The 41,525-nt window shown below is 73.0% G+C and carries 37 protein-coding genes and 1 tRNA gene (1 of these 38 cut by a window edge); 18 read left to right on the top strand and 20 right to left on the bottom strand.

Features of this window, described 5'->3' with window-relative positions; all coding sequences use genetic code 11:
• On the bottom strand, positions 1 to 971 hold a 971-nt coding region (locus DTB53_RS07600), incomplete at its 3' end, for an ABC transporter substrate-binding protein (RefSeq protein WP_112416003.1).
• A gap of 434 nt (positions 972 to 1,405) precedes the next feature.
• Between DTB53_RS07600 and DTB53_RS07595 the strand changes: the two genes are divergently transcribed.
• The 3 genes from DTB53_RS07595 (at position 1,406) to DTB53_RS07585 (ending at position 4,526) form a co-directional block, all read left to right on the top strand.
• Entirely contained in the window at positions 1,406 to 2,296 is an 891-nt protein-coding gene (locus DTB53_RS07595) for an ROK family protein (RefSeq protein ID WP_003968229.1), read from the top strand.
• Positions 2,296 to 3,453: an N-acetylglucosamine-6-phosphate deacetylase gene (nagA, locus tag DTB53_RS07590; protein ID WP_003968228.1), complete on the top strand. Its 1,158-nt coding sequence runs from the start codon at positions 2,296 to 2,298 to the stop codon at positions 3,451 to 3,453. The genes DTB53_RS07595 and nagA overlap by 1 nt, the downstream gene beginning before the upstream one ends.
• A gap of 146 nt (positions 3,454 to 3,599) precedes the next feature.
• Positions 3,600 to 4,526, top strand: a complete 927-nt coding sequence (locus tag DTB53_RS07585) for a 1-phosphofructokinase family hexose kinase (RefSeq protein ID WP_003968227.1) — start codon at positions 3,600 to 3,602, stop codon at positions 4,524 to 4,526.
• Positions 4,527 to 4,565: 39 nt separating this feature from the next.
• On the opposite strand, the gene DTB53_RS07580 is transcribed toward DTB53_RS07585, so the two are convergent.
• Together DTB53_RS07580 and cdgB are read right to left on the bottom strand one after the other, a co-directional pair.
• On the bottom strand, positions 4,566 to 5,570 hold the full coding sequence (locus DTB53_RS07580) for a carbohydrate-binding protein (RefSeq protein ID WP_003968226.1): 1,005 nt from the start codon (positions 5,568 to 5,570) through the stop codon (positions 4,566 to 4,568).
• A 143-nt stretch (positions 5,571 to 5,713) separates the two neighbouring features.
• Entirely contained in the window at positions 5,714 to 7,372 is a 1,659-nt protein-coding gene (cdgB, locus tag DTB53_RS07575; RefSeq protein WP_003968225.1) for a diguanylate cyclase CdgB, read from the bottom strand.
• Between the two features lie 430 nt (positions 7,373 to 7,802).
• Here cdgB and DTB53_RS07570 point away from each other — a divergent pair, with 430 nt between their 5' ends.
• Positions 7,803 to 8,309 carry a flavin reductase family protein gene (locus DTB53_RS07570; protein WP_042496840.1) on the top strand — a complete coding sequence of 169 codons (507 nt, stop codon included), beginning with the start codon at positions 7,803 to 7,805 and terminating at the stop codon, positions 8,307 to 8,309.
• Positions 8,310 to 8,468: 159 nt separating this feature from the next.
• Here the strand turns inward: DTB53_RS07570 and arfB are convergent, their stop codons facing one another.
• Positions 8,469 to 8,903 (bottom strand): alternative ribosome rescue aminoacyl-tRNA hydrolase ArfB, encoded by a 435-nt coding sequence (gene arfB, locus DTB53_RS07565; RefSeq protein WP_012380332.1) that lies wholly within the window; start codon positions 8,901 to 8,903, stop codon positions 8,469 to 8,471.
• A 184-nt stretch (positions 8,904 to 9,087) separates the two neighbouring features.
• Here arfB and DTB53_RS07560 point away from each other — a divergent pair, with 184 nt between their 5' ends.
• Complete coding sequence (locus tag DTB53_RS07560; protein WP_003968222.1) at positions 9,088 to 9,663, top strand: TerD family protein; 576 nt, start codon at positions 9,088 to 9,090, stop codon at positions 9,661 to 9,663.
• Between the two features lie 333 nt (positions 9,664 to 9,996).
• Positions 9,997 to 11,619: a M4 family metallopeptidase gene (locus tag DTB53_RS07555; protein WP_012380331.1), complete on the top strand. Its 1,623-nt coding sequence runs from the start codon at positions 9,997 to 9,999 to the stop codon at positions 11,617 to 11,619.
• A gap of 27 nt (positions 11,620 to 11,646) precedes the next feature.
• On the opposite strand, the gene DTB53_RS07550 is transcribed toward DTB53_RS07555, so the two are convergent.
• The 4 genes from DTB53_RS07550 to DTB53_RS07535 form a co-directional block, all read right to left on the bottom strand.
• Entirely contained in the window at positions 11,647 to 13,062 is a 1,416-nt protein-coding gene (locus DTB53_RS07550; RefSeq protein ID WP_012380330.1) for a M1 family metallopeptidase, read from the bottom strand.
• A 147-nt stretch (positions 13,063 to 13,209) separates the two neighbouring features.
• Positions 13,210 to 14,526, bottom strand: coding sequence for a YncE family protein (locus tag DTB53_RS07545; protein ID WP_012380329.1), 1,317 nt, complete (start codon positions 14,524 to 14,526; stop codon positions 13,210 to 13,212).
• On the bottom strand, positions 14,523 to 15,119 hold the full coding sequence (locus tag DTB53_RS07540) for an ankyrin repeat domain-containing protein (RefSeq protein WP_012380328.1): 597 nt from the start codon (positions 15,117 to 15,119) through the stop codon (positions 14,523 to 14,525). Before DTB53_RS07540 ends, DTB53_RS07545 begins: the two co-directional genes overlap by 4 nt.
• An 81-nt stretch (positions 15,120 to 15,200) precedes the next feature.
• A complete protein-coding gene (locus DTB53_RS07535) occupies positions 15,201 to 15,758 on the bottom strand; it encodes a GlcG/HbpS family heme-binding protein (protein ID WP_012380327.1) in 558 nt (185 codons plus the stop codon).
• A gap of 384 nt (positions 15,759 to 16,142) precedes the next feature.
• Here DTB53_RS07535 and DTB53_RS07530 point away from each other — a divergent pair, with 384 nt between their 5' ends.
• Positions 16,143 to 17,597, top strand: coding sequence for a sensor histidine kinase (locus DTB53_RS07530; RefSeq protein ID WP_236586344.1), 1,455 nt, complete (start codon positions 16,143 to 16,145; stop codon positions 17,595 to 17,597).
• Positions 17,594 to 18,238 (top strand): response regulator, encoded by a 645-nt coding sequence (locus DTB53_RS07525; protein WP_003968215.1) that lies wholly within the window; start codon positions 17,594 to 17,596, stop codon positions 18,236 to 18,238. The genes DTB53_RS07530 and DTB53_RS07525 overlap by 4 nt, the downstream gene beginning before the upstream one ends.
• 237 nt (positions 18,239 to 18,475) lie before the next feature.
• Here the strand turns inward: DTB53_RS07525 and DTB53_RS07520 are convergent, their stop codons facing one another.
• On the bottom strand, positions 18,476 to 19,372 hold the full coding sequence (locus DTB53_RS07520; protein ID WP_012380325.1) for an RpnC/YadD family protein: 897 nt from the start codon (positions 19,370 to 19,372) through the stop codon (positions 18,476 to 18,478).
• Positions 19,373 to 19,474: 102 nt separating this feature from the next.
• On the opposite strand from DTB53_RS07520, the gene DTB53_RS07515 reads away from it, so the two are divergent.
• Positions 19,475 to 19,972, top strand: a complete 498-nt coding sequence (locus DTB53_RS07515) for a hypothetical protein (RefSeq protein ID WP_012380324.1) — start codon at positions 19,475 to 19,477, stop codon at positions 19,970 to 19,972.
• Between the two features lie 120 nt (positions 19,973 to 20,092).
• Here the strand turns inward: DTB53_RS07515 and DTB53_RS07510 are convergent, their stop codons facing one another.
• Positions 20,093 to 20,812, bottom strand: a complete 720-nt coding sequence (locus DTB53_RS07510; protein WP_172595249.1) for a pentapeptide repeat-containing protein — start codon at positions 20,810 to 20,812, stop codon at positions 20,093 to 20,095.
• A gap of 103 nt (positions 20,813 to 20,915) precedes the next feature.
• Here DTB53_RS07510 and DTB53_RS07505 point away from each other — a divergent pair, with 103 nt between their 5' ends.
• Both DTB53_RS07505 and DTB53_RS07500 read left to right on the top strand, forming a co-directional pair.
• On the top strand, positions 20,916 to 22,106 hold the full coding sequence (locus DTB53_RS07505) for an NAD(P)-binding protein (protein WP_012380322.1): 1,191 nt from the start codon (positions 20,916 to 20,918) through the stop codon (positions 22,104 to 22,106).
• A gap of 226 nt (positions 22,107 to 22,332) precedes the next feature.
• On the top strand, positions 22,333 to 23,334 hold the full coding sequence (locus DTB53_RS07500; protein WP_003968210.1) for a zinc-binding dehydrogenase: 1,002 nt from the start codon (positions 22,333 to 22,335) through the stop codon (positions 23,332 to 23,334).
• 132 nt (positions 23,335 to 23,466) lie between these two features.
• Here the strand turns inward: DTB53_RS07500 and DTB53_RS07495 are convergent, their stop codons facing one another.
• The gene (locus DTB53_RS07495; RefSeq protein WP_012380321.1) at positions 23,467 to 24,375 is read right to left on the bottom strand and encodes an aminoglycoside phosphotransferase family protein; all 909 of its coding nucleotides are present in this window, start codon (positions 24,373 to 24,375) and stop codon (positions 23,467 to 23,469) included.
• 139 nt (positions 24,376 to 24,514) lie between these two features.
• On the opposite strand from DTB53_RS07495, the gene DTB53_RS07490 reads away from it, so the two are divergent.
• The gene (locus DTB53_RS07490) at positions 24,515 to 25,915 is read left to right on the top strand and encodes an NAD(P)/FAD-dependent oxidoreductase (protein ID WP_012380320.1); all 1,401 of its coding nucleotides are present in this window, start codon (positions 24,515 to 24,517) and stop codon (positions 25,913 to 25,915) included.
• Between the two features lie 55 nt (positions 25,916 to 25,970).
• Here the strand turns inward: DTB53_RS07490 and DTB53_RS07485 are convergent, their stop codons facing one another.
• Entirely contained in the window at positions 25,971 to 26,417 is a 447-nt protein-coding gene (locus tag DTB53_RS07485; protein ID WP_003968207.1) for a MarR family winged helix-turn-helix transcriptional regulator, read from the bottom strand.
• 151 nt (positions 26,418 to 26,568) lie between these two features.
• Between DTB53_RS07485 and DTB53_RS07480 the strand changes: the two genes are divergently transcribed.
• Complete coding sequence (locus DTB53_RS07480; RefSeq protein WP_003968206.1) at positions 26,569 to 28,038, top strand: MFS transporter; 1,470 nt, start codon at positions 26,569 to 26,571, stop codon at positions 28,036 to 28,038.
• Positions 28,039 to 28,138: 100 nt separating this feature from the next.
• Here the strand turns inward: DTB53_RS07480 and DTB53_RS07475 are convergent, their stop codons facing one another.
• The 6 genes from DTB53_RS07475 to DTB53_RS07450 form a co-directional block, all read right to left on the bottom strand.
• Entirely contained in the window at positions 28,139 to 29,803 is a 1,665-nt protein-coding gene (locus DTB53_RS07475; RefSeq protein WP_012380319.1) for an FAD-dependent oxidoreductase, read from the bottom strand.
• 9 nt (positions 29,804 to 29,812) lie between these two features.
• The gene (locus tag DTB53_RS07470) at positions 29,813 to 30,727 is read right to left on the bottom strand and encodes an AurF N-oxygenase family protein (protein ID WP_003968204.1); all 915 of its coding nucleotides are present in this window, start codon (positions 30,725 to 30,727) and stop codon (positions 29,813 to 29,815) included.
• A 511-nt stretch (positions 30,728 to 31,238) separates the two neighbouring features.
• Positions 31,239 to 32,030: an ABC transporter permease gene (locus tag DTB53_RS07465; protein ID WP_012380318.1), complete on the bottom strand. Its 792-nt coding sequence runs from the start codon at positions 32,028 to 32,030 to the stop codon at positions 31,239 to 31,241.
• Complete coding sequence (locus DTB53_RS07460; protein ID WP_012380317.1) at positions 32,027 to 33,034, bottom strand: ATP-binding cassette domain-containing protein; 1,008 nt, start codon at positions 33,032 to 33,034, stop codon at positions 32,027 to 32,029. The genes DTB53_RS07465 and DTB53_RS07460 overlap by 4 nt, the downstream gene beginning before the upstream one ends.
• 278 nt (positions 33,035 to 33,312) lie before the next feature.
• Positions 33,313 to 34,203 carry a DUF4097 family beta strand repeat-containing protein gene (locus DTB53_RS07455; RefSeq protein ID WP_012380316.1) on the bottom strand — a complete coding sequence of 297 codons (891 nt, stop codon included), beginning with the start codon at positions 34,201 to 34,203 and terminating at the stop codon, positions 33,313 to 33,315.
• A 145-nt stretch (positions 34,204 to 34,348) separates the two neighbouring features.
• Positions 34,349 to 34,870, bottom strand: coding sequence for a toxin-antitoxin system HicB family antitoxin (locus tag DTB53_RS07450; protein WP_042496830.1), 522 nt, complete (start codon positions 34,868 to 34,870; stop codon positions 34,349 to 34,351).
• Positions 34,871 to 35,201: 331 nt separating this feature from the next.
• On the opposite strand from DTB53_RS07450, the gene DTB53_RS07445 reads away from it, so the two are divergent.
• Positions 35,202 to 35,522 (top strand): hypothetical protein, encoded by a 321-nt coding sequence (locus tag DTB53_RS07445; RefSeq protein WP_012380314.1) that lies wholly within the window; start codon positions 35,202 to 35,204, stop codon positions 35,520 to 35,522.
• A gap of 489 nt (positions 35,523 to 36,011) precedes the next feature.
• On the opposite strand, the gene DTB53_RS07440 is transcribed toward DTB53_RS07445, so the two are convergent.
• Positions 36,012 to 36,087, bottom strand: a tRNA-Thr gene (locus tag DTB53_RS07440).
• Between the two features lie 152 nt (positions 36,088 to 36,239).
• On the opposite strand from DTB53_RS07440, the gene DTB53_RS07435 reads away from it, so the two are divergent.
• From DTB53_RS07435 to DTB53_RS07420, 4 genes are all read left to right on the top strand, one after another.
• Positions 36,240 to 37,646 (top strand): RNA-guided endonuclease InsQ/TnpB family protein, encoded by a 1,407-nt coding sequence (locus tag DTB53_RS07435; RefSeq protein WP_012380313.1) that lies wholly within the window; start codon positions 36,240 to 36,242, stop codon positions 37,644 to 37,646.
• Positions 37,647 to 37,977: 331 nt separating this feature from the next.
• Positions 37,978 to 39,114, top strand: a complete 1,137-nt coding sequence (locus tag DTB53_RS07430; RefSeq protein WP_003968197.1) for an ABC transporter ATP-binding protein — start codon at positions 37,978 to 37,980, stop codon at positions 39,112 to 39,114.
• 229 nt (positions 39,115 to 39,343) lie between these two features.
• Positions 39,344 to 39,757 (top strand): hypothetical protein, encoded by a 414-nt coding sequence (locus DTB53_RS07425; protein ID WP_003968196.1) that lies wholly within the window; start codon positions 39,344 to 39,346, stop codon positions 39,755 to 39,757.
• A 63-nt stretch (positions 39,758 to 39,820) separates the two neighbouring features.
• The gene (locus DTB53_RS07420; RefSeq protein WP_003968195.1) at positions 39,821 to 40,537 is read left to right on the top strand and encodes a nucleotidyltransferase family protein; all 717 of its coding nucleotides are present in this window, start codon (positions 39,821 to 39,823) and stop codon (positions 40,535 to 40,537) included.
• 85 nt (positions 40,538 to 40,622) lie between these two features.
• On the opposite strand, the gene DTB53_RS07415 is transcribed toward DTB53_RS07420, so the two are convergent.
• Positions 40,623 to 41,525 carry the 3' portion of a DoxX family membrane protein gene (locus DTB53_RS07415; protein WP_012380311.1) on the bottom strand. 741 nt of this gene lie beyond the right edge of the window, so only the last 903 of its 1,644 coding nucleotides appear in the window; its start codon lies beyond the right edge, outside the window; its stop codon occupies positions 40,623 to 40,625.

Below are 41,525 nucleotides of genomic sequence, written 5' to 3'. Positions count from 1 at the left end.
ATCTCCTGGCGGTGGCCGTTCTCCTTGAAGCCCATCATCCAGTCGGCCACGCCCATGGAGCCCTTGGTCGGGCCGTCGAAGCCGGGCAGCGGCACCATGCCGACCTTGACGCCCTTGGCCTCGGCCTCGTCCATCAGGGTGGGGTGGCCGTTGAGCATGCCGACCTCGCCGTCGGCGAACGCCTCGAAGGCCTTCGCCCGGTCCAGCTTGCCCGGCTCGACCGGTCCGGTGAGGCCCTCGCCGACGAGGTTGTCCCGCAGCCAGCGGAACGTGGCGACGTTCTGGGCCGAGTCGATGTCGTAGGCGCCGACGTCGTCCGTGTAGCCGCCGCCACCGCTGAGGAGCCACATCAGGGTCTCGGCCTGGGCCTCCTCCTGGCCCAGCGGCAGGGCGAAGGGGTAGTCGACGCCCTCGGCCTTGAGCGCGGCGGCGTCGCTCCGGATGTCGTCCCAGGTCTCGGGGGCGCCCAGGCCCGCCCGGTCGAACAGCTTCTCGTTGTAGAAGAGGAGGCGGGTGCTGGCGACGAAGGGCAGTCCGTACAGGGTGCCGTCGATCTTGCCGGCTTCGGCGAGCCGCGGCAGGAAGTTCGCCGTGGTGCGGATCGCGAGCGTCTCGTCGGCGGTGTAGAGCTTGCCCGCCTTGGCGTAGTCCGCGTAGGCGCCGATCTGGGCGATGTCCGGGGCGTCGCCGGCCTTGACCATCGCGGCGACCTCGCGGTCGACGTCCTTCCAGTGGAGGACGGTGACGTCGACCTTGATGCCGGGGTGCTCCTTCTCGAAGCCCGCCGCGAGCCCGCTCCAGTACTTCTCGGAGCTGTTCTCCGGGCCGGTGCCGTAGTCGGCGGCGACCAGTTTGAGCGTGACGTCGCCCGAGCCGGCGTCACCGCCGCAGCCCGACAACGCCGCCGTCATTCCCAGCGCGGCCACCGCCGCGGTCAGACCCAAAAAGCGCCGCTGCACAGCCTCGCCCATCCTCGTCGATCACCTGGCTCACGGACGGCGCGCTCGGCGCCGGCCGCCGGCCCGCCGTTCGGCCGCGGCAGCGCCGCCCTGTCCTGGGCACCGTCCGGATGAACTGCGAGTTTCCCCCATGGGCGATGCGAAGGTCTACACCACCGGCGTATCGCTTCGGCAACGTATACGGGTCCCGGGGGCCACAACTGGCGTACGCGCACTGGCAGTCGGGGGCTTCTGGCCGTATCTTGGTCCAGACCTTTGGACCGATTCCCCCCGGTCCAGGGATCCCCATAAGTGACTTTCCGGCAGAAAACGACCGGCCTTCACTCCTTCATCATTTTGTATGGGTGCGCAACAAACCACGCTAGTGGACTAGACCTTTTGGGGGTCGGCGGGCGAAACTGTCTCCCGTGAGACATGTCATCGCCCTCGATGTGGGCGGCACCGGAATGAAGGCCGCACTGGTCGGGACCGACGGCACCCTCCTCCACGAGGCGCGGCGGGCCACCGGCCGCGAGCGCGGCGCCGACGCGGTCGTCGAGACCATCCTCGCGTTCGCGGCGGAGCTGCGCGCCCACGGCGAGGAGCACCTCGGCGAGAGCGCCGTCGCCGCCGGGGTCGCCGTGCCCGGCATCGTCGACGCCGAGAAGGGCATCGCGGTGTACGCCGCGAACCTGGGCTGGCGCGACGTACCGCTGCGCGCGCTACTGGCCGAGCGGATCGGCGTCCCCGTCGCCCTCGGCCACGACGTCCGCACCGGCGGGCTCGCCGAGGGCCGGATCGGGGCCGGACGGGGCACGGACCGCTTCCTGTTCGTCCCGCTGGGCACCGGCATCGCCGGGGCCATCGGCATCGCGGGCGCCATCGAGGCGGGCGCCCACGGGGACGCGGGCGAGATCGGCCACATCGTGGTCCGCCCGGACGGCCCCGACTGCAGTTGCGGCCAGCGCGGCTGTCTGGAGACGCTGGCCTCGGCCGCCGCGGTGACCCGCGCCTGGGCCGCCGCCTCCGGCGACCCCGAGGCGGACGCCGCGGACTGCGCGAAGGCCGTCGAATCCGGCGACCCGGCGGCGATCCGGGTCTGGCAGGACGCGATCGACGCGCTCGCCGCCGGCCTCGTCACCGCGCTCACCCTCCTCGACCCCGGCACGCTCATCATCGGTGGCGGTCTCGCCGAAGCCGGGGAAACCTTGTTCACACCACTGCGTGCGGCCGTCGAGGAACGGATCACGTTCCAGAAGCTGCCCCGCATCGTCCCGGCGGCCCTCGGGGACACCGCCGGATGCCTGGGCGCGGGGCTGCTCGCCTGGGATCTACTCTCCACGGAGGTTTCCGCCTGATGGCCGGACGCGCAGCAGACAGCACCGTTCTCGCCGGCGCCCGGGTGGTGCTCCCCAGCGGCACCGTCGAGGACGGCCGGGTGACCATCGAGTCCACCCGCATCTCCGCCTCCGCACCGGAGGACGCCCGGACCATCGACCTCAGCGGCCACTGGGTGGTCCCCGGCTTCGTGGACATGCACAACCACGGCGGCGGCGGGGCCTCCTTCACCTCCGGCACCGTCGACGAGGTCCTCACCGGCATCCGTACGCACCGCGAGCACGGCACCACCACCATGGTCGCCTCCACGGTCACCGGCGAGATGGACTTCCTCGCCCGGCGCGCGGGCGTCCTGTCCGAGCTGGTCGAGCAGGGCGACCTGGCCGGGATCCACTTCGAGGGCCCCTTCATCTCGCCCTGCCGCAAGGGCGCCCACAGCGAGGAGCTGCTGCGCGACCCGGACCCGGCCGACGTCCGCAAGCTGCTGGACGCCGCGCGCGGCACCGCCCGGATGTTCACCCTCGCCACCGAGCTGCCCGGCGGCATCGACTCCGTGCGGCTGCTCGCCGAGCACGGGGTCATCGCCGCGATCGGCCACACCGACGCGACGTACGAGCAGACCGTCGAGGCCATCGACGCGGGCGCGACCGTCGCCACCCACCTGTTCAACGCGATGCCGCCGCTCGCCCACCGCGAGCCCGGCCCGATCGCCGCCCTCCTGGAGGACGACCGGATCACCGTCGAGCTGATCAACGACGGCACGCATCTGCACCCGGCCGTCCTGGAGCTGGCCTACCGCCACAAGGGCGCGGGACGCGTCGCGCTGATCACCGACGCGATGGACGCCGCCGGCTTCGGCGACGGGAAGTACGAGCTCGGCCCGCTCGCGGTCGAGGTCACCGACGGGGTGGCCCGACTGGTGGAGGGCGGCTCGATCGCCGGCTCCACGCTCACCCTGGACACCGCGTTCCGGCGGGCCGTCACCCTCGACGCCATCCCCGTCGAGGACGTCGTCCGGTCCATCTCCGCCAACCCCGCCCGGCTGCTCGGCGTCTACGACCGGGTCGGCTCGCTGGAGGCGGGCAAGGACGCCGACCTGGTCGTCCTCGACGAGGACTTCGTCCTCAAGGGCGTCATGCGCCGCGGCGAGTGGATCATCGAGCCGAAGACCGCGTAGCCGGCGCGGTGAGCACGTAACGAAGCGATGGCGGTCGGCCCGCGGGACTGGGCCGACCGCCGTCGCTTTGACATGATCATCGGATGGGCGCCCGTGGACGGGCGCGCGCACCGCCTGGGCCACGCATCGAGGGAGGACCGGCAGAGGTGATCCTGACCGTCACTCTGAACACCGCGCTCGACGTGACGTACACCGTCGACGCGCTCGTCCCGCACCGCAGCCACCGGGTCGGCGAGGTCACCGAACGCCCCGGCGGCAAGGGGCTCAACGTCGCCCGGGTCCTCGGCGCGCTCGGCCACGAGAGCGTGGTCACCGGCTTCGTCGGCGGCGCGACCGGAGACGTCCTGCGCGGCCTCCTCGCCCCGCTCCCGCCGCGCGACGCCCTCGTGCCCGTCGCCGGGAACACCCGCCGCACCCTCGCGATCACCGACCGCTCGACCGGCGACACCACCCAGCTCAACGAACCCGGTCCGCAGGTGAGCCCCGCCGAGTGGGCCGCCCTCCTGCGGACGTACGAGGAGCTGCTCACCGGGGCCGACGCCGTCGCGCTCTGCGGCAGCCTGCCGCCCGGCATCCATGTCGGGGCCTACGCGGACCTGGTCCGGATCGCCCGCGCCGCCGCCGTGCCCGTGCTCCTGGACACCAGCGGTGAACCGCTGCGCCGGGGCATCGCCGCCCGCCCGGACCTGGTCAAGCCGAACGCCGAGGAGCTGGCCCGGCTGACCGGCTCCCGGGAACCGCTGCGCGCCGCCCGGGACGCCCGCCGCCGCGGGGCCCACTCCGTGGTCGCGTCCCTGGGCCCGGAGGGCGTGCTCGCGCTCACCCCGGACGGCGTCTGGCGGGCCGCCCCGCCCGCCCCCGTGCGCGGCAACCCGACCGGCGCGGGCGACTCCGCGGTGGCCGGACTGCTCTCCGCCCTGGCCGAGGGCCTCGACTGGCCGGAGCGCCTCGCCCGGGCGGTGGCCCTGTCGACGGCGACGGTGCTGGCCCCGACGGCCGGCGAGTTCGACGCGGCGGCCTACGCGGAGCTGCTGCCGCGCGTCACGGTGGAGCCGCACACGCCGACGCCCTGACCACCTCGGGGGCGGTCAGGGCGTCGGCGCGGACACGGCCTAGCTCTTGATGTGGCCGGACTTCAGCTCCAGCTGGTCGAGATTGGCGTCGCACTCGTCGCCCGTCTCGCACGACAGCTTGAGGGTGTTGGAGCCCTTGTCGAGCTGGACGTACGCGTACGTGTTCGTCCAGCCCTTCTCCAGGTCGCCCTCGGGGGCCTGCGCGAAGTTCTTCATGTTGATGGAGCGGGGCTCCTGCGCGTTGACCGTCAGGGTCGTCTTCGCGTCCTTGCCGGGCACGCCGTAGGTCACGTACAGGGTGTACGCGCCGGCCTCGGGAACCTCCACCGACCAGGTGGCCGACCGGCCGACCTCGTTGAGGTTGATGTAGTTCCCGTTCGCGCCCTTGGCGCCCTTGACCGAGGAGTCCAGGGCCGCCGAGCCGCCGAGCGTCAGCGTCGCCGCGTCCTGCTTCGGCAGCTCGACCGGCTTCGGGGTCTCCTTGGGCTTCTGCTCCGGCTTCTTCGACTCCTCGACCTCGCCGGCGGGCCCCTGCGAGGAGGACGCCTCGTCCTTGTTGTCGTTCTTGTCACCGTCGTCGCCCGTGATCAGGGCCGCGCCGATGCCGATCACGACGACCGCGACCACGGCGACGGCCGCGATCAGGAGCGCCTTGGTGTTCGGACCGCCCCGGCCCGCACCGCCGCCGTGGCCGCCGTGCGCCGGGGGCTGCCCGCCCGGCCCGCCGCCCGGATGGGTCTCGGGGGCCGCGTACTGCGGGTTCGGCCGGTTGTACTGCTGCGCGGGGGGCTGGCCGTAGCCCTGCTGGGGCGGGTAGCCGTACCCGCCCTGCTGCTGCGGCGCCTGCTGGCCGTACTGGCGCTCGCCGACGGCCCGCACCTGGTTGTAGGACGTCCGGGGCACGCCCGGCTGCGCGGCCGGCCCCGGGTAGCCGTAGCCGCCCTGGCCGGGCGGCTGGGCGCCTGCCGCCTGTCCGTCCGCGTACAGATAGCCGAACGGATCGTCGTCCTCGGGCTTGCTCGCGCCGTTGTTTCCGGCCGTCATCCCTGGGTCACTCCTCACCATGTCGCCAGCCGTCGCCGACCGGCCGAGCCTACCTCGAACGGAGCAGGCGCCGAATTGCGCTCCGTGACCCGGGCGGCCGTCGGGGAACGGTCACGGGGTGGGGGAGGAACGGGCCGTGAACGTCATCCGGCCCGGCGGTGAACCTTCGACCGGGACCGCTTCTCCACGTACATCCGCTGGTCGGCGGAGCGCAGCACCTCTTCGACGGTCATTCCGCACTCGGCCCAGCCGATGCCGAAGCTCGCCCCGACCCGGACCGCGCGACCGTCGACCCTTATGGGCGGAATGATGGCATTTCTCAGGCGAACGGCCAGGTCAGCGGCGTCCGCCGCCCCGAGGCCGTCGGCGAGAACGACGAATTCGTCACCTCCGAGCCGGGCGACGGTGTCACCGTCGCGCACACAGGTGCTCAGCCGCCGGGCGACCTCGATGAGCACGGCGTCGCCGGTGTGGTGTCCGAAGCGGTCGTTGATGGACTTGAAGCCGTCGAGGTCGCAGAAGAGGACCGCGAGGCCCTTCGTCCCGTCGTCGTGCTCCGGATCCGGGGCCTCCGCGTGCACGTGATGGTCGAAGGGGCCGCCGCCGGGGACCGCTTCGCCCTCGTAGCCGTCGGCCTGGTAGCAGTGGGTCAGGGACGACTCGACGTCCCCGTACGCCGCGTCCAGCGCCTCGATCGCGGTCGCGGCCGGGGAGGAGTGCGGCCGCTCGCAGAGCCGGGCGCTGAGCCGCGACTTCAGCTCGGCGCTGTTGGGCAGCCCGGTCAGCGCGTCGTGCGAGGCCCGGTGGGCGAGGTTCAGCTCGTGCCGCTTGCGCTCCTCTATGTCCTCGACGTGGGTGAGCAGGAAGCGCGGCCCGTCGGCGGTGTCCGCGACGACGGAGTTGCGCAGCGAGACCCACAGGTAGGTGCCGTCCCGGCGGCTGAGGCGCAGCTCGGCCCGGCCGCCCTCGGCGGAGGTGCGCAGCAGGGTGCCGATGTCCTCGGGGTGGACCAGGTCGGCGAAGGAGTAGCGGCGCATGACGGAGGCCGGGCGGCCGAGCAGCCGGCACAGGGCGTCGTTGGTGCGCAGCAGCCTGCCCTGCTGGTCGCCGCCCATCTCCGCGATGGCCATCCCGCTGGGCGCGTACTCGAAGGCCTGCCGGAAGGACTCCTCGCTGGCCCGCAGCGCCTGCTGCTCCCGCTCCAGGCGGACCAGGGCGCGCTGCATGTTGGCCCGCAGACGGGCGTTGCTGATGGCGATGGCGGCCTGGGAGGCGTACATCTGGAGCGCTTCGCGCCCCCAGGCGCCGGGGCGGCGCCCGTTGCGCGGCCGGTCGACGGATATGACGCCGAGGAGGTCCCGGCCGCCCGCGGAGGCGTACATCGGGGCGTAGAGCCGGTCGAGCGGGTGCCACTCGTCCTCGAACCGCGGCTCGGGCCCCTCGGTGTGCCACTGGGGCACGTCGTCGTCGAGCAGGACCCAGCCCTCGGTGTGCGGGATGAAGCGGAGGTTGTCCCAGGCCTCGCCCATGGAGAGCCGGCGTTCCCAGGAGGCGCGGGAGCCGACGCGTCCGGTGATCAGGGCCTCGGCCGCGGCGTTGCCCGCGAAGGCGGCGATGACCAGGTCGCCGTCCGGCCGGACCAGGTTCACGCAGCCCAGCTCGTAGCCGAGACCGGCGACGATTCCGTCGGCCACGGACTGCAGCGTGTCCGCCAGACTCCGCGCCGTATTGAGATCAGCGACGGCTTGATGCAGCTGTCGCATGGTCGCAAGGCGGACGTACGGTTCCGACTCGGCCTCCATCGCTCGCACTCCCCGAGACCTCGACAGCAACTCCAGGTTTCATATCGACGTACTTGTTGCAGTGTCACGGCCACTGAATCACAGTGAGCTGTGCACCCGGTACACAGGGTCGGCAGAAAATGGACTCTGTGACTCAAGTCACAACAGATGGCCGGGGGGGTGCGGTGACCCAGCGTGTTCGATCCCGTTCGATGCGCGGTCGGAGGGGTCGGTTCCCCTTGTGGACGGAGGCCGGAAGGACCGGTTCCTGTTGTGTACGCCCGTTTGTCGTACCGCTCCCGCACCCGGCGCACGCGGCCCTTCCGGAGTCCTAGGACCGGCCTGGTCCCCTGGCCCGATGTGACCGTCGGGCCCCGGCGGTTAGCGTCGGTGTGTGCTCCAGACGAAGCCCCCCGCCCCGCGCCCCGAGACCGTCCCCCATGCTGAGGGAGTGAGCAACGACGAGTTCCGTGCCGCCCTCGCGCGGCTGGCCGCCGGGGTGGTGCTGGTCACCGCCCAGGAGCCGCCCCTCGACGAGGACGGCCGGGGCGAGGACGTGGGCATGACGGCGACCGCCTTCATGTCCGTGTCCCTGGAACCGCCCCTGGTGATGGTGAGCCTGCGCAACGGCTCCCGGATGGACGACCTGCTGGACGAGCAGCCGCTGTGGGCGGTCTCCGTCCTGGCCGCGAGCCAGCGGCACATCGCGGGGCGGTTCGCCATGAAGGGCCGGATCAGCGACCGGCTGCTGTTCGAGGACCTCCCGTACGTACGGGGAGAGGTCACGCACGCGCCGCTGATCGGCGGGGCGCTGGCGACGCTGGAGTGCCGCACCGAGCAGCGCGTGGTGGCCGGGGACCACACCCTGGTGATCGGGCGGGTGCTCACGGCGGAGCTGCCGAGCCCGGACGGCGAGCCGCTCGCCTACTTCAAGGGCCGCTACCGCCAGTTGGGCTGACGGCCCGAGCCTGCGCGGCCACGGTGCGGGGGCTTCCCGGCCACGCACGGGAGGCTGGGCGGTCACGGCACGGGGGCTGCGCGGTCACGCGCGACACGGGAGCCTTCCCGGTCACGGCACGGGGCACCCTTCGCGGTCAGCGCAACGGGGCCCTCGGCGTCACCAGTCGCGGCCCGAGCGGCCGCGCTTGGTGTCGCCGCGCTGCTTCTTCTCCCGCAGCCTGCGCTCGTTGATGCCGCGCGGGATCTTCCGCTTGATCCGGGGCTTGGGCGGCGGCGCCGTGGCCTCGGCGAGGAGGGCGGCGAGCCGGACGGCGGCCGTTTCGCGGTTGCGCCACTGGGAGCGGTGCTCGGAGGCCCGTACGGAGATCACCCCGCCCACCAGCCTGCTCGCGAGCCGGTCCAGGGCCCGCGCCTTCCACACCTCGGGGAGCGCGTCGGTCGCCGCCAGGTCGAAGCGCAGCTCCACCTGGGAGTCGCTCGTGTTGACGTGCTGGCCGCCGGGCCCCGAGGACCGCGAGAAACGCCACATGAGCTCGGCCTCCGGGAGGGAGACCGAGCCGCGGATGACATAGGGCCCGGACATGACACCCATGGTCCCCTCCCCGCGCCCCGTCCGTCACCTTCTTTTGCACCGGCGCGACCCCCCGCGCCCGGAGGAAGTTCGCAAAGAAAGTAAAGCGACCAGGAACCTCGTGGTCCGCTGCCTGCGTTATGACGGGTGACGGTAGCTTTCGTGATGGCACGAAGCCCGCACACGACGAGGAAAGGGACTTCCCATGGCAGTAAGCCTGTCCAAGGGCGGCAACGTCTCGCTCACCAAGGAGGCACCGGGCCTTACCGCCGTCACGGTCGGCCTCGGCTGGGACGTCCGCACCACCACCGGCACCGACTTCGACCTCGACGCCTCGGCGATCGCGGTCAACGCGGGCGGAAAGGTCGTCTCGGACGGCCACTTCGTCTTCTTCAACAACAAGTCGACGCCGGACCAGACCATCGTGCACACCGGTGACAACGTCACGGGTGAGGGCGAGGGCGACGACGAGCAGATCAACGTCAACCTGGCGGGCCTGCCGGCCGACGTGGACAAGATCGTCTTCCCGGTCTCCATCTACGACGCCGAGAACCGCAGCCAGAACTTCGGCCAGGTCCGGAACGCGTTCATCCGCATCCTCAACCAGGCCGGCGGCGCCGAGATCGCCCGCTACGACCTGAGCGAGGACGCCGCCACCGAGACCGCCATGGTCTTCGGCGAGCTCTACCGCAACGGCGCCGAGTGGAAGTTCCGCGCGGTCGGCCAGGGGTACGCCTCCGGCCTGCGCGGCATCGCCCAGGACTTCGGCGTCAACCTCTGACCCGAGCGCACCACCGTTCCACCCGCTTCACGGGAGCCCCCGGCCGCCTTCGCGGCCGGGGGCTCCCGCGTGTGCGACGGACCGTCACGCCTCCCGCCCCATGCGACGGACCGTCACCGCGCCCCGCCCCGCACGGCGGTCCGTCACACCACCCGCCCCGCACGACGGAAACACCGCCACTTCACCGAATACCGGACCGCACAGCACTCCATCCGTACAAGAACTGGTCAAAGAAATGTGAGGCAATTGTCGGCACACCGTCAACTTCGCACATTTGATGGCACGCTCTCCGCTCGTAGTCCCCCCACAGGACGACCAACGGAGAACACACACATGAACCTCCACACCACCCCCCACACCCCCCGCGCCACCCGTACCCGTGGCACCCGCCGGCTCGCAGCACTCGCGGCGGTCGCCGCGATGGTCGTCGCCGGTGTCCAGGCCGGATCCGCGGTCGCCACGCCCGGCGACGACGCCGCCCGCGCCACCGCGGCGACGCCCTCCACCGCCGCCGCACTCGGCGTGAACCCCTCGGCGCAGCGCGCCACGGCCATCAAGTCGGCGCAGGCGGAGGCCTCCTCGGCGGCGAAGGCCCTGAAGCTCGGCGGCCAGGAGAAGCTGATCGCCCGCGACGTCATCAAGGACGCCCGGGGCACGGTCCACACCCGCTACGAGCGCACCTACGACGGACTGCCCGTCCTCGGCGGCGACCTCGTCACCCACACCACCGCCGCAGGCGAGCTCAAGAGCGTGGACAGGGCGACCGACGCGAAGATAGCCGTGGCGTCCACGACGCCGAAGCTGAAGGCCGCGGCGAGCGCCCGCAAGGTGATCTTCGCGAGCCACGGCGGTGAGCCCGTCCTCGCCTGGGAGACCGTCAAGAAGGGCGTCCAGAAGGACGGCACGCCCAGCCGCGTCCACACCATCACCGACGCCACCACCGGAAAGAAGCTGCACAGCTACGAGGCGATCGAGACCGGCACCGGCAACAGCCAGTACAGCGGCGAGGTCGAGCTCACCACCACGAAGTCCGACGCGGGCTTCGAGCTGACCGACGGCGAGCGCGGCGGCCACAAGACGTACGACCTGAACCAGGGCTCCTCCGGCACCGGCGACCTCGTCACGGACGACGACGACACCTGGGGCGACGGCACGGGCGGGGACCGGCAGACCGCCGCCGTCGACGCCCACTACGGCGCGGCCAAGACCTGGGACTTCTACAAGAGCGCCCTCGGGCGCGACGGCATCGCGGGCGACGGCAAGGCCGCCTACTCCCGGGTCCACTACGGCGAGAACTACGTCAACGCCTTCTGGGACGACAGCTGCTTCTGCATGACCTACGGCGACGGCGAGGGCAACAAGGCCGCCCTCACCTCGATCGACGTCGCGGCCCACGAGATGACCCACGGCCTCACCTCCGCCACGGCCAACCTGGACTACGCGGGCGAGTCCGGCGGCCTCAACGAGGCGACCAGCGACATCCTCGGCGCCTCGGTGGAGTTCTTCGCCGACAACGCCTCGGACGCCGGGGACTACCTCATCGGCGAGAAGATCGACATCAACGGCGACGGCACCCCGCTGCGCTACATGGACAAGCCCAGCAAGGACGGCAACTCCGCCGACTTCTGGGACGAGAACCTCGGCAACCTGGACGTCCACTACTCCTCGGGCGTCGCCAACCACTTCTTCTACCTGCTCGCCGAGGGCAGCGGAAAGAAGACGGTCAACGGCGTCGAGTACGACTCCGCGACCTCCGACGGCTCGACGCTGACGGGCATCGGCCGGGAGAAGGCCTACCAGATCTGGTACAAGGCGCTCTCGGTCTACATGACCTCCACCACCGACTACGCGGGTGCCCGCGTCGCCACCGAGAAGGCGGCGACCGACCTGTTCGGCGCGGACAGCGAGGAGCTGAAGGCGGTCTCGGCCACCTGGACCGGAGTCAACGTCAAGTAACCCGGCCGTAGGGAGAACGGAAGCCGGTCAGCCCTCCCGAGCGGGCCGGCTTCCGCCGTACAGCCAGTCGTCCCACAGCCCGCCGAGTTCCTGGCCGGTCTCCGCCTCCACGTACGCGGTGAAGTCGTCGGTGGAGGCGTTGGCGTGCCGGTACTTCTCCGTCCAGCCCCGCACCAGCGCGAAGAACGCCCGGTCGTCGCCCGTCGCGAGCCGGATCCGGTGCACGACCATGGCCCCGCGCCCGTAGACCGGCGGCTCGGACAGTTCGGCTGCGGTGGGCGGGTCCGCGGGCGGGAACGCCCAGTTGGCGTCGTCCTCGTACGCCTCGTCGAAGCTCTCCCCCACCGGTACGCCGTCGTGGTCGGCGGCCCAGAGCCACTCCGCGTACGTGGCGAAGCCCTCGTTCAGCCACATGTCCTGCCAGGTCTTCGGGGTGACGGAGTTCCCGAACCACTGGTGGGCCAGCTCGTGGACGAGGAGGCCGGTGTCGGGCGGGCCGGGGAAGACGGGCCGGTTCTGGGTCTCCAGGGCGTACGTCGCATCGCCCGTGCGCTCCACGATCGCCCCGGCGGAGGTGAAGGGGTACGGCCCGAACCTGGCCCGCGACCACGCCAGCACCTCGGGGATCCGCTCCAGCACGTCCTCGCTCGCCGCCGCCGACGCGGGATCCACGGCGGTGAACAGGCGGATGCCCTCGGCGGTGCGCGCCTGCTCGGTGGTGAACCGGCCGACGGCCACGGTCGCCAGATAGCTCGCCATCGGCTCGGTGGTCCGCCAGTGGTAGGCGGTGCGCCCGTCCTCCGTGCGCCGGGCGACCAACTGCCCGTTGGAGACCGCCTTCAGCGGATCGGGGACGGTGACCTCGATGTCGTACGCGGCCTTGTCGCTCGGGTGGTGGTTGCCGGGGAACCAGGCCATGGAGCCGGCCGGTTCGCCGAGGGCGACCGCGCCGTCCGCCGTCCGCAGCCAGCCCTCCTCCGACCCGTCCGGGTCGGTAATCGTCTCCGGGGATCCGGAGTAGCGCACGACGGCGGTGAACGTGCGCCCCTCGCGCAACCGGTCCTCCACGTCGGCCGCCGGTCGCAGCGTCAGCTCCTTGCCGGCGCGGTTCACGGCGGCCGGGCGGCCCTCGACCGCGGCGCTCTCCACGTCGAGCCCGGCGAGGTCCAGGTGGAAGGCGCTCAGGTCCTGGGTGGCGCGGGCGGTGATCGTGGCCGTGCCGCGCAGCCGGTCTCCGGCCGGGTCGACGTCGAGCTCCAGGCCGTAGTGGGTGACGTCGTAGCCGCCGTTGCCGAGCCCCGGGAAGTACGGGTCGCGCAGTCCGGCCGCGCCCGGGGTCCCCTCGACGCCCCCCGTGCAGCCCCCTGCGAGGAGAGCCAGGGCGAGGGCCGGCAGCAGGGGGGTGCGGGCGGTGCGCCGCCGGACCGGGCGAGGGCGATTCACCCGATGGATCCTAGGTCCTGTCGTCGGACTGCCGCCTGCTCGGCGGGCGGACGGCGCTCCTTGTCGGAACACGCCCCGGATGTCGGAACACCGGTGCCCGGACCGGAGGGAGCCGCCCGCCTCGGGGGAAGAACGGGCGGCCCCGCTTCAGAGGATGGCGATCCCGAGCGGTCGGTTGCCCGCCTCCAGGCGGACCGGCTCGCCGCTCCCCTCGTCCAGGCCGACGACCGTGATGCCGTTCCAGTACCCGTCACGGGTGAAGCCGCCGGTCACGTACGCCGTGCGGCCGTCCTTCGACACCGCCACGTCCTCGTGCGGCCCCTCCAGCGGGACGACCCGCTCCTCGCCGTTCGGGGAACGGACCGTGAGCGAGGGGTCCTCGTCGTCCGGGCCGATCGGACCAGTGCCCACCACGAGAAGGGTGCCGTCGGGGGCGAGGGCCGCGCCGTGCTGGTGGGTGTCGGCGGTCATCCGCTCGATCGTCACCTTCCCGGTGCGCGGGTCGAGGACCGCGAGCCGCTCCCCCTCGAACGGCAGCAGCAGCTTGCCGTCCCCGGGGCGTACGACGGCGTAGTGCGGCTTCAGCCAGGAGCCGAGCCCGCCCTCCGTGCCGTACGGCGCGACTTCCATGCGCCGGGTCTTCAGCGAGTCGGCGTCGACCGCCGTGACGTCGAAGGAGTCGTGATCGGTGGCGTACACCTCGCGGCCGTCCGGGGACACGTCCACGTCGAAGGGGCGCATGCCGACGGGGGCCGTGCCGGTGACCTCGCGGGTCGCGGTGTCGATGACCTCGACCGCGCCGTCGCCGCCGGGCACGTTGACCCCGACGTAGACGTGTTCCCCGTCCGGGGCCAGGGCGATGCCCATGCCGCCACCCCGGTACTCGCCGGTGGTGACCGGGCCGGACTCCGTTGCGTACGGGACGAGCGCGAGCCGGGTCCGCTCCCGGGTGTCGACGACGGCGACGCCCTCGGCGGTGGCGACCCAGGCCCGCCCGTCCTCGCCGACGACGAGGCCGTAGGGCGCGGTGCCGACCTCCACCGAGGCGATGGGGGCCCCGCCCCTCCCGGACCCGTCCTCCCCGGGGTCGACGAAGGTCACGGTGTCGCTGCCGAAGTCGGCGACGAGGAGGGTGCCGTCGGGGGTGCGGCCGGTGGGGGTGCGGGAGGGGTCGGGGGTCGCCGCGGGGCCCGCCTCGGCGGACGACGGGGCCGGGGTGTCCGGGGTGTCCGGGGTGTCCGGGGACGCCTCGGTCGGGCCGGCCGAGCACCCGGCGAGCAGGGCGGCGGCGACGAGCCCGAGGGCGAGGCGCCGGACGCGGGCGGCGGGAGGCCGCGGGTCGGCGCGGGGGCCAAAGGAGGCCGGGGAGCCCCCGCCCCGGCCCGGGGCGCGGACGGCGGCACGGGGACCGCTGGTCGGAAAGGTCCCGCGGAGGGCGGCGCGGAGGCCGTGGCCGCCGGTCACGCGGCGTCCCGCAGCAGGGCGGCCAGCTCGGTGAAACCGCGCCGTTCGGCGTGGGCCAGGGGCGTCACCCCGTCGCGGTCGGGCAGGTCCCGCGTCGCCCCGGCCGCGAGCAGCAGCTCCACGACCTGCTGGTGCGCGAGCCCGCCCTCGCCGAGGATCACCGCCTCCAGCAGGGCGGTCCAGCCGAGCCGGTTGACGTGGTCGACGTCGATGTCGGTGGCCCGGAGCACCTCCCGTACGTAACCGACGTGGCCGCGTTCGCTCGCCGGGATGAGGGAGACCCCGCCGAACCGGTTGCGCAGGGCCAGGTCCGGTCCGGCCGGCAGCAGGACGTGCAGCATCGCGACGCTGCCGGTGACGCCGGTGGCCAGCCACGGGCTCTCCTCGCGCCGGTCCTGCGCGTTCGGGTCGGCCCCGGCGGCCACGAGCAGCCGGGCCGCCTCGACGTGGTCGCCGAGGACCGCGAGGAGCAGCGGCGTACGCGACTCCTCGTCGCGGACGTCGACCCGGGCACCGCCCTCGATCGCGGTGCGCACGCGGTCGGTGTCGCCGGTGCCTGCGGCGGTGAGCAGGTCGTGATCGAGGGCGTTCATGGGTACTCCGTTCCCGGCGGTGCCTGTGCGGATGTCTCGGCCGTGCCCGTGCGGATTCGGCCGTGCCCGTGCGGAGGGCGGCTACCGGGCGAGGGCCGCGGCGCCCGCCTTGGCGAACTTCTCGTCCAGGTCGCCGCTGGGCGCGCCGGCCACACCGATACCGGCCACCGGGGCGCCCTTGACCTGCACCGGGGCACCGCCCCCGAGGAACAGAGTGCCAGGGATGTCCTTCAGGTTCGGGGCCTGCTCCAGGCGCTTGACCAGCTCGGAGGTGGGCGCGTTCCAGGAGACGGCGGTGTACGCCTTCTTCACCGCGGACTCGGGGGACTGCGGGCCCGCGCCGTCGCCGCGCAGGGAGACGATGGTGTTGCCGTTGCGGTCGACGACCGCGACGGAGATCCGCTGGTTCTCCTTCTTCGCCGCGTCCAGCGTGGCCTGCGCGGCCTTGGTGGCGGCGGCCACGGTCAGGTGCGTCGTCTGCTGGAGGTTCCGGTTGCTCGTGTCGGCCTTGACCGCGGCGGCGGGGGCGGCGGCCGGGGAGGAGGCGCTCGCGGACATGGCGCCGAACGTGCCGGCCCCGAGGGCGGCGACGGCCACGGCGCCGGTGACGACACGGGTGCGCAGCGACAGCTTCTTCATGGTGGCTCCTTGGTGATCCGGGGGCGGCCCGGTGGTTCGGTGTGCGGGGCGGCCCGGAGTCGGTCCGGGCGTTTCGCTCTGCCATCGATCCTCCCGGCGGATCCGGCCCCGTACGGTCGACGTACCGGCTGGAGGCGAGGCGCGGGTCGGCCGATGCCCCTGTCGGCCGATCGGTTGATGCGCAGGGGGCCGGATCGGGTCACCATGGAAGATCCGCGCAGGTCAGCAGGGTCTCAGCGGGATCGGGCGAGACGGAACACGAGGTAGAAGGTGGAGCACCGGAGCGATCCGCGGGCCTCGGAGCGGGGCGGCCCCGGACCGGTACCCGACAGGAGTGCCGACCGGGGTCCCGGTTCCGGGCCGGGGCCGGGACCGGCCCCTGGCGTGGCACCGGACACCGACCCGCACCTCGGCCCGGGACCGAACGCTGACCCGCACCTGGGCCCGGGACCGGGCACGGCCCCCGGCCGGGGTTCGGGCACCGACCCCCGCCCGGGCCCGGATGCCGCCTCCGGCCCGGATGCCGCCTCCGGCCCGGATGCCGCCTCCGGCCCGGGTGCCGCCGCCGGCTCCGGTCCGGCTTCCGGCGCCGACTCCGACACGGGGTTCGGGGCGGACCCCGACGCCCGCTGGCTGGCGTTCCTCATGCACGCCGCGTTCTTCCTGCTGCTCGGCGCCTCGCTGACCCGGTTCCTGATGCGCCACCCCGGGGAGGCCCGCACCCCGTGGATCATCGCCCTGTCGATCACCCTGGCGGTGCTGTACCTCCTGGGACCCGTCCTGGGTTCGCGCCCCACCCCGCGCAGGCTCGCCTGGCTCGGCGTGCTCGTCCTCGTCTGGATGGTGCTGGTCGTGCTCGCGCCGAGCTTCGCGTGGTGCGCGGTGCCGTTGTTCTACACCGGGCTGCGCATCCTGCCGCCGCGCGCGGCCCTCGCCCTGGTCGCCCTGCTCACCGCGTTCGTCGTGGCCGCCCAACTGCGCCTGGCAGAGGGGTTCGACCCGAACCTGGTCCTCGCCCCGCCCGCCGTCGCCGCCGTGGCGACGGCCGTCTTCGTCCATATGCAGCGCCAGGCCGTACGCCAACGGGAGCTGGCGGCCCGGCAGCGCGAGCTGATCGACGACCTGCTGCGCACCCGGCGCGAACTGGCCGCCACCGAGCGGCGCGAGGGAACCCTCGCCGAGCGCCAGCGGCTCTCCATGGAGATCCACGACACCCTGGCGCAGGGCCTGTCCAGCCAGCAGATGCTGCTCCAGGCGGCCGACCGCACCTGGGGCGCCGACCCGGAAGCGGCCCGCCGCCATGTCCGTACGGCCACCGGCATCGCGGAACGCAATCTCGCCGAGGCCCGCCGCTTCGTCCACGACCTGGCCCCCGCCGACCTGGCGCAGGGCGGCGGCCTGGAGGCGGCCCTGCGCACCCTGGCGGCCCGCGAGAGCGCCCAGGCGGAGGGCGCGCTCACCGTCCACTGCCATGTGGAGGGCACCCCGGGGGCCCCGCTGCCGGACCGGGTGCAGTCCGCACTGCTGCGCATCGCCCAGGGGGCCCTGGCCAATGTGCGGGAGCACTCCGGGGCCACCGCCGCCGGGCTGACCCTGACCCACCTCGACGACCGGGTGGTCCTGGACATCGGCGACAACGGCCGCGGCTTCACCGCGGAGCCCGCGACCGTCCGCGGCCCCGACACCGTGCGCGGCCACGGGCTGCCCGCGATCCGCGCCCGCGTGCACCAGCTCGGCGGATCGCTCACCATCGAGTCGGCCCCGGGCGAGGGCACGGTCCTCTCGGCCGCGATCCCGCTCGCGCCCACCGCCCTCACCGCCCCGGAGGACCCCGCATGACCGGCCAGGCCCCGCAGACGCCCCCCGTGCGCATCCTGCTCTGCGACGACCACGTGGTCGTCCGGGCCGGACTGCTCGCCCTCCTCGGCAGCGAACCGGACATCGAGGTCGTCGGCGAGGCAGGCAGCGGCGAGGAGGCCGTGGTGCTCGCCGCCCGGCTCACCCCGGACGTCGTCCTGATGGACCTCCAGCTCGGCGAGGGCATCGACGGCGTCGAGGCGACCCGCCGCATCGCGGCCGACGGCACGGTCCACGTCCTGGTGCTGACCACGTACGACACCGACGCCGACATCACCCGGGCCATCGAGGCGGGGGCGACCGGCTACCTGCTGAAGGCGGAACGCCCGGAGGAACTGTTCGCCGCGATCCGGTCCGCCGCCCAGGGCCGCACCACGCTCTCGGCCCCCGTCGCCAGCCGGGTCATGGCCCGGATGCGCAGCCCCCGCCCCGGCCTCACCGACCGCGAACGCGACATCCTGGCCCAGCTCTCCCAGGGCCTCGGCAACCGCGACATCGCCCGCGCCCTGTTCATCAGCGAGGCCACGGTCAAGACCCACCTGGGCCGGATCTACGACAAGCTCGGCGTCGACACGCGCGCGGGCGCGGTGTCGGTGGCGAAGGAGCAGCGCCTGCTGCCGTGAGCCGTGGCGCGGGCCCGCGCGCCCGGACGGAGTGGCGGTACGGCGACGACTTCGCACGGGTGTGCCGTCGCGCGGGCCTGGCCCTCGTGACGGTCACCCCCCTCCCGAAGCCCCGCCGTTCGCCGCCACCGAGGCCGTGGCCGTGGCCGTGGCCGACTGAACCGGGCCGACCGTCCCCCGGACACCGGGCCTCGTCGAGCCGTGCGCGGGGCCACGGCCGCGGGACGAACCCGGCGGTCAGCTCTCCGCGAGCACCGCGTCAACCGTCGTCGCCGTGATGGCCCGCTCGAACCACACGTCGAGCACCGCGAGATCCTTGCAGCCGGCGATCCTCTGCCGTGCTTCCTCGGGCACCGCGACACCGCGCACCGCGAGAATCCGCAGAATGTCCTCGCCGCGGCCTTCGACCCGGCCTTCGACCCGGCCTTCGACGCGGCCTTCGTCGCGGAAGCTCTCGGCGACGAAGCCGCGGAAGTGACTGAGACCAGTGCCCATCAGGTTCCTCCAGATCTCCCGGGCCGGGGTGGCTCCCAGACCCGCCTCGGTGAATTCGGCGAAGACCGCTGCGGCGTCGGCGTCCGTGGCCCGGAGCGCCTCGGCAAGAGCCTCCAGTATGGCAGCGATGTCGTGATCGTTACTATGAGTGATCGCCGAGAAGACAGCCATCGGGATGTCGTCGGCCACCGTGGCCGCGTCCGTGACCATCGGTACGTTGTGCGGCCCGAGCACCAAGGGGAGGGCGACCAGGCTCGGGTGCTTGTCCAGACCGATACGAATCGGCTCTGACGCCCACTCCGCCGTCCCCTTGTCCCGGCAGACGACCAGGAGCACACACGGATAGCGGAACTTCGCGTAGAGGTGGGCGAGGTAGTACGCCCAGCTGCTGCGCTTGTCCGGGTCCTTCCTGCCCTGAGCCTCGATCGCCAGCAACAGGGAGCCCCCGTCGACGAGATCAATGCGCAGCAGCGTGTCCACGTGCCGTTCGAGCGGTCTGATCTCCGTGAGATCCGTGTCCATGAGCGACACCGCGACGGGCTCCGGAAAGGGAATGCCCAAGGTGCGGAAGGCACTGGCGAATAAACCCGGATTCTCCTGGAAGATCCGATGATGAGCCTCATGAGGCGAACTGACCATATGCCGGAGACTAGGAGGCCCCTGGCATATGCAGGAGGCATATGCGCGTCGCTTCACCCGATCGTGTCAGCCCGGCCCGGACCGGCATGACACCATCGATCCGTGCTCGACATCGGCTACTCCCTCTCCCGCCGCTTTCCCGACCCCCCGCAGACCGACTACCGCCGCGCGGACGTCCGCGCGCTGCGGCACGATCTGTTCTCCGGCGACGTCTACCTCGCGGACACCAAGGCGGACCGCGAGGTGTCCACAGCCTGGGGATGGGTGCCGGTGCTCGACTTCGCGTGGGCCCTGTGCGACATCGTCGAGCAGATCGACCAGGACCCGCGCGGCAACCGCTCGCACCGCCGGCAGTACGCGGAGCTGGACTTCACCGAGTCCTCGGACCGGATGCTGTTCGAGCGGCGCTTCGGCTGGGTCGACGTCGAAGCGGACTGGATGCCGGGCGACGAGCCCCCGCTGACCTTCAGCCACTCGCTCCTGCGCCGTGAGGCCCGCGACTTCCTGCACGACCTGATCGCCGACCTGGCCGACATGCACGAGGGCCTGGCCGACAACCCCGTGATCTGGGACCTCCAGGCCCGTTTCCCCCGTCTCTGAGCCCCGGACCCGCTCCCCCTCGGTGAAGCCCCGGACCCGCTCCCCCCTGTTCGGTGAACCCCCGGGTCCGCCCGTCCCGCCCGGCGGAGCCCCGCCGGGTTCTCGAACCGCCCGCGGGCCTCAGGCCTCCACCCGCACCCCGATCTGCGCCGCGAACGCCGGGGCCAGCTCCATCAGCTGCGACGGGCTGATCACCGCACCGGCCAGCCGGTCCACACCCCGCGCGATGTCCAGCTCGGCCACCGCGCGCAGGTCCACCGACTCCATCCGGGCCCCGCTGAAGTCCGCCCGCTTCAGCACGCAGTCCCGGAACTCGACGCGGACCAGATGCGCGCCCCCGAAGTCCGGCTCGGAGAGCACACAGCCCTCGAAGACGACGTCCTTGAGCCGGGCCTCGCGCAGGTTCAGGTAGTCGATCTTGCCGCCGCGCACCACCACCCGCTCCAGAACCGCACCGTGCAGCTGCACCCCGCCCAGCCGGGCGTCCACCACCTCCACGTCCCGCAGCGACGCCTCCGCGAGGCCGGTGCCCACGCCGCGTACGCCCGTCAGCACCGCGTCGATGAAGCGGGCCCGTGCCAGCTCCGCGCGGTCCAGGGTGCAGCCGTCCAGGGCGCAGTCCATGAACCGGGCGCCCCGGCCCGACGCGTCCGCCAGGTCCACGCCGTCGAACCGCACCCCGTCGTAGTCGCCGTCCGGCTCCAGGCCCTCGCCCTCGTAGGGGACGAGCGGCGGCAGCCGCACGTCCGGACGCCGCGCCGCCGCGACGGCGTCCTTCTTGCCCTTCACCGCCCTGGTCGCCCCAGCCGTCCTGGTCGTCCTGCCGTCGCTCGCTGCCATGCCCCCCATCGTGACGCACCCCACTGACAACGCCCCGGCGACCGTGTCACGGGCCGCCGCCTCCGATCCGTCGCATCATCAAAGACGCGAAGGAGATCCAGCCATGGAACACATCCACGTCATCGGCGGCGGCCTCGCCGGCCTCACCGCCGCCATCACCGCGGCCGAGTCCGGTGCGCGCGTCACCCTGCACGAGAGCCACCGGACCCTCGGCGGCCGGGCCAGGACCACCGAGGGTCCTTACCGGGCCAACGAAGGCCCGCACGCCCTGTACCGGCGCGGGCCGCACTGGACGTGGCTGGCCCGGCGCGGTCTGCTCGGCGCCGTCGTCTCCGTACCGCCCCGTGAAGGCCTCCGCTTCCGCTTCCGCCGCGCGGGAGCCGCCCGGCGGACCCCGCCCCCGGCCCTGCTGCGGCTCGCCCGCCGGGCCCCCGGCACCGCCCCCGTGGACCGCGCCTTCCTGGAGTGGGCCGCCGGACAGGTCGGCGAGGCGGGTGCCCGGGCCGCCGCGAACTTCGCCGCCACCGCCCTGTTCCACCACGACCCCGGGGCGCTCTCCGCCCGGTTCGTCCAGGAGCGCCTGCACCGCCTGGCCGCGTTCCCGCCCGAGGCCCACTACCCGGTCGGCGGCTGGGCGTCGCTCGTCGAGCGGCTGGCCGGCCACGCCCGGGGCCTGGGCGTCGGCATCGAGACCGCCGCCCGCGTCGACACCCGGGCCCTCGGCGAGCTGACCCGTACGGGACCGGTCGTCGTCGCCACCTCCCTCGCCTCCGCCCGGTTGCTCCTCGACGACGCGTCCCTCGCCTGGGAGAGCGGCCGCACCGTCCTGCTGGACCTGGCGGTACGCACCCGGCGCGGCGACGCCTTCGTCGTGTCGGACCTGGACGCACCCGGCTGGCTGGAGCGGTTCACCGCCCAGGATCCCGGCCTCGCCCCGGCCGGAGAACAACTGCTCCAGGGCCAGTTCCCGATCGGCCCCGACGCGCGCCGGGCGGAAGGGACCGCACGGGCCGAGGAGCTCCTCGACCTCGGCTTCCCCGGCTGGCGGGAGCGCACCACCTGGCGCGCCGAGGCCCTCGCCGACGGCCGCACCGGAGCCGTCGACCGTCCGGGCACCACCTGGCGGGACCGGCCCTCCGTCGTCCGGGGCGACGGGATCTTCCTGGCGGGCGACCAGGTCGCCGCCCCCGGACTCCTCAGCGAGGTCTCCTTCACCAGCGGCCTCGAAGCCGCCCTGCTCGCCGTGCGGGACGCCGGACGGCGCTCCCGGACGGGAGCCCGGGACCGGGGTTGACCTCAAGAGGACTTGAGGTACGAGAGTGGGGGCACACCCCGCGGCGGGCACCCGTCCGCAGGGGCACAGCCCTCGTCCGGGACGGCCGTCGCCCGGTCCGGCACGTGTCCGTTGCGGCCGACGGCCGGGGCCGGCCCTTCCCCGTCGCGGCCGTCGGCCGGTGACGCCCGCGTCGGGTCCGGCCCGCAGCCGCCCCCGCCCTCCGCGCGACCTCAAGGAGACCTTCATGCACGCCGTACGCCTCCACACCTTCGGCCCCGCCGAGAACCTCGTGTACGAGCGGACCGAGGACCCCGTCCCCGCCCCCGGCCAGGTCCGTATCGCCGTGGCCGCGGCCGGGGTGCACGTCCTGGACACCGCTCTGCGCGAAGGGGAGCGCGGCCCCTATCCGGAGCCCGTCGCTCTGCCCACCGTGCCCGGCCGCGAGGTCGCCGGAACCGTCGACGCGGTGGGCGAGGGAGTCGGCCCCGAGTGGCTCGGCAAGCGCGTCGTCGCCCACATCGGCACGGCGCCGGGCGGGTACGCCGAGCTCACCGTCACCGAGGCCGACCGACTCCACGAGATCCCCGAAGGGCTCGACGCCGCCGGGGCAGTCGCCATGATCGGCACCGGCCGCACCGCCCTCGGCATCCTCGGTTCCACCCCGCTCGACCCGGATTCGGTGGTCGTCGTCACCGCGGCGGCGGGCGGGATCGGCACCCTCGTCGTCCAGTACGCGAGAAACGCGGGGGCCACCGTGATCGCGCTGGCCGGGGGCCCGGCGAAGGTGGCCCGGTCGGAGGCCGAGGGCGCCAACCTCGCCCTCGACTACACCCGCCCCGACTGGCCGCGCCGGGCCCGCGAGCACCTCGAAGCGGCGGGGCTGCGGGCGACCGTCGTCTACGACTCCGTCGGCGGGACCACCGCCCGTGCCGCCGTGGACCTCCTCGGCCCCGGCGGGCGGCACGTGGTCTACGGCTGGTCGGGGCAGGGGCTCCTCGACGGGGGGCCGCTCACCTTCACCGAGGAGGAGCTGGCCGAACGCGGCATCACGTCCGGGTCGGTCCTCGGGCCGGGGCTGATCGAGAGGGGCGGCGGCCTGCGCGCGCTGGAGACCCGGGCCCTCGCCGAGGCGGCGGCCGGCCGGCTGCGCCCCGCCGTGCAGCGCTTCCCGCTGGCCGAGGCCGCCGCCGCGCACCGCGCGCTGGAGACCCGGGGCACGATGGGCAAGGTGGTCCTGGAGCCGTAGCCGGACCCCGGGACCCGCGCCCCCGCGGGCGGCGGCGCACCGCGGTCCCACGTCTGCGCCCACGGCCGGCACCCCGACGCCGCCCCACGGCCACCACCCGCGACCGGCGGCGCACCGCGGCCCCGCCCGCCCTCAGCGCCCGAGCAGCCGGCGGGCGGTCTCCGCGTGGTCGGGGGAGATCCGGCCTTCCCCGCCGCCCGCCGCCCACAGCCCGTTCTGGAGCACCCGTCCCAGCGTCCAGGCCCGCGCCCGCTCCCGGTCCAGGCCCAGCGCCTCCGTCAGCGCGTCGAACCGCCACACCACCTCGTCGGCGTCGAAGAGGTTGTCCAACGCCGGGAACAGCTCGAACCCCGGGTCCCCCGCCAGCGGCTTCGGGTCGAGGGCGATCCACTCCCCGGCCCGCCCCGCGTCCGCGCGCCCGGCCAGGACGTTGTCGTAGTGCAGGTCCCAGTGCAGCAGCCGGTCCCCCGGCTCCCCCGCGACCTCCCGCACCGCCGCCGCGCAGTCGGCGAGCAGCCGCCGGTCCGCGGCGTCGGCCAGCAGGGCCGCCTTCTCCGGCAGCGCCGCGAGCATCCGCCCCACCACATCGCCCAGCGTGCGCAGCCCCGGAGGCGCGGGCACCGCCACCAGCCGGGCCAGCACCGCGCCGAGCACCGCCACCGCCTCCCGCACATCGGCCTCGCCGGACAACGGCCGTCGCTCGTCGAGCCGTTCCAGCAGCATCGCACCGGTCTCCGGGTCATGGCCGAGCAGCTCCACCGCCCCGGCTCCCGCGTCGGTCCACGCCCGCAGCGCCACCGGCTCGCCCGCCGTCTCCTCGTCCACCGTCTGGAGCTTCAGCGCGGCGGGCCGCCCGTCCGCCTCCCGCACCACCGGCAGGACCAGGGCGCACATCCCGGACATCGACGGTCCGTCCGGCCGCAGCCCCCACCGCTCCAGGCACCGCTCGGCGAGGCCGGGCAGGGCGGCGACGAAGGCCAGGCCCGCGTCCCCGTTGAAGGCGGCCTGGTTGGCGATCAGCTCGTCCGGGACATCGATCACCCGCCCATCCTAGGAAGTGCGTCCACCGGGCCATGCCCCGACGACCCCGCGCGCGGTCATGACGGAACGGCCCCGCGCGCAGTAACGTCCCGCCACACGTACGCTCGGCATCTCACCGGACAGGGACACCAGGGGCATCATGAGCACCGTCAGTACCGTCGTCGGCGGCATATCGTTCTGGTACGCGCAGGAGGGCACCCCCACCCCGCGCGAACCGCTCCCCGGCGACACGAGCGTCGACGTCTGCATCGTCGGCGGCGGCTACACCGGGCTCTGGACGGCGTACTACCTGAAGAAGGCCGTTCCCTTCCTCAACATCACCGTCCTGGAAGCCAAGTTCTGCGGCTACGGGGCCTCCGGCCGCAACGGCGGCTGGCTGTACAACGGCATCGCGGGCCGAGACCGCTACGCCGAACTGCACGGCCACGACGCCGCCGTACGGCTCCAGAAGGCGATGAACGAGACCGTCGGCGAGGTCGTCAGGACCGCCGCCGCGGAGAAGATCGACGCCGACATCCACCGGGGCGGCGTCCTGGAGGTGGCCCACACCCCGGCCCAGCTCGCCCGCCTCAAGGACTTCCACAGCGTCGAGATCGCCTTCGGGGAGACCGACCGCGTCCTGCGCGGCGCCCGCGAGACCGCCGAGCGCGTCCACGTGACCGGGGCCGTCGGCTCCACCTGGACCCCGCACGGCGCCCGGCTGCACCCGGCCAAGCTGGTCAAGGGCCTCGCGGACGCGGTGGAGGCGCTCGGCGTCACCCTCCACGAGTCGACCCCGGTCACCGAGATCAAGCCCAAGCACGCCGTCACCCCGTACGGCACGGTCCGCGCCCCGTACGTCCTGCGCTGCACCGAGGGCTTCACCGCGAGCCTCAAGGGGCAGAAGCGCACCTGGCTCCCGATGAACTCCTCGATGATCGTCACCGAGCCGCTGCCCGCCCGGATCTGGGACGCCATCGGCTGGGAGGGCCGCGAGACCCTCGGCGACATGGCCCACGCCTACTTCTACGCCCAGCGCACCGCCGACGACCGCATCGCGCTCGGCGGCCGCGGCCACCCGTACCGCTTCGGCTCGGCCACCGACAACGACGGCCGCACCCGGGCCTCCACCGTCACCGCCCTGCGCGACCTGATGGTCCGGCTTTTCCCCGTCACCGCGGGCGTCCACGTCGACCACGCCTGGTCCGGCGTCCTCGGCGTCCCGCGCGACTGGTGCGCCACGGTCACCCTCGACCGGTCGACGGGCCTGGGATACGCGGGAGGTTACGTCGGCTCCGGCGTCGCCACCGCCAACCTCGCCGCCCGCACCCTGCGCGATCTGATCCAGCAGGACTCCGGGCAGGCAGGCCCGACAGAGCTGACCGCCCTGCCGTGGGTCAACCACAAGGTCCGCCGCTGGGAGCCGGAGCCGTTGCGCTGGCTCGGCGTCCACGGCATGTACGCGGCCTACCGGGCCGCCGACCGCCGCGAGAGCACCTCGCCGCGTCCCGGCACGGACCCCGTCGCGAAGGTGGCGGACCGCATCGCGGGCCGCCACTGAGCCACCGGACGCATCCCCGGCCGCCCCCGGCAACGGACGCCACCCCGGCCGCGCCTCAGTCGCGCGGCCAGGGCCGCCCGTCGAGACGCTCGATGGAGAGGTTCAGCCGGCCCAGGGAGTCGGCGAGCTGCTGGGCCTCCTCGGGGGTCCAGTCCGTGAGGACCTTCGCGAGGCCCGCCATGTTCCTCGCCCGGTCGCTGTCCAGGCGGCGCTCGCCCTCCTCGGTGATGGCGAACTTGCGGGCGATGCCGCCGTCGGGGTCCGGGATGCGCTCGACGACCCCGGCCCGCAGCATCGCGGCGGTCTGCCGGTTGAGCGTGGAGGCGTCCAGGCGGAAGGCGTCGCCGAGCTGGCCGATGGACATGGGCCCCTCGACCTGGATCCGGCTGAGCAGGATGTAGGCGGACCGGTCGAGCTGCCAGTCCACGCGCGGGGTGACCATGTGCATGTACCGGCCGAGCAGCATCGTCTCGCGTTCGATCCGGTCGATGGGCTTGTCCACGCGCTGCTTCCTTCGTTGACCAGGACTATCACGATAGATGTGCATGATGCACATGTTATGCATCATGCACAATGCATGTATCTTGCATAGTCGGACATCGCTTCGGACAACGACACGAACCACCGGCCGCGAAGGCCGGGAGGGAGCACCCATGGACAACTCACCCCCCACACCCCGCCCGGGAGGCGTGGTCGGCATCCTGGCCTTCGCCGGCATCGTGGCGGCCCTCACCCAGACCCTGGTGGTACCGCTGATCGCGGAGCTGCCGAAGATGTTCGACACCTCCGCGTCGAACGCCTCCTGGGTGATCACCGCCACCCTGCTGGCCGCCGCCGTGGCCACACCCGTCGCCGGCCGGCTCGGCGACATGTACGGCAAGCGGCGCATGCTGCTGCTCTCGCTCGTCCCGCTCGTCCTCGGCTCGGTGGTCTGCGCCCTGTCGTCCTCGGTCGTCCCGATGATCGCCGGACGCGGGCTCCAGGGCCTGGGCATGGGCGTGGTCCCGCTCGGCATCAGCCTGCTGCGCGACGTGGTGCCGGCCGAGAAGCTCGGCTCGTCGATCGCGATCATGAGCGCATCGATGGGCGTCGGCGGCGCCCTGGGCCTGCCGTTCGCCGCCGCCATCGCCGAGAACACCAGCTGGCGGGTGCTGTTCTGGGTGGTCGCCGTGCTGGCCCTCGCGGTCGGCGCGCTGATCCTGGCCCTGGTCCCCGGGGACCGCCCGGCCACCCGGTCCACCAGCTTCGACCTGCTCGGCGCCGTCGGCCTGGGCGCCGCCCTGATCTGTCTGCTGCTCGCCGTCTCCAAGGGCGCCGACTGGGGCTGGGGCAGCGCCACCACGCTCACCCTCTTCGCCGCCGTGCTGGTGCTGCTGCCCGCCTGGGGCTGGTGGGAACTGCGGCTGACCGAGCCGCTGGTCGATCTGCGCGTCACCGCCCGCCCCCAGGTCCTGATGACGAACACGGCCTCGATCCTGGTCGGCTTCGCGATGTACGCGCAGTCCCTCGTGGTCCCGCAGCTGCTCCAGCTGCCCGAGGCCACCGGGTACGGCCTGGGCCAGTCGATGCTGGCGATGGGCCTGTGGATGGCCCCGGCGGGCCTGATGATGATGGCGATGTCCCCGGTCGGCGCGAAGCTGTCCGCCGCCAAGGGCCCGAAGGTCACCCTGGCCGTCGGCAGCCTCCTCATCGCCGCCGGCTACGGCCTCTCCGTACCGCTGATCGGCGCGGACTCCCCGTGGGGCCTGCTGATCGTCACCCTCGTCTGCAACTCGGGCGTCGGCTTCGCGTACGGGGCGATGCCCGCGCTCATCATGAGTGCGGTCCCCCAGTCCGAGACCGCGTCGGCGAACAGCTTCAACGCCCTGATGCGCTCGATCGGCACGTCCTTCGCGGCGGCGGTGATCGGGGTGGTCCTGGCCCGGATGACCACGGACTTCGGCGGCTTCCCGCTGCCCTCCCAGAACGGCTTCCGCGCCGCGATGCTCATCGGCTGCGGGGTGGGCCTCGCGGCCGCGGTCGTCGCCGCTCTCATCCCCGTACGCCCGGCGACCGCGCCGCTGCGGCCGGCCGCTTCGAACGCCCCCGCCGGGGTGCCGGAGGCCTCGGAGTCCAAGGCCTGACCGCCGCCCGCGCGGAGCGCGGCCCGTGGCCCGGCGACTCAACCACCGGGGCACGGGCCGGACTTCGCACGAGTGACGCCCCCGACGAACCGTCACCGGGTCACCGGGTCAGTCTCAGCACCCGCCCCGCTCGCGCCGTCGCGACCAGTTCCTCGACGGTGGCGAGCTTCACCCGGGGCCGCCCGTCGCGGCGGCCCCGGTCCCGTTCGGCACGGTCGATCGCGGCCAGCCCCCGCGCGTCCACGACCCGGCGGTTACGCCGTCGGACCAGGCGCCGGAACGCCTTGGCGTCGCCCGTCGGAGCGGGCAGGGCCCCGGCGACCGCGTCGGCCAGGAGCGTGCCGACCGTCTCGGCCGCGCAGGTCCGGTTCGCGCCGATCCCGCCGGAGGGCCCCCGCTTGATCCAGCCCACCACATAGCCGCCGGGCAGCCCGGCGATCCGGCCGCCCTCGTGCGGAACGGTGCCCGAGGCCTCGTCGAACGGCAGCCCCGGCACCGGCAACCCCCGGTAGCCGATGGCCCGCAGCAGCATTCCGGCGGCCAGATCCACCGTGCCCCCGCCGCCGTCCGTGACCCGTACCGCCCGCCCGCCCCCGTCGGCCAGGACCTCCACCGTCTCGGAGTGGAAGCGGAGCACGATGCGCCGGTCCACCCCCCGGCCGGACCCCGGGGACACGGCGGCCGTCCGCACCCGGGCGAGCCCCCGGAGCAGCCCGGCCCGATCGCCCGCCCCGGCCGCGTCGATCGCCGCCGCCGTACGCGGATCGTGGTCGTCCACCACCAGCTCCACGCCCTCCAGCCGCTTCAGCGCGAGGAGTTCGGAGCGCGTGTACGCGGCGTCCCCCGGCCCCCGCCGGCCCAGCACCACCACCTCCCGCACCCGGCTCGCCCGCAGGGCCTCCAGCGCGTGGGCGGCGATGTCCGTACCCGCGAGCGCCTCCGGGTCGGCGACCAGGATCCGGGCGACGTCGAGGGCCACGTTCCCGTTGCCCACCACGACGACCCGCTCGGCGGACAGGTCGACGCCCTGCGCGACCGCCTCCGGGTGGGCGTTGTACCAGGCGACGAACGAGGTGGCCGACAGGCACCCGGGCCCTTCCTCACCGGGGATGCCCAGCCGCCGGTCCGTGGAGGCGCCGACCGCGTAGACCACCGCGTCATGGTGGGCGGCCAGCTCCTGCGCGGTGACGTCCCGGCCCACCTCGATGCCCAGATGCATCCGGACCCGGGGGTGCGCGTGGAAGCGGGAGAAGGTGTCGCCGACCTTCTTCGTCCCGGGGTGATCGGGGGCCACGCCGTACCGGACCAGTCCGCCGGCCACCGGCAGCCGGTCGATCAGCGTCACCTCGGCCGCGGTGTGCAGCAGCAGATCCTGCGCCGCGTACATCCCCGCGGGCCCGGTACCGACGACGGCGACCCGCAGCGGCCCGAAGTCGGACGGCAGGCTGCGCCCGAAGACCGGCTCCCCCCAGACGTGGAAGTTCGGCCCCGCCACCTCGGGCGCCGGTTCCGCGCCCTCGTAGTAGGCGGCGTTGATGTCGGCGTACTCCCGCTGCCCGGCGGACAACGCGTCCACCGGGAAGATCGCGTCCACCGGGCAGGCGTCCGCACAGGCCCCGCAGTCGATGCACGCCCGCGGATCGATGTGCAGCATCTCCGTACTGCCGAAGGCGCGCTCCTCGGGCGTCGGGTGGATGCAGTTGACCGGGCACACGGCCACACAGGTGGCGTCGTTGCAGCAGGTCTGGGTGATGGCGTAGGTCATGGCCCCGGCTCAGATCAGGTTCGCGCGCTTGTAGAACGCGAGGGCGGGCTTGGTGAGCAGACGGGCGGAGGCCAGGAAGTCCATCAGCCCCGAACAGCTCGACCGCATCATCGACTTGTGGTGCGCGTTGGCCTTCGCGGCGGCCAGCGCCCGGCGCTTGTCGAGCCCGGCCTTCCGGTAGACCTCCGGGTTCACCATGCTGGTCACGATGAAGTACGAGGCGACGGCGACGACGAACGCGTTGATCTGCCGCCGCGCCCACCCCGCGCCCTCCAGCCGCTTGAGCGTCTCGTCCCGGGCGAACTTCATGTGCCGGGACTCCTCCACGACATGGATGTTGTTGATGGTGCGGACGAACGGCACCACCCGCTCGTCGCGCATCCAGTCCCGCTGCATCACGTCGAGCACCTCCTCGGCGACCAGGATCGCCGCGTAGGCCGCCTCGCCGAACGCCAGCGTCTTGAAGGCCCTGCCCAGCTCCATCACCGCGCGGCGGGGCCGGTAGTGGGGCGCACCGAGCTTCTGCGCACCGCGCGCGAACATGATCGAGTGGCGGCACTCCTCGGCTATCTCGGTGAGCGCCCACTGGAACTCCGCGCCCGCCGGGTTCTTCATGTAGATGTCGCGCAGCACCATCTGCTGGAGGATCATCTCGAACCAGATCCCGGTGCTGGCGACCGACGCCGCCTCCTGCCGGGTCAGCTCCTTGCGCTGCGCCTCGGTCAACTCGCCCCAGTACGCGGTCCCGTAGAGACTGCACCACTCGGGGCTCGCGCCGTGGAACTCCTTGTCCAGCGGGGTCTCCCAGTCCACCTCGGTGGCCGGGTCGTACGCCAGCTGCGCGGCCGAACCGAGCAGCCGCCGCGCGACGTCGTCGCCCTCGGGGCTCTCCTGGACCTTCGACGGAACGGTGCTGCCGGCCATGCTGCGGCTCCTTGGGTCGAGTGCGTGATCCTCGATCGTGGTGAGGTGCGTACGGCTGCCGACCGCCGCGACGGATCCGAATTCCCCCTGTGCGGAATCGGGTCGCGCTGTACGGGGTCGGGTCGTGCTGAGTGCTGTACGGATCACCGGGGCCGGGGGCGACGGCCCGCGCCGGACCGGACACCGGCCGGCCCGGGATCCTTGTTAGACGCAAGGTATAACAAGGATCCCGGGCCGCCTACCCCCCGGTAGAAATCGGTACGGACGCTCACCGCTTCTCCGCATCCCTCGGGCGGCGCGCCGGGCGGGAAGGGGCCACCGGCCCCGCACCCGGGCCGGTTTGACGACGCCCCCGGTCAGCACGGCGAACACCGGCCCCGCCTCCGTACCGGGTGCCGACGGCCCGGGAACGCGGGAGCGGAAACGCGGGGCAGCGGGAATGCGGGAGCCGGAACGCCGGAGCGGCCCGCGCGAGGGGTCGGCGCGGGCCGCAGGGGGCCGGGCGGGGCGGCTACCGGGGGTCCTGGCCGAACTTCGAGGTCGCCCAGAAGTAGCCGAGCACCACGAGCCCGAGGCTCCAGCCCACGGCCAGCCAGCCGTTGTGGCCGATCTCGCTGCCGAGCAGCAGGCCGCGCAGCGTCTCGATGGCCGGGGTGAAGGGCTGGTACTCGGCGACCGGCCGGAACCAGCCCGGCATCGTCTCCACCGGGATGAAGGCGCTGGACAGCATCGGGAGCAGCACCATCGGCAGGGCGTTATTGCTGGCCGTCTCCGCGTTCGGGCTGATGAGGCCCATGCCCACCGCGACCCAGGTGAGGGCGGCGGAGAAGATCACGAGCAGCCCGAAAGCGGCCAGCCACTCCACGAGCGTGGCGTCCGTGGAGCGGAAGCCGATGGCCACGGCGACGGCGCCCACCAGGACCACGCTCAGCACGCTCTGCAACACGCTGCCGACGACGTGCCCGGTGATCACCGAACCGCGGTGGATCGCCATCGTACGGAAGCGGGCGATGATGCCCTCGGACATGTCCGTGGAGACGGACACGGCGGTCCCGACCACGGTGGAGCCGACGGTCAGCAGGAGGATGCCGGGGACGATGTAGGCGATGTACGCGGACCGGCCGCCCTCCCCGCCGCCGATGCCCGCGCTCATCACATCGCCGAAGATGTAGACGAAAAGCAGCAGGAGCATGACAGGCGTGAGGAGCAGGTTCAGGGTGAGCGACGGGTAGCGCCGGGCGTGCAGGAGGTTGCGGCGCAGCATGGTGGTGGTGTCGCGTACGGCGAGGGAGAGGGAACTCATCGGACAGCCTCCTTCGGCTGGTTGTCCCGGGCGGGCACGCCGGAGCCGGTGAGGGCGAAGAACACGTCGTCGAGATCGGGCGTGTGCACGGTCAGTTCGTCGGCCTCGATACCGGCCGAGTCCAACCAGTCGAGGAGGGAGCGCAGTTCGCGCTGGCTGCCGTCACTGGGGATCTGGAGCGACAGGGACTCGTCGTCCCGGGCGACTTCACGCAGCGCGGAGGCGGCGGACCGGTAGGCGTCCGGGACGTTGAAGCGGAGCTTCACATGACCGCCGGGGACGATCCGCTTGAGCTCCTCGGCGGTGCCCTCCGCGGCGATCCTCCCGTTGTTCAGTACGGCGATGCGGTCGGCGAGTTCGTCGGCCTCCTCCAGGTACTGCGTGGTGAGGAAGACGGTGACGCCACCGGAGACCAGCTCGCGGATGATCCCCCACATGGTGTGGCGGGAGCGCGGGTCGAGGCCCGTGGTCGGTTCGTCCAGGAAGATGATCCGCGGGGATCCGACCAGGGTCATGGCGATGTCGAGACGCCGCTTCATGCCACCGGAGTAGCCCGCGGCGGGCTTCCTCGCCGCCTCCACCAGGTCGAAACGCTCCAGGAGCTCGGCGGCCACGCGCCGCCCCTCGCGCCGGGACAGGTGATGGAGATCCGCCATCAGCAGCATGTTCTCCTCACCGGTGATCAGCCCGTCCACGGCCGAGAACTGCCCCGTGACACCGATCGCGGCACGCACGGCCTGCGGGTCGACGGCCGGATCATGGCCGCCGACGCGGATCCCGCCGGAGCCCGCGCCGGGAGAGATGAGGGTGGAGAGGATCTTGACGACGGTGGTCTTGCCCGCACCGTTGGGCCCGAGCAGCGAGAAGACCGTGCCCTCGGGCACCGAGAGGTCGACGCCGTCGAGGACGGTCTTGTCGCCGTAGGACTTGCGCAGTCCGGTGGCGGTGATCGCCTGCGCCGCCTCCTGGGCGGCGGGCGGGGCGGAGGCCCGGGTGACAGTCATGCTGGTTCCCTTTCGCAAGCGGTGCATCGGAAGCGGGCGGAACGAGGGGCGAGCGGAACGAAGGGCGAGCGGAACGAAGGGCGGCGGGCTCAGGCACGGCGGGGCGGGGCGGCGGGCGCAGGCACGGCGAACTCGGCCACGGCGGGACCGACGGACGGAGGCGCGGCGGGCGCAGGCGTGGCGGGCGCAGGCGTGGCGGACCCAGGCACGGCGGGACCGACGGACGGCGGGGCGGTGGGGCGGCGGGGCGGCGGGCTCAGCGCCGCAGGCCGGCGGGCTCAGGCGCGGCGGACGATGATGTCGCCGGTCCCGCTCCGGGCGTGCACCTCGACGGTCTCGTCGGAGTCCTCGGGTCCGGCGGCGGCGCCGAGCGAGTTGCGTACGGTGCCGAACTTCGGATTCAGGTCGAGCCAGGCGGCGGTGCCCTCGTGGATGCCCACTTCGAGGTCGCCGACGGAGGTGCGCAGAGCGATGCGGCCGCGGGTCACGTCGCCGACGCGGATGCGCCCGTTGGAGGAGGTCGCGTCGACCCCGGCCCGGGCGACCTCGATCTCGATGCGCCCGTTGGCGGACTTGGCGACGACGTCGCCGTGCGCGAGCCCCACGGAGATGTCGCCGTTGGCCGCGTTGACCTTCAACTCGCCGCCGACCTCGTCGATCCCGGTCGCGCCGTTGCCGTTCTTGACGACCGCCGCCCCCGCCACGGCGCCGACCTCGACCCGGCCCGAACCGATGACCTCGGCGTCCCCGGTGGAGCGGACCAACCGGATGTCTCCGTGGTCGGTCCTGAGCTCGGCGCGGGCCGCCTCCTCCACCTGGACGTCGCCGAGCGAGGTCTTGAGCCGCACCTCGCCGAGCGGCCCCTCGACGAAGAAGCCGCCCAGGGCGGAGGTGCCGCGCACCTCGGACCCCGCGGGCAGCTCGACGCTCACCACGACGGTGCCCGGCTTGCCGAACAGGGAGCGCTTCTTGGGGGTTCTGACGGTGAGGCGTCCGCCCGAGCAGGAGACCTGGGTCTGCTGAACCGCGCGTACGTCGTCCTGGTCGGACCCGTTGCCCGGCAGCACCTCGACGACCGTGTCGGTGCGCTTGCCCGCGGTGATGCGGGCGGTGCCGGCGTCCAGCTCGATGACGACGGAGATCGGCTCGGGAGTATCGAAAGAAGGCATGGCTGTCCCGTCCTCTTGGCTCGGTGAGTGATGAACGATCAGTGACATCGGCCGGATCGGCGATCCGCCGTGGAATGCCGCCGGTGAAACGCGGCCGGTGAAGCCCCGCCCGCCAGGAGGCGGGCGGAGGCGGGCGGAAGCGGGCTCAGCGAACCCAGCCGGTGAAGCCGCGACCGCCCGAGTCCCTGCTCCGGCCGGAGGCGCTCGCGCGCCCTCCGCCGTCGAGGGACGTGGACACGGCCCGCACGAGCCAGGCGTTGACCGACAGGCCCTCCGCCGCCGCGGCGCTCTCGGCGCGGCCCTTGAGGTGGGCGGGGAGACGGAGGTTGATCCGCACCATGGTGCCGTCGTCGGCCTCCCCGGCCGGCGGCGCGGACACCACGGGAGCCACGGCCTCCCGCTCCTCCCGCACCGGCTCGGGCACCGGCGGCGGCGTCACCACGAACTCGGGATCGAGCCCGCGCAGCCGCACGTCGACCGAACCGGGAGCCAGCTCCCGGGTGACGTCGCCCATGGCCGCGGAGAGCACGTTGAGCAGGGTCAGCCGGACGGCGGACTCCAGGGGAGCACTGAGCCGCTCGGCCAGGACGCGGGCTTCGTCACCGCTGGCTTCCGCGGCGACGGCGAGTTCCCGCCGGAGGTTGTCGACGTAGGGGGTGAGGTCCATGACGCCATGATGGCACACGAGTGGCACCATGTCGAGCCACCTTGGCTCAGCATCTACAGAACCCCTTCTGACCTGCAACGTCACAACAAGGGGCGCGGCAACGGCACCACAGAGGCACCCCGAAGAACCACGGTTGGCACCACAGCGACACAAGATGGCACCACGCGGCACCACGTGACACCACAGCTCCCCACCCGATCCACCGATCCGCCCCGCGTGGCACACGCCGCCCCGCAGCCGAAGCCGGATGTACTGACGCCGGACGCCGCACACCAAGGCAACGCCCGCCCACTCCCCACCACCCGGCCACCACCCCGCCCCGGAGCACCGCATGCCCCACCCCAGGGCCTACCTGGCCCTCTGCACCCACACCCACCTGTTCCCCGGCGCGCGCTGCCGCCTCCAGGACGTGCCCCACCCGGAGGCCTTCGCGACAACTCCGGAGCCGATCGACGTCCACCTGCGCTTCTCCGACGGAACGGCCACGGCGGCAGAACTCCGCACGGACGCCCCGACAGGCCCCGTCCTCACGGTCGACGCCCACACCACCGCGGCCGGCACGCCCCTCCCCGACAGCACCTGGACCGTAAAGGGGTTCACCGCCGAGGAAGCCGAGGTCGAGCTGACCATCGGCGCCCCGATCCCCACCTGAACACGCCCGCCCCGGGACGCCCCCACCCCGCCCTCCTCCACCCCGGCGGCACACCTCCGACGCCTCCCTCCCGGAAAGGCCCCGTGGCCACGGTCCGGGCCGCCCGCGCCGAGGACGTGGACACCGGCCGGCCACGGCTTGATGACCCCCTTCACCGCGGCGACGGCGAACGGGACGGCGCGCGGAGGAGGGGTGTGACGATCCTGATACGCAGCGTTCGAAAGGTGGCTCCCGTTCGCGCCGTGCCCCTTCCGGCGGTGCGCCGGGCAGCGCCCCGGGCACGGGGACGACGAGCACGAACCGGGGTGCGTGGTGAGCCTCATGGGCTCAGCGCCGCACCCGCCGGCCACCGGGCGAAGCCCCCGCTACTGCCGCTGCCGGCGCCGGTCGGTGACCAGGGCCGGGCGTTCACAGCCGACGTTCGCCGTCGCCCGACGCACCGACGACAGAAGCCCAGGCCAGAAGAAATCTGGCCTGGGCTTCACGCTGAGCCTCCTGTCGGATTCGAACCGACGACCTATGTATTACAAGTACATCGCTCTGGGCCGGACTGAGCTAAGGAGGCAAGGACGCACGCCCGTAGCGCGCACCAAGACGCCACAACTCTACACAGCCCCGCTCTCCCGCGGACAGGCATAACGGGCGGCCGTGACCTCCCACTCACCTGTTCGTTGAACGCACTGAAGTGCCATCGGACTATCGGACCGGGGAGGGGTCGTGGTCGAGTCCGCGGGGGAGGACGGACGGCTCAGCGTCACCGGCGCTGAGGCGCGGCGCGTCAAGCGCGAGGCGCTGGGCGTTCCCGACCGGGCCAAGCACCAACAGCGGGTGGCCGTGCCGGTGCAGCGGCGCAGACCGGAGGCGGACACCCGCCGGCGGGCCTACCGGTACCGCTGCTACCCCTCTCCCACCCAGGCCGAGCAGTTGGTCAAGACCTTCGGGGCCTGCCGCTGGACCTACAACGAGGGCCTCGCCCTGCGGGTCAAGGCCTGGCACGAGCACCACGTGGCGCTCGGGTTCGCCGAGTCCTGCCGAGCCCTCACGGGCTGGCGGAACGCCCAGGGGACGCGATGGCTTCAGGAGGTGTCCTCAACCGTTCTCCAGCAGGCACTTCGCCATCTCGACGCCGCGTTCGGGCGGTTCTTCACAGGCTCGGGGAAACCGCCGAAGGCCAAGAAGAAGGGCCGCTCCCGTGACTCCGCGACCTATGTCCGTACGGGCTTCCGCTGGGTCGAGGACCCGGACCGGCCGGGTACGGGTCTGATCACGCTGGCCAAGCAGACCGGGCCGCTGCGCGTCCGCTGGTCCCGGCCGCTTCCGGCAGGAGTGCGGCCGGTGAAGCTCACCGTGAGCCGTGACCGGGCAGGGCGCTACTTCGTCTCCGTACTGGTGGAGGAGCGTATCGAGCCGTTGCCGCCGTTGTTCCTGCGGCACGGCGGTGCGCCGAAGGCGGTCGGCCTGGACCTCGGGCTGGCGGCACTGGTCACGCTGGACGACGGAGAGAAGGTGGACCACCCCCGGCTGCTCAAGCGGTACGGGGCGAAGCTCGCGGATCGCCAACGGAGTCTGCACCGCAAGGAGAGGGGATCCAGGAACCGGGAGAAGGCGCGGCTGGAGATCGCGCGGCTGTACGCCCGCGTCGCCGACGTCCGCAGAGACGCGTTGGACCGGCTCACCACCCGCCTCGTGCGCGAGAACCAAGTGCTCGTGGTGGAGGACCTGGCCGTCGCCTCTCTCGTACGGTCGCCGAGAGGGAGGGGCCGTCGACGGAAAGCGGGGCTGAACCGGGCGATCATGGACGCCTCGTGGGGCGAGTTGCTGCGTCAGTTGCGGTACAAGTGCGCGTGGTACGGCCGGACGCTGGTCGTCGTCGACCGCTTCTTCCCCTCGACCCGGCGCTGCTCCGCCTGCGGGCTCACGGGGCCGAAGCTGGATCTGGCGGTGCGCGGCTGGTCCTGCGACGGATGCGGTGCGGTACACGAGCGGGATGTGAACGCGGCACGGAATCTGCGCGCGGAAGGGCTGCGCCTCTACGGACTGGTGGCGTCGGCGCTACCGCCCGGCCGGCCCATGCCCTCGTTGATCAGGGCATCGGAGGTACCGGACGTGGTGCCGGCGGGGTGACCCGGAGGCACGCGAGAAAGCGCATGCCGGACCGACGGGCTGTCGGCCGTAATGCCTGTGGAGTCCGCGTGAGACCGGCAGGGCGTCGCCTTCGAGGCCGCGTCCGGTCGGCAGTGGACGCCGAAGCAGGAAGCTCCCTCTTCTCCATGGAGCGGGCCAAAAGACAGCTGCTCTGGCGCCCCCCGGCCCACGAGGGGTTTTCGTCACCCAAGAGGTACTGACAGAACACGGGAACGCCAGGTAACGTCACCGCAGGTTCACCCAAGTGGACCAGACCACTCCCTACTCGGATCGTCCGGCACGTTCCTGCCGGTTGAGGAGAAGATCCATCATGGCCAGTGTCACGTTCGACAAGGCGTCCCGCGTCTACCCCGGCTCCACCAAGCCGGCCGTGGACCAGCTCGAGATCGACATCGCGGACGGTGAGTTCCTCGTCCTCGTCGGTCCCTCCGGTTGTGGCAAGTCGACCTCCCTGCGCATGCTCGCGGGTCTCGAGGACGTCAACGGCGGTGCGATCCGCATCGGTGACCGCGACGTCACGCACCTGCCGCCGAAGGACCGGGACATCGCCATGGTGTTCCAGAACTACGCGCTCTACCCGCACATGTCCGTCGCGGACAACATGGGCTTCGCGCTGAAGATCGCCGGTGTGAACAAGACCGACATCCGGGCGAAGGTCGAAGAGGCCGCCAAGATGCTGGACCTCACCGACTACCTGGACCGCAAGCCGAAGGCGCTCTCCGGTGGTCAGCGCCAGCGTGTGGCGATGGGCCGCGCCATCGTGCGTGAGCCGCAGGTCTTCCTCATGGACGAGCCGCTGTCGAACCTCGACGCCAAGCTCCGTGTCTCCACCCGTACGCAGATCGCCTCGCTGCAGCGCCGCCTCGGCATCACCACCGTGTACGTCACCCACGACCAGGTCGAGGCCCTCACCATGGGCGACCGGGTCGCGGTGCTGAAGGACGGGCTGCTCCAGCAGGTCGACTCGCCGCGCAACATGTACGACCGCCCCGCGAACCTCTTCGTCGCCGGCTTCATCGGCTCCCCCGCGATGAACCTCGTCGAGGTCCCGATCACCGACGGCGGCGTGAAGTTCGGCAACAGCGTCGTCCCGGTCTCCCGCGAGGCGCTCACCGCCGCCGCGGACCGCGGTGACACCACCGTCACGGTCGGCATCCGCCCCGAGCACTTCGACATCGTCGAGCACGGCGGCGCCGCCGCGAAGTCGCTGACCAAGGACTCCTCGGACGCGCCGGCCGGTCTCGCCGTCTCCGTCAACGTCGTCGAGGAGCTCGGCGCCGACGGCTTCGTCTACGGTGGCGCGCAGGTCGGCGGCGAGCACAAGGACCTGGTCGTCCGCGTCGGCGGCCGTGCCGTCCCGGAGAAGGGCACGGAGCTGCACGTCGTGCCGCGCCCGGACGAGCTGCACGTCTTCGCGACCTCCACCGGCGAGCGTCTCACCAACTGACGCCCCACCCGCCGTACGCGCGGCCCCGCACTCCCCGCACGGGGGGTGCGGGGCCGTTTGCGTGGTCCCGGCGGGTTTGGGTTTCGGGTGCGGGGCGGCGTCAAATACCCCGGCACACGGGGCATTTCACCCCGGCCCGTCAACCTCGCATTCGAAAGGGCGCGTCGAACCATCCCCCGAGAGGGTGACGAAATGTCGTCGAGTCATCACCGGCCGCTACGCTCGCTGCGTGACCCACACCGCGCGCCGCATCGGCCGATCCCTCGCTCTCGTCCTGCCCGTCGTCATGGTTCTGTCCGGGACCCTCGCGGTCACCAGCGTCCAGTGGGCGGAGTCGGACAACGACTCCCAGCTGCTGGCCGCCTCCTCGGAGACCGTGTCCAAGCCCGCGAAGCCGCATGCCCCGCAGGACGTCCTGCGCGAGAAGCTGCTCGTGGAGCTGGCGGAGAAGGACCCGGGTACCGCGCTCACCGGCCTCCAGCGCGCCGTCGAGCAGCGTCCCTCGCTGGCCCGCCACTGCATGTCGATCGCCAAGGCGCTCGGCAAGGCGGCCGTCGAGCAGTACGGCCCGACCCGGGCGCACCGCTTCTCCCGGCCCGTCTGCGACACCTCGTTCGCCTCCGGCGTCGCGCAGTTCAGCTGAGCCCGGGAGGCGGTCGCGCGGAGCGCCGCCTTCCGCCGGCGGGCACCGCATATCGTGCCTGCCATGCATACGTATCCGACGCAGGCCGTGATCCTTGCCGGTGGCCAGGGGTCGCGGCTGCGGCCGTACACCGACGACCGCCCCAAGCCGATGGTCGAGATCCCCGGGACCGGGACTCCGATCATCGGCCATCAGCTGTCCTGGCTGGCCGCCGAAGGTGTCACCGACGCCGTGGTCTCCTGCGGGCACCTCGCCGAGGTGCTCCAGGAGTGGCTGGACGCCGCCGTGCTGCCGCTCCGGGTCACCACCGTCGTGGAGACCGAGCCGCTGGGCCGGGGCGGCGGGCTGAAGTACGCGGCCGGGCGGCTGCCCGACCCCGAGCAGCCCTGGTACGCGACGAACGGCGACATCTGGACCCGTTTCTCCCTGCGGGAGATGGCCGCGTTCCACGCGGAGCGTGACGCCACCGCCACCCTGGCCCTCGCCCGGCCCCGGATCCCGTGGGGTGCCGTGGAGACGGACGCCTTCGGGCACATCACCGACTTCATCGAGTCGCCGCCCTCCCCGTATCTGATCAACGCCGGGGTGTACGTGTTCTCGCCCGCGTTCACGAAGCTGCTGCCGGACCGCGGCGACCATGAGCGGACCACGTTCCCGCGCCTCGCCCGCGAACGCCGGCTGGCCGGTTACCCGCTGCCGAACGGGGCGTACTGGCGGGCCATCGACACGGCGAAGGACCTGACCGAGGCGGCCCGGGAGCTCGGCTCCCACGGCGGCTGACGGCCGCGTCCCTCACTCGCGGGGGCGGCCCCCACCCGGTTCTTCCGCCCGGGTGGGGGCCGCCCCTCTCTGCCTGCGTGCGGGGTCAGCCGAGGAGGCCGCCGATCGGGTTCCGGCCCCCGCCGCCGCCTGTGGTCGATCCCTCGCCGCCGGAGGAGGTCGAGCCGCCGGTGGGCGCCGGTTCGCCGCCGCCTCCGGACGAGGCGTCGCCGGTGGACCCGGAGGAGGTGGGTCCGGCGGTGGTGGCGGCCGGGGGTTCCTGCGGGGTGGACTGCTGTGGGGGCGCCTGGTTGGTGCCCTGGGTCTGGCTGGGCTGGGTGTCCGCGCCGGTGCTCTGGCCGCCGGAGTCGCGCGTCGCGCCCGGGGTGGCCCGGCCGTCGGCGGGGGTGGTGGCCGCGCCGGAGCTGCTGGGCTCCGGCTGTCGCCGCTGCTCCGGTGTGCGGGAGGCCTGGCGCTCCCCGGTGGACTCCTGGGGCAGCGGCATGCCGGGCAGGCGGTTGGTGGGGTTGTCGTTGCGGCCGGGGACGGTGACGACCTCGCTGGAGCGGACCGCGCCGCCGAGGATGGAGCCGATGAGCAGGGTGAGGCCGACGACGACCGTCGCGACGACGGTGCCCCGGCGCAGGACCCGGCGGCGCAGGTCCCAGATCTCGGAGCGCGGGCCGAGCTTGCGCCAGGCTTCCCCGGCCAGTCGGCCGTCCACGGAGTAGACGGGCGCGCCCGCGATGATCAGCGGGCTCCAGGCGGCCAGCAGGATGATGTCGGGGGCGTCGTAGACCGCGACCGTGCGCCAGCTGACCGTCACCAGCAGTGCGGCGGAGATCAGTGCGCCGAACGCGGCGGCGACCCGCTGCCAGAGGCCGAGCACGGTGAGCACGCCGACGACGACCTGGAGGAAGGCGACGGTCAGTCCGGCGCCGACCGGGTGGGAGAGCGCGAAGTCGCGCAGCGGCTCGGCCATCGCCCACGGGTGCAGGGAGGTCAGCCA

Origin of the sequence: Streptomyces griseus (genome assembly GCF_900460065.1) — a bacterium.
Classification (GTDB): domain Bacteria; phylum Actinomycetota; class Actinomycetes; order Streptomycetales; family Streptomycetaceae; genus Streptomyces; species Streptomyces griseus.
The sequence above is the reverse complement of the archived record's forward strand: the minus strand, read 5'-3'. Positions and strand labels throughout refer to the sequence as shown.

Coding starts and splice junctions, on each gene's coding strand:
- DTB53_RS07595 (WP_003968229.1), top strand. CDS start 1,406: ATGAAGGCCGCACTGGTCGGGACCGACGGCACCCTCCTCCACGAGGCG.
- nagA (WP_003968228.1), top strand. CDS start 2,296: ATGGCCGGACGCGCAGCAGACAGCACCGTTCTCGCCGGCGCCCGGGTG.
- DTB53_RS07580 (WP_003968226.1), bottom strand. CDS start 5,570: ATGACGGCCGGAAACAACGGCGCGAGCAAGCCCGAGGACGACGATCCG.
- cdgB (WP_003968225.1), bottom strand. CDS start 7,372: ATGGAGGCCGAGTCGGAACCGTACGTCCGCCTTGCGACCATGCGACAG.
- arfB (WP_012380332.1), bottom strand. CDS start 8,903: ATGGGTGTCATGTCCGGGCCCTATGTCATCCGCGGCTCGGTCTCCCTC.
- DTB53_RS07560 (WP_003968222.1), top strand. CDS start 9,088: ATGGCAGTAAGCCTGTCCAAGGGCGGCAACGTCTCGCTCACCAAGGAG.
- DTB53_RS07555 (WP_012380331.1), top strand. CDS start 9,997: ATGAACCTCCACACCACCCCCCACACCCCCCGCGCCACCCGTACCCGT.
- DTB53_RS07540 (WP_012380328.1), bottom strand. CDS start 15,119: ATGAACGCCCTCGATCACGACCTGCTCACCGCCGCAGGCACCGGCGAC.
- DTB53_RS07535 (WP_012380327.1), bottom strand. CDS start 15,758: ATGAAGAAGCTGTCGCTGCGCACCCGTGTCGTCACCGGCGCCGTGGCC.
- DTB53_RS07525 (WP_003968215.1), top strand. CDS start 17,594: ATGACCGGCCAGGCCCCGCAGACGCCCCCCGTGCGCATCCTGCTCTGC.
- DTB53_RS07520 (WP_012380325.1), bottom strand. CDS start 19,372: ATGGTCAGTTCGCCTCATGAGGCTCATCATCGGATCTTCCAGGAGAAT.
- DTB53_RS07510 (WP_172595249.1), bottom strand. CDS start 20,812: ATGGCAGCGAGCGACGGCAGGACGACCAGGACGGCTGGGGCGACCAGG.
- DTB53_RS07505 (WP_012380322.1), top strand. CDS start 20,916: ATGGAACACATCCACGTCATCGGCGGCGGCCTCGCCGGCCTCACCGCC.
- DTB53_RS07500 (WP_003968210.1), top strand. CDS start 22,333: ATGCACGCCGTACGCCTCCACACCTTCGGCCCCGCCGAGAACCTCGTG.
- DTB53_RS07490 (WP_012380320.1), top strand. CDS start 24,515: ATGAGCACCGTCAGTACCGTCGTCGGCGGCATATCGTTCTGGTACGCG.
- DTB53_RS07480 (WP_003968206.1), top strand. CDS start 26,569: ATGGACAACTCACCCCCCACACCCCGCCCGGGAGGCGTGGTCGGCATC.
- DTB53_RS07475 (WP_012380319.1), bottom strand. CDS start 29,803: ATGACCTACGCCATCACCCAGACCTGCTGCAACGACGCCACCTGTGTG.
- DTB53_RS07470 (WP_003968204.1), bottom strand. CDS start 30,727: ATGGCCGGCAGCACCGTTCCGTCGAAGGTCCAGGAGAGCCCCGAGGGC.
- DTB53_RS07465 (WP_012380318.1), bottom strand. CDS start 32,030: ATGAGTTCCCTCTCCCTCGCCGTACGCGACACCACCACCATGCTGCGC.
- DTB53_RS07460 (WP_012380317.1), bottom strand. CDS start 33,034: ATGACTGTCACCCGGGCCTCCGCCCCGCCCGCCGCCCAGGAGGCGGCG.
- DTB53_RS07455 (WP_012380316.1), bottom strand. CDS start 34,203: ATGCCTTCTTTCGATACTCCCGAGCCGATCTCCGTCGTCATCGAGCTG.
- DTB53_RS07450 (WP_042496830.1), bottom strand. CDS start 34,870: ATGGACCTCACCCCCTACGTCGACAACCTCCGGCGGGAACTCGCCGTC.
- DTB53_RS07445 (WP_012380314.1), top strand. CDS start 35,202: ATGCCCCACCCCAGGGCCTACCTGGCCCTCTGCACCCACACCCACCTG.
- DTB53_RS07430 (WP_003968197.1), top strand. CDS start 37,978: ATGGCCAGTGTCACGTTCGACAAGGCGTCCCGCGTCTACCCCGGCTCC.
- DTB53_RS07420 (WP_003968195.1), top strand. CDS start 39,821: ATGCATACGTATCCGACGCAGGCCGTGATCCTTGCCGGTGGCCAGGGG.